Here is a 52,241-nt window from a genome sequence, read left to right on the forward strand (position 1 = left end):
CCCCCGCCATGCCCCCCGCCGTGTCCCGCACCGGGCAGGCCGCCCTCATGCCGGTACGGGTGTCGGGCGGGGCGGGTCCGACGGCGTCCGCTCCGCCGTGCGCCACCAGCGGCGCGACGCCAGCGCGGCCAGCCCGGCACCGGTCGCGTTGACCAGGACGTCGTCGACGGAGGACACCCGGTCCAGCCACAGCACGTACTGCGCGGTTTCCACCAGGATCGAGCAGCCCGCCCCGAGCGCCAGGATCCGCGGTACGGAGGCCAGCGCCGCGAACCTCACCGGGGCGAAGAACCCCAGCGACGCGAAGACCAGCAGGTTGCCCACGATCCCGAGCGGCCCCATCGTGATCAGGTCCCGCAGCGGCACCAGGCTCACCCGGCCCGGAACGACACCGGCCCCGGCGCCCGGCATCAGGATCATCCAGACCCACGGCAGCGTTCCGTGCACCATGCCCACCTCGGCCAGCGACATCCGCCACGCCGACGGGACACCGCCGGAGCGCCGCCGGAGCGCCAGGACCCACGCCACCAGCACCGCCAACGGCAGCGAGACCAACGTCATGAGGACCACACCGTTGAACGTGTCGAAGCAGCCGTGCCACCGCCCGGCCATGCACGCCGGAACGGACATCATCAGCGGCCGCCGCAGGACGAACGCGGCGCCCGCCACGCACAGGACCGCCAGGCCGGCGAGCACGATCGCGCCCGTGCGGCGCGGCGGCCGGGGCGGTGCGGACAGGGATGCGTCACGGTTCATGCCCCCATGGGACACGCGGCGCCGTTGCGGTGGCGTATGGGCTTTTCGATACACCCGCGATACACCCGCGGTACGCCGTGATGGATCAGCGAGGGGTCCGGTACGGCTGCCCGGCCGCGCGAGCTGCCGGACCGCGCGGGCGGCCCCCGCCCGGCTCCGTGGTCCGTCAGCGGACCCGTCCGGACAGCCAGGGCGTCAGCGAGACGCCCGGGATGTGTTCCTGGTAGGTCTCGTCGCCGGCAAGGGGGACGCAGAGCTTGTAGCCCGGCGGGAAGAACCGGCCCTTCACGAAGGCCAGTCCGCCGTAGACGGACGTCAGGAACGGCGGGACGTGGTCGCGGGGGAGGTCGTGGAACTCCACGTCGTCCACCGTGATCTGCGCGTCGCCCTCGGGGAAGAGCCGGATGCTGACGGCCGGGCTGCCGCCCAGCTCCAGGTACGCCTCGTGGGGCAGGGACCCGTCGGGATCGGTGACGGAGAACAGCGGCGCGGAAGTCCGCCGCGACGTCCGGTCGGCGCCGATGTCCTCGGTCACGGTCATGGCCCGCCGGTACTCGGTGGCGACGCCCCGTATCGCGGTGACGGCCGACTCGGTGGTCGGCAGGTGGGGGTGATGCGTCATGATCCCGATGATGCCCCATCCGGCGGGGCTGCGGCCCCTCCCGGTGCCATGACCTCGTGCCGGTAGGGTCGGCCGTCCGGGGAGAGATCGGATCAGGGGGACCCATGAGCGCCACGGACGTACCGCCCATCGTCCTTGTCCACGGGACGCGGTTCAGCGCGGGGCAATGGAGCCCCCAACTCAGAGGCCTGCAGGACGACTTCCGGGTCGCCGCGGTGGACCTGCCGGGCCACGGCGCCCGCGCCGCCGAGCCCTGGAGCCTCGACGCGGCGACGGAGATCATCGCGGCCGCGGCGGACCGGCTCGACCGCGGCCCCGCCCTGGTCGTCGGACACTCCCTCGGCGGCTACGCGGCGCTGGAGTTCGCGCGCCGCCGCCCCGAACTGCTGCGGGGGCTGGTCCTCGCGGGGGCCAGCGTCTCGACGAAGGGCGCCTGGGCGAAGCCGTACCGGTGGGTCGCCGGTCTCGTTCCGCGCATCCCGGCGGACCGGCTGACCCGGTGGAACGACCGCCTGCTGCGCCGGCTCTACCCTCCCGAGGTGGTGGATGCGACCATCCGCGCCGGGTACGCCTTCCACACCCTGCCGACCGCCTGGGCAGAGGTGCTCGGCCGCTTCGACGCGGATGCGATGCGGCACGTGGCGGCTCCGGTGCTCATCCTCAACGGCGAGAAGGACACCGTCTTCCGTTCCGGCGAGCGGGAGTTCGCCCGCGCGCACCCGGACGCCCGCATCGAACTGATCCCTCGGGCACGGCACCTGGCGAACTTCGACGATCCGGAGGCGTTCACAGCGGCCGTCCGCCGCTTCGCCCGCCACCTGCCCGCACGCGGCTGATCGCGGGCCCGGGCGGGCACCCGGCCGGCCGAAGGCTATGCCGGGCCGATGTCGCGTACGCGTACGGTCTCCACCCAGGACGGTGGCGCGGGCGGAGCCGCCCCGACCAGCGCGGCGATCAGACGGCAGGAAGGCGTCTCGTCCGGCCACGGCGTGTACCCGTCCGTCAGCACGACCACGATGTTCGGGCGGTCCGGCAGGGCCAGCGCGGCGCTGATGCCGACCCGCATGTCCGTACCGCCGCCGCCCGCCAGCGTCACCTCACCCGCACTGCGGACCCGCGTCACGGCGTGCACGTCGGCGTCGCAGGCCAGCACGGCCACCCGGTTGCCGCCGACGCCCACCTCCCGCAGGACGCCGGTGACTTCGGCGAGCGCCGCGGCGAGATCGTCCGGGCCCATCGAACCCGAGGTGTCGACGATGATCGCCACCCGCGGCAGCGGCCTGCGCAGGCTGGGCAGCACCACCCTGCCGCCGAGCGCCGGTGTGCGGCGCGAGGGGCGACGGTAGGTGTAGTCCACGGCGCCGGCGGCCCAGGCCGCGGCCTCGCGGACCGCTCCGGCCAGGGCCTGGCGCCAGTCGACCGTGGGTTCCAGGAGCTCCTCGGCCCAGCGGGCCCAGCCCTCGGGGACCTGGCCCCGCGCGCGCCGGTGTGCCCGTACGGCCTGGGCGGTCTGCCGGCGCAGCGCCTCCGCCTCCACCGGGCCGACCCGGGCGGGGCCACCGTCCTCGCCCAGCTCCCAGGGCATCGGGGTGCCGTGTGCGCCGGAACCGCAGTCCGGCCCCTGCGGGGTCGGGGGGATACCCGGCAGGTACGCCTCGAACAGGCCGCCGGTGGGCAGCCCGTAGAGCCTGGGCTCCATCCGGCCCTCGGGCAGCGCGAGCCCGTCGGCGAGCAGGTCGTCGTTGATCTCGCAGTCCTGGGCGATGTTGACCCGTACGTGATCGCGCTGGTCGGCGGCGGGCAACCGCTCGGCCCGGCCGTGGTGATCGCGCAGCAGGTGCGCCACCTCGTGGATCCACACTCCGGCCAACTCGACGACCGGGGTCGTCTCGACGAAGGCCGGGGAGACGTAGCAGCGCCAGTGCCGGTCGACGCCCATAGTGCGCACGCAGGCCGAGGGGACCACGGTCAGGGCGTACAGCGCGGAGGCGAGGTACGGACGGGCCTCGGCCGCCTTGTAACGGGCCGCCAGCAGCTTCGCCCGGTCCAGGCCCAGGTCCGGGTACGGCTTCGGATGCGGGTCCGGGCGCACGGTGGCCGGACCGGGTTCAGCCGCCGCCCGGCAGCGAGCCGGACAGCTGGAGCAGTTCCACGAAGGCGTCGATGCCGGCGGGCACCGGCCAGTCGAGGTCACGCATCGCCGCGAGGTCGGCGGCGGCCCGGGCGGCGACGTCGGGCACACCCGCGTCCACGGCCTTGGCGAGGACCGCCCAGCCCGCTTCCCACCGGGGACGGGTGAGCTCGCTCTGCACGGCCGCGACCACGGCGATCAGGAAGGCCAGCTGGCGGTCGCCGCGCTCGGGCAGGGCGAAGGCGTCCGGGTCGGCCAGCACCCGGTCCGGGTCGGGCAGGTCGAGGTGTTCGAGGTAGGACAGCAGCTCGATCCCGGCCGCTTCACCGACGGCGCCGGTGAGCGCGGCCGCCAGGGCCTCGCGGCCCGTCGACGCCGCGTACCCGGTGGCCAGCAGCCGCAGGGCCATCTCCCAGGTACGGGGGGAGGGCCAGCCGCGGCCGCGTCCGGCGGCCTCGGCCGGCATGTGGTGGACCAGGCCCGGCCGGGCGGTGAGGAAGCCGGAGACGGCGCCACGGGCACGGGCGACCGCCCCGGACGCCTTGGCGGGATCGACGGTGGGGATCGCCACCTCGGGCCAGGTGCCGGCCATGCCGCGGGCCACGGTGCGCGGGCTGTGCGTCCAGTCGAGGTGGACGAAGCGGTTGGCGAGCGGCGGGCTGAGGTGCCAGCCGTCGGCGGCGCTGGCGGGCGGGTTCGCCGCGGCGACGATCCGTACCGCCGGCGGGAGTTCCAGGCTGCCGACTCGCCGCTCCAGGACCACCCGCAGCAGGGCCGCCTGTACGGCGGGCGGGGCGGAGGACAACTCGTCGAAGAACAGCAGCCCGTGGCCGGTACGGGCGAGGCGCACCGCCCAGTCCGGCGGGGCCATGGGGACGCCGGTGGTGGCGGGGTCGTCGCCGACGATGGGGAGCCCCGCGAAGTCGGAGGGCTCGTGGACGCTGGCGATGACGGTCTCCAGCGGTACGCCGAGCGCGGTCGCGAGCTGCTCCATGCCGGCGGACTTGCCGATGCCCGGCTCACCCCACAGCAGCACGGGCTGATTGGCCGTCACCGCCAGTGCCAGCGCCTCCAGTTGAGGGCTGGTGGCAGGTTCGGTACGGGTGGCACCCAGGCGGGCGCCGAGGGCGTCGGCGGCGGCCAGGGCCCGGGCGGGCTGCGGCGGCTGGGCGGCACTCATGCGTCCTCGTCCTCGCCCTCGTCCTCGGCGTCCTCGTCATCGTCCGCTTCGTCGGCGTCCTCGTCCTCCCAGTCCTCGATGTGCTCGTCGAACCAGTCGGCGCCGTTGCCGGGGAACTCCTCCTCGACGCGGTCCCGGAGGAATGCGAGGTCGGTCCGCTTGTAGCGGCGGATCTCCTGGGACACCGACAGGTCCATCTCGTCCAGGACGTCGATCCGGGAGCCCGCTGCCAGCAGGGCCTTGACCAGGTCGACCGAACCGCCCCAGTGCACCGCGGACAGCAGCGGGGTGCGGTACGCCCTGTCCCGCGCCTCCAGGTCGAGTCCGGCCGCCAGCAGCCGTGGCAGGAGCACCTCGTGGTCGAGCAGGTGGAGCGTGTGCAGGAGCCCGCGGTGGCGGCCGTCCCGGATCCGCGGGTCCACGCCCGCGTCCAGCAGTGCCACCACACCGGGAGTGTCGCCGTGCTGGGCGCGCAGGAAGAGCTCGTGCCGCTGGGCCCGCAGGCCGCGCGGCAGGCGTCCCCCGCCCGTGGTCCAGATCTGCTGCACGGCGAAACAACCCGAGACGGCGCCGCCGAACGCCCGCATGGCGCGCTCCCGTTGCTGTTCCTCGGGGGAGTGCGGTATGTCGAGTACGCCGCCGCGCGAGCGCACCTCGTGCCATCCGCCGCGACAGCGCACCCGTACCGGGCGGCCGTCCGTGTCGGGGCCGGGCGGCCCGACGACCGGGCCGGCGTCGGGGAACAGTGCGGCGGCCACCAGGGGGTGCAGCTCGCGCGGGGAGATCCGGCCCGTTCGTACCAGTTCGAGGTCGGGGAGGCGCTGCCAGGCGTACCGGGGCAGGGCCGGGAGGGGGGCCGCCTCGGCCTGCGGGACGATGCGGATCAGGAGACCGTCCGGCCCGGTGTGTTCCAGGACGGCCGAGTAGGGCCAGTCGGCCCTCAGCCGGTACCGGTCGCCCGCTCCGGCCGCCATGAGCCGGGTCACCTCGGGCGCGATCCGCGTGAGGTCGACGGGCAGGTCCGCGAGGAGCGCCTCCGGGTTCGCCGGGCGCTGGTACGGCCGGGCGGGAGGAACGGTCAGGTCGCAGGTGATGCCCGCGGCCGCGTACGCGCCGACCGTGTCCCCGGCGGCCCGCAGCCCGGCGATCCGCTCGGCGAGGCCGTCCGGCTCCGGTCCGGCGAAGCGCGTGCCGAGTTCGCCGGCATGGCGGGCGTCCCAGAACGGCCGGATCGCGGTCCAGTTCTCCGGGACGAAGCCGCGTCCCGTGTACTTGTTCCGCTTGATGACGACGGGCGCGCAGTGCAGGCGCAGCCGCTGCGAGGCCTCGGTCATGACGGGTGTGGTGACCGACAGGGCCGGCCCCCCGGGCCCGTCGTAGGCGGCGAGGACGATCCGCAGGTCGGGGGCGATGGTGGTGCGGCCGCCCAGGAACCGGGGCAGATGCCAGCGCAGCAGGTCCGGGGCGAAGTGCCGCAGGTCGTCCGCCACGGCCGCGGCCACGGTCGCACCGTAGCGGGCCTCGATGTCGGGCAGCTCGAAATCGATGTCCACGCCGGCGGCCGCGCAGGCCGCCCGCCAGTCGCCGGCCAGCCGGTGCGCGGTGGCCTGCTCGATCATCCAGCCGGGTACGGCGTAGCGGCGGATCCGCTGCCAGGCCGGGCCGTCCTCCGCCCGGAAGCCGCCGGCCGGTTCCGCGTTCGCAGGGCTCATCGGTACACGCTGCCGATGGCCCGCACGTCGGGGTGGGCGGCCCGGGCGGGGCGGAGCCGTTCGCTGAAGGAGCGCTTCACCCGGCGGGGGAGTCCGGGCCCCAGCCCGACGTACTCCAGCGGGCTGTCGTCGTGTACGGCCGCGAGCAGGCTCTTGGCGCCGCGTCCGGTCAGACCGGTGTGGCGCAGTTCCAGCCGCCGCAGGGGGCTGCCGGGGAGGGCGGCGGCCAGGGCGTACGCCCCTTCGTCGCCGGTGTGGTTGCCGGGGGCCCCGAGGCTGCGCTCGGACAGGGTCCGGCCGAGGTCGAGGGCCTCGATGCCACCGAGGGAGGCGGCGAGGGCGCGGGCTCCGGCGGCGCCGATGCCGTTGCCGCCGAGCCCGAGGCGGACCGGGTGCGCGGCGTCGTCGGCGGCGGCGGCGAGGGTCGCGGTGCCCTCGTCACCGAGGTGGTTGGCGGGGGCGTACAGCTCGCGGACGCCGGCATCGCGGATCAGGGCGGCCAGCACGGGGGCGGCGTCGGGGCCGAGGCCGTTGCCGCCGAGGAAGAGCCGTTCCAGGGGCTGTTCGCGCTCCAGCAGGGCGTCGAGCAGGAGGCGTACGCCGTCGGCGCCGATCCCGGTGTTGACGAGGTCGAGGGTGCGCAGGGCGGTGTTGCGGCGCAGCAGCGTGGCCAGGGTCCGGGCGCCGTCGGCGAAGAGCGGATTGCGCTTGAGCCAGAGGGCGCGGACGGTGGTGTCGTCGGCGAGCGCTCCGGCGAGCGGGTCCAGGCCGTCGGGGCCGATCCGGTTGCAGCCGAGGTAGAGGGTGTGCAGCCCGTGGCCCCCGGCGGGGTGGCGGGTGGCGGCGAGGGCGTCGGCGAGGGTGCGGGCGCCCGTGTCGCCGATGGCGTTGGTGCCGAGGAGCAGGTGGGTGGCGTGCGGGGAGGCTGCGGCGGCCGGCAGCAGCCGTGCGGCCCCGGCCGGGCCGAGGCCCTGCTTGCACAGGTCGACGCGGCCGTCGGTGCGCAGGGTTCCGAGCGGGAAGGTCTCGTCGGTCTCGACGGGGCGGTCCGCGGCGAGCCGGGCGAGCAGCGGGTCGAGGCCCGCCGGGTCGGCCGGTGGCAGATCGGGGTGCTCGATCGCGGGGCACCGTACGGGTGTCGGCTGTGTCATCACCACTCCACCGGTTTCCTTCGCCGGTGCCCGGCGTCCATCACGACTTGAAGAGACGAATACTGCTCAGATACTGCTCAAAGAAGACGCAAGACCGGTCGGATTCGAACCGACGTCCTCCAGCTCGATGCTTGGGCGCGACGACCTCTGCGCTACGGCCTTGCTGTCGGCGATCATACCCATGCGGTGGCTGAAAATCGATCACCAGTTTGGACTGGGCGGGTATAGGGGCCGACGAAGAGGGGGAGAAGGCCTCACCGGACGCCTCGGTGGTGGAGTTGAGCCAGTCATGGCGGCTGCGGCCGGTGTGCCTGGTGGGGGTCATAGCCGCTATGTAATGTCACATCGCATGATGTTCTTACGTCGTGCGGCATCGGCCGCAGCCCTCCTCGCCACCGTCCTTCCCGTGGCGGTCGCCTCGCCCGCGCACGCCACCGCCGGCGACCCGTCCACCTGCCGCCCCCCGGCGTCCGTACCGCTCGACGCCGAACAGGCCCGGCTCGCGGACCCCCGGACCACCGCCCTCGTCGAGCGGGCCGGTTTCGGGGACTTCGCAGGGAGGTTCCCCGCCGCCCTCTGCACCACACGCAGCCAAGCCGAAGCCGAACGGCTCCTCGCATCCTGGGGCCAGGCCCTCTGGCAGGCCTCCGTCCGCCGGGCCCAGGCGCAGCGCCCCGGCGGCGACCTCGCCCCCGGGGACGACCGGCCGCTGTACTGGGCGCGACTCGGCATGACCGCCGCACTCGCCCGCTGGCAGCCGCAGTTCACCGTGGACCGGGCGGCGCTCCGGTCCCGCTTCGAGGACGCCTCCCGCGGCCTCACCGACAACGCCTTCCGGACGGCGCCCGGCGTACGCAGGATCTTCATCAGCGGGTTCGACCCCTTCGGGCTCGACGCGGAGATCCGCCGCGCCAACCCGTCCGGCTCGGCCGCCCTCCAGCTCAACGGACGGCGTGTCACGCTCGCCGACGGCAGCCAGGCCGAGATCCGCGCCGTGGTCCTGCCCGTGCGGTACGCCGACTTCGACGCCGGCATGGTCGAGCGGGCCTTCGCCCCGCACCTGGCCGCCGGACCCGCCGCGGCCGACATCATCACCACCGTCAGCCAGGGCTACCCCGGCATCTTCACCCTGGAGGACTGGGCGGGACGGGCGCGGTCCGCCGACCCGTACCCCGACAACGCCAACGCCCTCTCCGGCGGCACCCGCGAACGCCCGGTCACGGCCCCCGGCCTCGGCCCGGGCCCGGAGTTCATCCGCACCACACTGCCCGCCGACGCGGTCACCGCCGCCGTACAGACCCCGTACCCGGTCCTCCTCAACCGCAAGGTGACCGAGATCCCGGCGGGCGGCACGGCTCCCGTCGACCGGACCGACGGCCCGACGCCCGGCTCACGCGCCGTGGCCGGCGGAGGAGGCGGCTACCTGTCCAACGAGGTCGCCTACCGCTCCAACCGGCTGCGCGCCGAACTCGCCCCGCACCTGCCCGGCGGCCACCTCCACACGCCGGTGCTCACCGGACTGCCGGCCGACCCCCAGCTCCTGACCGGCCCCGAGTTCGAACGCAACGAGAGCGCCATCACGGCAGAGATCCGCGCCGTCCTCCAACACGCCGCCGTGCGACGGTAGTCACCGCCCCCGCCTGCGGTGTGTCACCCCGCCATGGGGCAGGATGGCAGCCCGTTCCGGATGCGTCCTCACGCCCGAACGCGCCCTACAGCACGACGAACTGACAGGTGACAAGGTGACGACACACCTCATACGACGGCCGGCGGCACCCGCCGCCACCCCCACGGGCCGGCGCCGCGCAGAGGAGGGGGTCCGTTGAGCCGGGACCTCGTCCTGCACGACTGGCTGGTCGCCGGTATCGCCCTGGCGGCGGGCGCCGCGGCCGGGCTGCTGCTGCGCACCCTCCTGCGGTGGCTGGCCCGGCACGCCGAGCGCACCCGCTGGCGGGGCGACGACATCATCGTCGACGCGCTGCGCACGATCGCCCCGGGCGCCGCCCTGATCGCGGGCGCCGCGGTGGCCGCCGGCACCCTGCCGCTCACCGCGCGGGTCTCGGGCTTCGTGAACCAGTCCCTGACCGCGCTGCTCATCCTCATCGCCACGCTCAGCACGGCGCGGGTCGTCGCCGGCCTCGTCCAGTCGATGGCGGGAACGCGCACCGGCGTGGCAGCCTCGGCGTCCATCTTCGTCAACATCACGCGCATCGTGGTCCTCGTGATGGGCGTCCTCGTCGCCCTGGAGACCCTCGGCGTGTCCATCGCGCCCCTGGTCACCGCCCTCGGAGTGGGCGGCCTGGCGGTGGCCCTGGCGCTCCAGGACACCCTCGCCAACCTCTTCGCCGGGGTGCACATCCTCGCCTCGAAGACCGTGCAGCCCGGTGACTACATCCGGCTCACCAGCGGCGAGGAGGGATACGTCGTCGACATCAACTGGCGCAACACCGTGGTGCGCAACCTCTCCAACAACCTGGTCATCATCCCCAACGCGCGTCTCGCCCGCACGAACATGACCAACTTCACCCAGCCGGAAGCGCAGTTCTCGATCCTCGTCCAGGTGGGAGTGGGCTACGAGAGCGACCTGGAGCACGTCGAGCGGGTGACCCTGGAGGTCGTCGACGGGGTGATGGCCGACATCAACGGCGCGGTCCCCGACCACGAAGGCGCCGTCCGCTTCCACACGTTCGCGGACTCCCGCATCAACTTCACCGTCATCCTGGGCGTCGGCGAGTTCAGCGACCAGTACCGGATCAAGCACGAGTTCATCAAACGCCTGCACCGTCGCTTCCGCGCCGAGGGCATCTCGATCCCCGCCCCGACGCACACGATCGCCCTCCAGCGGGACGAACTCCCGGCGCCGCCCGCCTCCCCCGCGCCCGTCCCCCACCAGCGCACGATGTCACCGTCGATCCTCACGGACAGTGACCGCTGAGACACCACCCCGGGTCTTCACGGAATCTCCACACGATGGCATGTCAGGGAAACGGCCTCCGCGCCCCACCGAAGGGGCAGGACACTGCAAGGGCAGCGTCCGGCGCGTAAGGAGACCGCATGACACCGGAGGTCCTGTTCACACTCTTGCTTGCCCTCGTCGGGGCAGCGCTCCAACTGGCCAGGGAGGCCGTCCGGCGGCACGCCGCCCGCCGGGTCGAGGAGACCCGTTCCAGGGCGATGGTCGAACTCGCCGGCCATTGCGGGCCCGACGCGGTCCTCGTCGACCACCGTTGCGACGGTACGACGCTGACGGTCCGCACGGGAGCGGCCGTCGCGCCGGCCGGCGACCGGCCGGTGTCGGGCAATCCGCACAGCCGGGGACGGGGGCAGCGCCGTGCATGACACGACCCCCGCCCCCGGCACACCCGACGAACCGTCCGGAGTCCCCTTCGAGGAGTTCTACGCGGACTACTTCCCCCGGCTCGTCGCCGCGGCGAAGGCGATCACGGGCAACGAGCACACCGCGCAGGACGCCGCCCAGTACGCCTGCACCGAAGCGAGCAAGAGGTGGGAGCGGATCACCCACCCGAAGGCGTACACGCGCAAGGTCATGGTCCAGTACCTGCGGGATTACGAGCGGCTGTTGGACCGGTTTCGGCCGATACCCCACTACGACGTGGTGCTCCCCGGCGACTGCCCCGTCGACGAGCGCATGAAGGTGCTCGACATCCTCGCCGCGCTGGGCGGCCTGCCCCTCAAGGAGCGGCGGGTCATGGTCCTGGTCGGCATGTGCGAGATGACCGGACCGGAAGCCGCCGAGGCCCTGGGGGAGTCCCTGGGGAGCGTCCACACCGCCGCCAGCCGGGCGCGCAAGAAGCTGCGTGCGAGCCTGGGCTTCGGCACCGGGCAGGTCTCGTCCGGTGACGGGTTCCTCACGCCGCTGGGCGACCCGCTCTTCATCGCCCTCCACGACGCCGCCGTCTGGCTCGCGAGGGGCATCCGGGAGGCCGGCGACGAGGGCGGAGCAGCCGGAGCGGGCCGAGGCGGAGGAGGCCGCCGATGACCACGGGAGAGCACCCCTCCACCAGCGCCCCTGTCCGTACCCGTACCGGTACCCGTACTCATACCGGAAGTCTCCGGCTCGTCCTCGCCGCGGCGCTCCTGCTCAGCTTCCACGCGGGCATCGCGGTCTCCCTCCTCCTGTGGGCGACCCTCGTCCTCGGCGCCTTCCACATCACCACCTTCGCGTCGGCCGACATGTTCCCCGGCATGGTCTTCCTGTTCCCCGCAGGGACCGCACCCCTGGTCTACATCCTCCTCAAGTCCGCCCACCGCTCACTCTTCTTCGTGGACGAGACACCGGACGCGAGCACGGACCCGGCGGCTCACGAGGCCCCCGCGCTCCACGCGCTGGTCCGTGCACTGACCGTTGAGCTGCACATCACCGAGCCGGTGACCCTACGGCTCACCGGCGTGGCGGCCGCCCGGATGACCGACGAGGGCAGCCGCCACCTGGGACTGTCCCCAGGGCGCAACGTCCTCTCCGTCGGCCTTCCCCTGCTGGCCGTCCTCACGCGGGAGCAGGTCCGGGCCGTGGTGGCCCACGAACTCGCCCACCTGGCCCTGGGCCACCACCGCTCCCGCGCTTTCACCGCTCGACTGGAGACGAGCCTGGCAGCCTTCAGCGAGTCGATGACGCAGCTCGCCGAAGTCAACCGCTTCGTCGCCATGTACGCGGGCTACCCGAGGCTCCTGGTCGGAGTCCACCGGTGGCTCTTCCGCGGCCTCGTCCAGCCGTTGCGCAGGCGGCAGGAGCTGGAGGCGGACGCCCTGGCGGCCACCGTCTGCGAAGCGCCGGTCCTGGCCGACGCCCTCGCGAAATCGGCACTCGCCGATGTCCTGTGGCCGCACTACCGCAGGACGTACCTGGAGCAGGGTCCCGAGGGCTTCCTGCCGGCCGACCCGTTCCCGGGCTTCGCCCGCATCGTGGCAGCGCCCGGAATGCGGCCCGGGCTGCAAGAACTCCAGGCCAGCCTGTTCCGCACCCCGGCGGCCACCGCCTCCGAGCTCGGCGCCTCCCACCCGGACCTCGCCGTGCGGTGCCGTCACCTGATGAAGGGCGGGCCCTTCACCGCACCGGTGTCGTTCCGGCCGGACGGGGACTTCCTGCCCGACCTCGTCCCCACTCAGACGGCCTGGCTGCTCCCCGAAGCCGGGTACGGATCGGCGATGCTGCTGCCCTGGGAGAAGTGGGTGGAGCGGTGGCGCGACGCCCGGTTCGCACCAGCGCTCCTCGCGGCGGCCCGCGACCGCCTCGAGCCGGGGCGGCCCGCCTGCCTCCACGAGGTACTGCGCCTCCTGGAGGCAGGCGAGCGCATGCCCCTGGCCCGCGGCCTCGCAGAACGCCTGCCCAAGGGGCTCCGCGACGACGGGGAGCCGCTGGCCGTCCTCGCCGAGGCCGTCCTGGCCCTCGTCCGCACCGGGCCCGCCGGCCGGGCCGCGGCCGGACCCCGCCTGGAGAGCCTGGTGGTGGACGCGGTGCGGCAGCCCCGCGAGGTCTCCCGGCTCGTACTGTTCCTGTCCGGCCGCGGCATCGACGTGCACGAGCAGCCCGGGGCGGAGGTGCCGCCCGCGCCGCAGCGGCACCGCACGGACGACAGCGGACAGTCGGAGGAGCGGGTCGAACGGGCCAGGACGGTGGGGGTGATCACGATCGGCATCCTGCTGGCCGGCCTCGCCATCGGCGGGCTCCTGTGGTCCGGCAGGGGCGAGCAGGACGCGTCACCGGCTCGGTACGGCGGGACCGTCACCGTGCCGACGACCTCCGAGGCCCCGTTCGGCTCGGGCCCGCTGTCCGGGGTCCGGCCCTGAAAGGCAGCCCCTGAAAGACAGCTCCGGCCCCGCACGTCGCGTGCGGGGCCGCAGCTGTGGGGTGTCCTGCGGGGGAGGGGGCGGTGTGGGGCTACCGGTCGTGAAGTAGCCGAGGAGATCGGTGATCACGTGGTCGGGGACGGTGATGCCGGGAAGGGCGTCCAGACTGCCGGCGGCGGGCAGCGTACCGCCGCAGACGTACTCCGTCAGAAAGACCGGGCCGGTGGTGCCGGCACAGTTGCGGTGATCAGCCCCCCACCGGGCCCCAGCCCCGACGGGCCCGGTCCCGGCTCGCGCGGGCCGCCCGATCGCGGTTTCGTGGTGACAGGGGCGTGTGTACCGATGCGGCGGCATCGACCGCCGGACCGAGCCCTCGCCGTGACCGAGGAGGGCGGAGCATGTCCGCACCAGGTCCCACCACCGGCCGCCGGCGCCGTGCAGCGGTCCTCACCGCGGCGCTGGCATGCTCGGCACTGCTCACCGGGCCAGGCCCCGCGGCGGCAGGGAGCCCGCCCGACGCGCCGACGCCCCCGCCGGCCGCGCCCACGGCACCCGTACCGCCCTCGCCGACACCCTCGGTGGCCGTACCGCGGCTGGACTGGGGTCCGTGCAGGCCCGGCAGCCCGTGGGACTGCGCCACGGCGAAGGTGCCGCTCGACCACGCCGCCCCCGCCGGCCGCACCATCGACCTGGCCGTCGTACGCCGCCAGGCCACCGACCCCGCCCGGCGCATCGGCACCCTGTTCGTGAACCCCGGCGGTCCCGGAGGCCCCGGGACCGTACAGGTTCCGCAGAACTACGACGCCTTCCCCGAGGAACTGCGGAAACGGTTCGACATCGTCAGCTGGGACCCGCGCGGGATCGGCAGCAGCACGGCCGTGAACTGCTTCGGCACCACCGACGAGGCGAAGGCCTGGGCGACCCGCCCACCCGCCGGCTTCCCGGTCGGTGCCCAGGAGCGCAAGGCCTGGACCGACGCCTACGAGGATCTCGGCCGGCTCTGCGAGAAGCGCGACCCCGGCCTCCTGCGCCACGTGTCGACCGCCGACACCGCCCGGGACCTCGACCTGCTCCGCCGGTCGGTCGGCGAGCGGCAGTTGAACTACCTCGGCGTCTCCTACGGCACGATCCTCGGCGCCACCTACGCCAACCTCTTCCCCGGCAACGTCCGCGCCATGGTCCTCGACAGCAACATCGCCCCCCGGGCCTGGACCGGCGACCCCGCACAGGACGATCCCCGCACCACGACCCTCCTGCGCATGGGCTCGGACCGCACCGCCGCGGCCACCCTGGACCGGTTCCTCACCCTGTGCGGATCGGCGCCGACGGCCCGCTGCGCCTTCTCGGCGGGCAGCCCCGAGGCCACCCGCGAGAAGTTCGACCGGCTGATGCAGCAGCTGCGGGAGCGCCCGATCGGCCCGTGGACGTACGCCAGGACGGTCGCCGACACGGTGAACTCCCTCTACATCGTCGACCCCGGCTGGACCGCCCTCGCGAGCCGGCTCCAGGCGCTGTCGCAGGGCCGGGCCCCCGAGCCCCCGGAGTACCCGCCGCCGCCCCCGGTCGCCGAGCCCAACCCGTACCTGGGGGACGAACAGGCGGCCGCCGTGTGGTGCGCCGACAGCCCCAACCCGCGCGACCCCGCCGCGTACCAGCGCCTGGAGGAGGACAGCGCCCGCCGGGCGGGCCACGCGGGACGCTTCTGGACGTGGGCGGCGCAGCCGTGCGCCACCTGGCCGGCGCGGGCCGCCGCCGGGTACGACGGCCCGTGGAACACCCCCACGGCCCGCCCCGTCCTGGTGATCGGGACCCGGTACGACCCCTCCACCCCCTACGCCGGCGCCCAGGCCATGGCCGCCGAGCTGGCCGACGCCCGCCTGCTCACCAACGACGGGTACGGGCACACCGCGCTGTTCAACAACGGCAGCAGCTGCATCAGCGCGTACGAGAGCCGCTACTTCGTCGACGGCACTCTCCCGCCCCCCGGCACGGTCTGCCGCGCGGACCGTACCCCCTTCTCCTGACGGGCGGGGAGCGCGGCGCGCGCCAGGGATCACGGGCGCATGCACGAGGAACTGCTGGTCCTCACCGCACACGACACTGTCGGCCCGGACACCCCTGCCCGTGGCGTCCCCACCGCCCTAACTCCGTTCCCAGAATGCGCAGTCGCCCGGGCCGCCCGAGGCCCCCGAGTCCCCACTCGGGCAGGTGACCAGCGTCTGCGCAGGTCCGGAAGGCCGCTCCCAACGGGGAGGGTCGGCCGGGGCGTTCGCGGATCCCTCGAGATACCAGGTGGCCACACCACCGACGAGCACCAGCACCGCCCAGCCGCCCCATACCCACCGTCGTACCGACGTCGACACGTGTCCCCCTGCTACGCACCCGGTCCTGGAACTCCCGGTGCCCATTCTGACCCCCGGGAGCAGAGCAGGGCTCGGATCGCGATCCGTTCGGCGGGCAGCCGGTCGACAGGGTGATCCGAAGGGAGCGGCACGGGCGGCCCGGGCGTAGAGGCCTGAGATCAGCACGCCGCGGAGCCCATCGACGATGCCTGCCGCTTCAGCAGAGGGTCACCCCGCTGCTCCGGCTCCGCTGAACCCGCCACCGGGACCCCGCCCGCACCACCGCGCGCCCGGGCCCGTCGGCGTGCCCCCGCCCCCCCCAACGCCGCACGCCGAATGCGGCACCGGGTGCGGGGGCATCGGTGGTCCGGCCCCGGCGATAAAGGAGGCACCGTGAACCACTGTCGTATCGGTGACCTCATCAGGCATGAATTCCTTGATCGGCCGACGGAAACCCCCCGCCGTCGTTTTCGGTCAATGCCGCGCGACCGCACGGCAGTTGTTGACCGCTCAACCTCCCGGACGCTGCAGGTCACGCGGGTGACCGCGCCCCGGGCGGGCCGCAGGTCCGCATTCTTGCGCTGGTCGGCGCCGCGGCGGAATAAGGCTCTTTACGGCAGGACGGACAGCAGGAAAGCTGTAGCACGGCAGCAGCCCACCGATAGTGTTCGCGGCGACCGCAAGAAATGCGACCACCGGTCGGTGGAGAAACCGGCGACAATTCCGGAACTTCTCATTCTGATGCGCGAGCCTGGGAATTCGCGAGACCCGGTCCCCTTCAGGCGCGCCCACCGGGCAGGCGCACAAAGACATTTACCCCCGCGCGCTCCTGTGTGCTTCTTTTCTGCGCCGGTTGACACCATCCGGTGACGCAATGACACCGTGCGCTTCGTCGCACCCAGTGACGTCCGTCCGGCACGGCCGATACGTTCTTCGTTACCGAAGGCATATTCCAACCAGCGGTCCTCGCCGTTGAGAGGGACAGGCATGACGAGCCACGCAACCGAAGTCGACCTCGAAGAGCTGCTCCGCCGGGCGCTGGACGCCTCCGGTACGGGCCCGCGCTGGACCACCGACGCAGACGAGATGTGGTGCCGCCTCACCCCCCTGACCGCCACCCAACGCGATCAGGGATGGAAGCTGCACGTGTCGGCGACGTCCGCCTCCGCGCCCGCCGTCCTCGCCAGATCCCTGGACGTGCTGCTGCAGGAGGACTCGGCGTTCAAGTTCGCCCGGTCCCTGGAGAAGGTGGGAGCACTCAACTCCCGTGCCACACCGCGGGGGAGCTCCGGCAAGTTCATCACCGTCTACCCCCGCTCGGACACCGACGCGGCCCGCATCGCCCTGGAACTGCACAAGGCCACGGCGGGGCTGGCCGGCCCCCGGATCCTGTCGGACCAGGCCTACGCCGTGAACAGTCTGGTGCACTACCGCTACGGCGCCTTCGTCGGCCGCCGCCGGCTCTCGGACGACGGTCTGCTGGTGTGGTTCATCGAGGACCCCGACGGCAACCCCGTCGAGGACAAGCGCACCGGCCGGTACTCCCCGCCCTCCTGGGCCGTCAGCCCCTTCCCCGCCTCGGTCCCCGCCCCGCCCCGCCAGGGGAGGGAAGCGAGCGGGCCGGTACTGCTCGGCGGCCGCTTCTCGGTCCGCGAGGCCATCCGCCACACCAACAAGGGCGGTGTCTACCGGGGGACGGACGTCACCACAGGCGCACCCGTGGTCATCAAGGAGGCCCGGCCGCACGTGGAGGCCGACGCGTCCGGATCCGACGTACGGGACTGGCTGCGCGCCGAGGCGAGGATCCTGGAGCAGCTGGCCGGCACGGGCCTGGCACCGGAGGCCGTCGCGATGTTCGAGCACGCCGGACACCTGTTCCTGGCCCAGGAGGAGATACCCGGCGTGCCCCTGCGCAACTGGGTCGCGGAGCACTTCCGCGACGCCGGGAGCGAGCGGTACCGTATCGACGCCCTGGCCCAGGCGGCCCGCCTGGTCGACCTCGTCGCCGCGGCCCATGCCCACGGCTGCGTCCTGCGGGACTTCACCCCCGGCAACATCATGGTCCGACCGGACGGCGAACTACGCCTCATAGACCTGGAACTCGCCGTCCTGGGCGACGACACCGCCCTCCCGACGACGGTCGGAACCCCCGGCTTCAGCGCCCCCGAGCGCCTGCAGGACGCACCCGTCTCGCCGACCGCCGACTACTACAGCCTCGGCGCCACCGTGTGCTTCGTCCTCGCCGGGAAGGTCCCCAACCTGCTGCCGGAGGAGCCCGCCACCAGGCCCTCGGAGCAGCGGCTCGCCGCATGGCTGGCCGCCTGCGACGCGACGCTCGACCTCCCGCCCGTACTGCGCGAGACCATCCTCGGGCTGATGCGGGACGACCCCGCCGAGAGGTGGGACCCCGCCAGGGCCGGCGAGGCGCTCCGCGGCACGGAACGGAAGCTCCCGCCCCACCCCGGCGCCACCGGGCGTCGCACCAGCGCGGACGACGACGGGACGCAGACCGCCGTGGCGGGCATCGTGGAGCACCTCGTCGATGCGATGACCCCGCACGACGACAAGCGGCTCTGGCCCGTCTCCACCATGGCGGGGGAGACCGACCCGTGCACCGTCCAGCAGGGTGCGGCCGGCGTACTGGCCGTCCTGACCCAGTACTTCGAGGCCACCGGTGACCCGCGCCTGCCGGAGGCGATGGCCGCCGCGGGCCACTGGACAGCGGCCCGCACCGACCTGGAATCCGTACGCCCCGGCCTGCACTTCGGCGGCCGCGGCACCGCCTGGGCCCTGTACGACGCCGGACACGCCCTCGGTGACGGCGCCCTCATGGACCACGCCCTGGCCCTCGCCCTCGCGCCACAGGTACCGACGCCCAGCCATGACATCACCCACGGCTCGGCAGGCAGCGGACTCGCCGCCGCCCACCTGTGGCACCGCACCAAGGACCCGCGCCTGGCCGAGCTGGTCGTCGACGCCGCCGACCGGCTGGCCGCGGCCGCGCGGCGCGAGCCGTCCGGGGTGAGCTGGCCGGTTCCCGCGGAGGCCGTCTCCGAGGAGGCGGGCAAACGCTACCTGGGCTTCGCGCACGGAACCGCGGGCATCGGCTGCTTCCTCCTCGCCGCCGCGACCGTCGCGGACCGGCCCGAGTACACCGAGCTGGCGGTCGCGGCGGGCGAACACCTGGTGGCCCACGCCGTGCTCGTCGGCGAGGCCGCCCAGTGGCCGGCGCAGGCGACGGACCCGCCCACAGCCCCGTACTGGTGCCACGGGTCGGCCGGCATCGGCACCTTCCTCGTACGGCTCTGGCAGGCCACCGGAGACGACCGCTACGGCGACCTCGCCCACCGCGCGACGCACGCCGTCGTCGAACGCGCCTCCCGCGCGGCCCTCACCCAATGCCACGGACTCGCGGGCAACGGCGACTTCCTCCTCGACATGGCCGACGCCACGGGGGAACCGTCGTACCGCACCATGGCCGAACACCTGGCCCGACTCGTCGTCGCCGAACGGGCCCACCGATCCCGCCACGTCGTCTTCCCCAACGAGTACGGGGACGTATCGACGAGCTGGAGCGACGGATCCGCAGGAATCCTGGCCTTCCTCCTGCGTATCCGCCACACAGGACCCCGGCGCTGGATGATCTGATCCGGCAGCCGGTTTGAGCGGCAGGGACCCTGCCGCCACGTCACAGAGAAGGAGAAAGTCATGGAGAACCGCGACCTCGAACTGCTGGCTCACCTGCACGCCCTTCCGGAGACCGACCCGGTCGGCGTCGACGGAGCCCCGTTCGCCGCGACCTGTGAGTGCGTCGGCCTGCTGACGCTGCTCAACACCGTCTGTGTGGGCATCAGCTGCGCCTGACCCCTACCACGGGCCCTCTCGGCCCGGGCGCAGGCCCGGGCTCGGGCACGGCCCGGCGGACAGGACGACGGATGTTTCGTCGGCCCGCCGCCGGACACCGGACACAGGGCACCGGACACCGCAGGGGGAACACCGGATGTTCCCCCTGCGGAACCGGGCCGGAGCCGACACGAGCAGGGCCCGACAACCTCCGGCCGGTGGCTGCCCCGCAGCAGCCACCGGCCGGAGCACCACCCGACCCATACCCGGCGAACACCCGTACGTACACCCCGAGTCCGCAGAAGACACCTCGCAGACGAGGACCGACCATGAAGCCGCACGCCGGTGACGACGCCCCCGCTCGGGCCCTCCTCCTGACAGCCGCACCCGAGGACCCGGACAGCACCCGGTCCGCGCCCGAACCGGCGTACGCCATCAGCACCCACGGCCTCGTCAAGAGCTACCCGGGCCCGGACGGCACCGCTGTCCACGCCGTCCGAGGCCTGGACCTGGACGTGAGCCAAGGCGAGACCTTCGCCTTCCTCGGCCCGAACGGCGCCGGCAAGTCCACCACCATCGCCATGCTGTGCGCCCTGGCCCGCCCCACCGCGGGACGAGCCGTCGTGGCCGGCACCGACGTGGTCGCCCGGCCCGACCGCGTACGCCGCAACGTGGGCATGCTCTTCCAGCACAGCGCCCTGGACCCGGACCTGACGGCCGAACAGAATCTGTACATCCACGCCCGCCTCTACGGGATGGGCCGCCGCCACGCCCGCCGCCGCGTCGGCGAGACGCTGGAGGCGGTCGCACTCACCGACCGCCGGCGCTCCCCGGTCCGCACCCTGTCGGGCGGCATGCGCCGACGCCTGGAGATCGCCCGCGGCCTGCTGCACGAGCCCCGCATCCTCTTCCTGGACGAGCCGACGACCGGGCTCGACCCGCACGCCCGCGCCCAGGTCTGGGACCACCTGCGCACCCTGCGCGAACGGCACGGCACCACGCTCTTCGTCACCACCCACTACCTGGAGGAGGCGGAGAACTGCGACCGCCTCGCCATCATCGACGCAGGCCGCCTGGTCGCGCAGGGCACACCGTTCGCCCTGCGGGCCGCGATCGGCGACGACCGGGTGGTGCTGCGCACCGGCGACGACACGAGGGCCCGACAGGTCGTCCACCAGACCGCTCCGCCGGACACCGCCCTCACCCTGGACGCCGACGGCCTCTGCCTGCGCGTACCCGACGGAAGCGCCTGGATCCCGCGCCTGTGCGCGGCGCTGGAGGCCCACGGGATCCCCGTACGAGCCGCGTCCGCGACCCCGCCCACCCTCGACGACGTCTTCTTCCACCACACCGGCCGCAGCATCACCACGGCACGGCCCCCGCAGCCGGAAACCGGTAAGGACGCATGACCGCACCCGAACCCGCCCCTGCCCCCGCACCCGCCCCCGAGCACCGGGACGCGGGTACTTCCGCGCCCCCTGCGCCCCCGGACGCCCCCGCGACCCCGGACGCCGCCGCGCCCCCTGACACCCCCGGCCGCGAGCCGACCCGGCTGCGGCGTGAACTGCGCGCGGTCCACGCCCTGGTCCACCGCGACCTGCTGCGCCTGTCCTCCCAGCCCACGCACACCGCCCTCATGCTGCTCCAGCCGGTTCTGTACCTCTTCATCCTCGGCGGCGGGCTGGCGGCTCTGATCCCCACCTCGACGCTCGGCGTCGGCTATCAGACCTACCTCTTCCCCGGCATGCTGATGATGACGGTCCAGACACCGGCCATCATGGTCGGCATCCGCCTGATCACCGACCGGCAGAGCGGCTACCTGCGTGAACTCCTCATGGCCCCGGTCAGCCGCACCACCCTGCTCCTGGGCAGCTGCGCCGGAGGCACGACCGTCGCCGCGGTGCAGGGCGCGGTTCTCCTCGCCATGGCCGGCGCCGTGGGGCTGCCCTACGATCCGCTGCTCCTGGCGCTGCTCATGGGCGGCATGATCCTGGCCTCGTTCACCATCACCGCCCTGTCCCTGGCCCTGGCCGTGAGCCTGCAACGGGCCGAGGTCTTCCACATGTTGCTCGGCGTCGTCATGATGCCCCTGCTGTTCCTGTCCGGCGGGTTCTTCCCCCTCGACAGCCTGCCGGGCTGGGCCCGCTCCCTGGCCGCCGTGAATCCCATCGCGTACGGGGTGGACCTGCTCCGCCGCTCCATCACGCTCCGGCTGCCGGACCGGGCCACCGCGGCGGGCATCGAGTGGTTCGGCAGCCGCCCCCCGCTGGCCCTCGAAGCCGCGGCCCTCCTGGCGGCCGGAGCCCTGGCACTCCTCTGGGCGGCTCACCGCTTCAAGCGCCCCGACTGAGACGGCCCCCGTAACAGCCTGTCACCATCCGGGCCGCACTGCCCCCCCGACTTCTCCGGATGAGTTCGGGAGACCGGCCGACGTCGAATATCCGTCCCCCTCGGACCGGTATTGCGTTCGCCGATACTTTCTGCGTCTCCCCGCGAGCCGAGTCCGTGCCTCTACGGAAGGACATTCTCCGCGCGGTGTCGTGAAGGTGTCTCACAGATGTCAAGAATGAGCGACATTCCCGCACGCGTTCGACCCGAATTCATCCCGTCCCCCTTGTCCGAATGGCACGAGAAGGGTAAGCGACCCGAATCTCCCGGCGCATCGGAAGGAGGACGCCGCTGCCGTTCAAAGGAAGCGGCGGAGCGGGCGGATGGAGAGTTCTCGGGCGCGGTGGAGGACGGAGCGGCGGCGCCAGCGCTCCGGGGCGATGCGGATGCTGGCCCGGAGGTCCTGGTCGTAGTGTTCGTCCAGGGTGCGGGTGACGGCCGGGTCCATGACGGCCAGCATGACCTCCTCGTCGTGGTCGAGGGAGCGCCGGTTGAAGTTCGACGAGCCGATGAGGGAGACCACCCCGTCCATCGTCATGATCTTGGCGTGCATCATCGTGGGCCGGTACTGGTGGATGCGCACGCCCGCGGCGGTCAGGGCCTCGTAGTGGTGCTGACCTGCCAGTTGGCACACCCGCTTGTCGGTGTGCGGGCCGGGCAGCAGGATCTCGACACCGACGCCCCGGCGGGCGGTGGCGGACAGCAGCTCGACGAAGTAGTCGTCGGGCGCGAAGTACGCGGTCGCCAGGCGTACGCGCTCCTCCGCCGATTCCAGGACGACCCGCATCAGCGTCTGCATGTCCTGCCACCCGAAGGCGGCCGAGCCGCGCACCACCTGGACGACCGCGGAGCCGGCCGGCTCGTGATCCACGAAACGGTCGCGTTCGTCGAAGAGTTCGGGATGGCACTCCGCCCAGTTCTGGGCGAACGCCGCGGCGATCCCGTCGACGGCCGGCCCGCGGACCTCGGCGTGCGTGTCCCGCCACTCGTTCGGGTTGCGGGCGTCCCCGCACCACTCCTGCGCGATGCCGACGCCGCCCGTGAAGGCGGTCCGTTCGTCGACCACGAGGACCTTGCGGTGACAGCGGTGGTTCTGCTTGAGCGGGGAGAGGAAGGCGGGTCTGCGGAACCACGCCACGTCCACCCCGGCCGTGCTCATCCGGTCCAGCAGGTCCTGCTCGATCAGACGGCTGCCGAAGCCGTCCAGCAGCAGCCGTACGCGGACACCGTGGCGCGCCCGTTCGGCCAGGGCCTCGGCGAACCGGCGGGCGATGTCGCCCTTCCAGTAGACGAAGGTCATCATGTCGACGGTGTGCCGTGCGGAGGAGACGGCGTCCAGCATCGCGGTGAAGATCTCGTCGCCGTTGCGCAGCGGACGTACGGAGTTCCCCTCCGTGGCGGCGATGCCGATCAGGCGCTCCAGCCGTCGGCGGATACGCCGAATGCGCTCGTCGGCCCCGTCGGCCCCGTCGGCCCCGCGCTGCGGAACGGCTTTCGCGCCGAGTGCCTCCGTCCCCCCGGAGGGGGTGGTGCCGGTGTCGGTGGTCGTCATGACGAGGCTCCTCGGGCAGGGGTGGATGCGGACGGTGCGGGGTCGCCGGCGCCGGATTCCCACGGGGCAGGCGCCCGGAGGTCGGTCCAGGCCGCCAGAGCTTCGCCGTCCACGCGGACGATCCCGCAGGCATCGGCGTACTCGGCGGCCGGCGCGGTGAAGGAACTGGTGGTCACGATGACGGCGACATCGGCTTCATGGACCGCGAAGCAGGTTCCGCCGAAGCGCTGGAGGTCCTGCGAGCCGACCCGGTTGTCCTCGGCGTAGTGCTTGCACTGGAGCACCACCCGGCGTCCGTCCGCCGTCGTCGCGAGGACGTCCGCGCCGAGGTCGCCCGCGCCGCCCACCACCTCCACCGAGGTGCAGCCGTCCCGTGCGCACAGGGCGGCCACCGTGTGTTCAAAACCGTCGGCGTCGACCGCGGCGTGGTCGATGGCATCACCCGCGACGTCCGGCAGGTCCGCCGTCGGCTCCGCGTACCCCGAGGGCCGTACGGGACGGCCCCGGCGCCGGCCGGGAGCCAGGCTCCACCGCGCCATGAGCGACCCGGCCACCAGCACGATCAGGATGGCGACCGGAGCAAGCGGGAGCCCGCCCCCGCTGCCCGGAGCGGCCTTCACGAAGGCCGCCACGCCTGCGACGGCGATGCCGAGCAGCCCGAGCGCGAGCACCGCGTCGCGTCCCAGGGATCCTGCGCGTACGGACGCGGGCGCGTCCTCCTCAGGTGTGGTCATCAGCGTTCCCCTCCCCGCCCCGGCACAAAGGCCCCGGCCCGGCCCGGGAGCGGAGCGCGGGCCGCGGCGGAGCCGAAGCCTGTTCGACGCCCGTATGGCCGGGATTCCGGTTCTCAAACCGGTAGGAAGGGTTCCGATCGCGGTGGCCCGGTCAGCCCTGGCGAGGCGGGACGATCATGACCGTGCCCTCCGCCACGCTGGCGGCCGTGGCGAAGGCCAGTTCGGCACCGGTGAGTTCCAGCAGCCGGGCCAGCCGTCTGGGCACGGTCCCCGCCAGGACCACCGGCCTGTCCAGCGCCGGTTGCAGCATGACGCTGAGCGCGGTCGAGTCGACGAAGGTCACCCCGGCCACGTCCAGTACGAACCGGGCGACACCGGGCGCCGCGGGATCCATGGCCGTCCGCAGATCGGCCACGTTGTCCATGTCGAACTCGCCCGCCATCACCACGATGCGCACGTCCCCGTCGGACCGGGCTTCGACGTGGCTGCGCGCCTCGGCGTTCTGTGTGTCCATGCTGTTCACGTCTGCCTTCCCCACATGTGCGTTCGCATTGCCGAAACCGCCTTCCGCCCGACCGCCCCGTGATGGGCCGGCCGCCGCCCTCACCGCGTACGGGGCAACTTGACCACGGTGACGAAGAAGTCGTCGATCTGCTGGATCGCCCGGATGAACTGGTCGAGGTCCACCGGCTTGGTCACATAGGCGTTGGCGTGCAGCTTGTAGCTGCGCAGGATGTCCTCCTCGGCGGCCGAGGTGGTGAGCACGACCACGGGGATGTGGTTCAGGTCCGGGTCCGTCTTGATCCGTTCGAGGACCTGCCGTCCGTCGTACTTGGGCAGGTTCAGGTCGAGCAGGATCAGGTCGGGGCGGGGGGCGTCGGCGTGCGCGCCGCGGCGGTACAGGAAGTCCAGGGCCTCCAGGCCGTCCCGCACGACGTGCAGCACGTTCCCGATCTTGTTGTCCTCGAAGGCCTCCCGGGTCATCAGCTCGTCGCCCGCGTCGTCCTCGACCAGCAGGACTTCGGCGGGGGTGGCCTGGGGCCGGTCTGCGGGGGTGCTCATCGGACGGTTCCTTCGGTGGTGGGTTCGGGTGCGGGTGCGGGTGCGGGTACGGGTGCCGCGGCACCGGTGTCGGCGTCGGCTTCGGCACCGGCGTCGGTGTCAGCGACGGGCAGGGTGAAGACGATCCGGGTCCCGTCGCTGTGATCGGTGTCGATCCGGATGCGCCCGCCCGCGTGTTCGACGATCTTCTTGCAGAGCGAGAGTCCTATACCGGTGCCGCCATAGCTCTCCCGGCCGTGCAGCCGCTGGAAGATGACGAAGACCTTCTCGGCGAACTCGGCGGGTACGCCGATGCCGTTGTCCGTGACGGTGAACGTGTGGAAGCCCGGCTCCGCGCCGGGGCCGTCCACCAGGGCCACCTCGACGCGCGGAGCACGGTCGGGAGAGCGGAACTTGACGGCGTTGCCCACCAGGTTCTGCCACAGCATCGTCAGGAGCGTCGGGTCGCCCACCACGTCCGGGAGCCGCTCGGGCCGCGTGATCTCCGCGCCGCTCTCCTCCACCGCGGTGCCCAGATTGCGCAGCGCCCGGTCCAGAGGGCCGTCCATCGCGACGGTCTCGCGCGCATCCTGCACGCGGCCCACCCGGGAGAAGGTCAGCAGGTCGTTGATGAGTACCTGCATCCGCTTGGCGCCGTCGACGGCGAAGCCGATGTACTGCACGCCGCGCTCGTCCAGCCGGTCCCCGTAGCGCTTCTCCAGCAGCTGGCAGAAGGAGGCCACCTTGCGCAGCGGCTCCTGGAGGTCGTGCGAGGCCACGTACGCGAACTGCTCCAGCTCCGCGTTGGAGCGGCGCAGCTCCACGGCCTGCGCGTCCAGTTCGACGGCGATGCGGTCGAGCCGCTCGGCATTGCGACGTGAGGCCTTCAGGTCGGCCACGGTCCGGTGCCGCATGGCCTCCACCGCGCGGGCCAGGTCCTGCAGGTCGGAGGGGCCGCGCAGGGGGATCTCCTCCTCGAACGCCCCGTCCGCGACGCGCTGGGAGGCGGTCCGCACCAGCGCGAGGGGCCGCAGCACGCCCACGTGGAGCAGGGCGGCGAGGGCCGAGCCGGCCAGCAGGAAGGCCACGACGATCGCCAGGAGGATGTGGTCGCGCTGCGAGCGCGCTTCGCCGAAGGTGGTGCGGGCGTCGGCCTGTATGCCGTCCAGGTGGGCCTGCTGGGCGGCGATGCGACGGCGGACCTCGTCGAAGCGCTCCTTGCCGGCCTGCAGGGAGGGTGCGGCGGTGCCGTTCTCCACGGAGGCGATGGCCGGCACCGCGAACTGTTCGCGCCAGGTCCGGGCGGCCTCCTGGACCGCTGCCAGATCCTCGCGCACGTCGTCGTCGCCGTCGAGGACCACGGCCAGACGCTGCGCGGCCGCGATCTCGTCGGCCAGCCCCCGTTCGTACGGTTCCAGCAGCGCGGGTTCGTCGGCCAGCAGGTAGCCGCGGACCCCGGTCTCCTGGTCCAGCAGGGCCGTCTCCAGCCGCAGGGCGTCCCGCTGGGCGGGCAGGATCCGGTCGACGAGCCGGTTCCCCGCCGTGGTGGTGTGGGACAGGAGGGCGGCGCCGAGCGCGCCCGTGCCGACGACCATGAGGGCGAGCACGACCAGCACGGTGGTCAGCCAGCCCTGGAGGCTCGGCCCTCGGCGCTCCGCGGCCCGTCCTCGGGGTGTCTGGGGAGGTGGTGTGGGGGAGTTCACGTGGGGGAGTTCCATTCGAGGTGGAGGACGGCGACGTCGTCGGCGAGGCCGCCCCAGTCCGCGGCGAGGCCCTGCGCCGTCTGGATCAGGGTGTCGACGAACGGCTCGGCGGGCAGGTCGGTGTGCTTGCGGGCGATCTCCAGGAGGCCGTCCTCGTCGAGGCGGTCGGAGCCCGGGCCGACGCGCCCCTCGATCAGGCCGTCCGTGAAGAGCATCACGGCGCCGCCCGCCCCCACGGCCACCTCGGTGACGGGCCAGCCGGCGCCCCAGCCGGGCACGATGCCCAGCGCCGGTCCTCCGGGGACGGTGCGCAGCTCCACGCCGGCCGCGGAACGGATCAGGAAACCCGGGTGCCCGGCGCGCTGTACCGATACGGCGTGGGTGCCCGCGGGGCGGGTGAGGCAGACGAGGGTGGCGAAGATCTCCGGGCCGGAGCGTTCCGCCAGCAGGATCCGCTCCAGGAGGCCGAGCAGTTCGGCGCCGCGGGCGCCCGCCATCACGAAGGACCGCCAGGCCACGCGCAGGCACACGCCGAGCGCCGCCTCGCTGGGGCCGTGGCCCGAGACGTCGCCGACGACGGCGTGCGTGGCCCCGTCGGGTGTCTGGACGACATCGTAGAAGTCGCCGCCGAGCAGCGTCTGGGCCCGTCCGGGGTGGTAGCGGGCGCAGACGGTGACGGTGTCCGCCACGTCGTCGAGCAGCAGCGGGGTGGGCAGCAGGCCGCGTTCGAGCCGCGCGTTCTCCTCGGCGCGCAGTCGGCCCGCCTGGAGGGCGGCGGCCGCGAGCTCGGTGCGCTTGCGCTGGATCGCGTAGCGGATGGCCCGCATGAAGACGTCGGCCTCCAGGCGGCCCTTGACCAGGTAGTCCTGGGCCCCGGCCGCGACGGCGCTCAGCCCCGCCCGCTCCTCCGACAGGCCCGTCAGGACGACGACCGCGGCCTCGGCGGACACGGCGAGGACCTTCTCCAGCCCCTCCAGCCCCTGGGCGTCCGGCAGGTGCAGGTCGAGCAGGACGCACTCGGGGGCCTCGGCCTCCAGCAGGTGCAGCGCGTCGGCGAGGGAGCGGGCGCGGCCGAGACGGACCTCGATCCCGCTGTCCTCCACGAGTTCCTCGACGAGCACGGCGTCGCCCTCGTCGTCCTCGATGAGCAGGACGTACGGCGGTACGCCGTTCCACAGGGCCAGCGAGTCGTCCGGTTCTCCGGATTCCGCGAAGGACGCCTGCCGGGGCCGGATCACCGGCTGCTGCGGCGTGCGGGCGGCCGGGCGCTGGGCCCCGAGCCCGGAAATGCTCACCATGGCGTCGCGTCTGCCCCTTCTCATCTCGGACGGCGGACGCCCGACGGACGCCGGGTTGCGTCGGACAAGCCTAGAGTGATCATTTGCCGTCAGGCAATATTTTACGAACTCAATGATTCTGCCATGCCGACGGAGTGGCGGTGAACCGCCCCCGCGGACCGGTAGGGGCCGGGTGAATGCGGCCGTCAGGCGCTGTCGGGGACCTGTGTCGACGCCGGCGGGGCGGAGGCCTCCGTGGCCGCGGGCGGGGAGCCGGCCGGGTACAGGCCAGCGGCCGCCTCCCGGAACGCGGCCAGCCCCGTCATCAGCGCCTCCACCGCATCGGGCGCCATCCGCCCGAGCACGGCCGACAGCTCGCGCACCCGGATCGCCCGCCGTTCGTCGAGCAGGGTCCGCCCCTGGGGGGTGAGGCGCACCTCCACCTCGCGCCGCCGGGACGGGTGGGGCGAGCGGGCCAGCAGCCCCATGGCCTCCAGCCGGTCGCAGAGCCGGGTGACCGAGGGCGGACGGGAGCCGAGCACCTCGCCCAGGGTCCGCAGGTTGACGCCCTCGGCGGCCTCGACGGCGAGCAGCGCCCGCAGCTGCGACGGCGAGACGGCGGGTGTCACACCGTCCTGGCCCCTGGCGTGCAGCACCGCGAGGAGTTCCGCCGCGGCGGCCAGGGCCGCGGCCGGGTCCTCGTACGCGCCGGAGGGGCCGGGACGGGGCATGCCACCACTGTGCCACCGTCCGCCGCGGTCGGCCCCGCTGCCATGACCTCGCCGCTGTGCCCCCGCGCCGTGACCGTCGGCCGTGACCGCTCGCGGCTGCCGCCCGCAGCTACCGCTCGCCGACGCCCGCGTCCGTACCGGTCCGGCCGTGCCAGTCGAGGCAGACGACCATCGCGTCGTCCGAGGCGTCGACGCCGCCCCGGTACCCCGGCAGCTCCTCCAGCAGCGCCCGCGGCACCTGCGAGGGAGGCAGCAGCCGCGTGTTCATGACCGCCCGGGTCAGCGCGTGCAGACCGTACGGCTCCCCGGCGGGGGAGAGCACGTCGTACACGCCGTCGCTGAGGAAGAACAGCCGGTCCCCGGGCAGCACCCGGAAGCGCTGGCAGGTATAGACGGTGTCCTCGAACATGCCGAGCGGCAGCTGCGCCTCCAGACCGACCGGCTCCACGACCCCGCCGCGCAGCCGCCAGACCCGGGGCGACCCGGCGTCGATCACCTCCACCTCCCCGGTGTCCAGATCGAAGCGGAGCAGCAGCATCGCCACGTGCAGCCGCCCCTGGTACTGGCCGTAGAGGGCCTGGTCGGCCAGGGCCGCCTGGTCGGCGAGGCCGAGCCCGGCCCGCCGCGCGTTGCGCAGGGCGCTGACGGCGAGACTCGTCAGCAACGCCGCGTCGATGCCCTCGCCCATGCCGTTGTTGACGGTCAGCGTCAGATGGTCGGCGGAGGCCGACCAGTCGAAGCTGTCGCCGAAGATGGCGTACGCGGGCTCCAGTTGGGCCCCGAGGTCGTACTCGGGCCGGGAACACGACCGCCCCGGCAGCAGCTGCCACTGCATCTCGGCGGCCAGGGTGAGCCGCTTGGCCCGGCGCGCCTGCAGGAAGAAGTCGGTGTCGCGGTCGGCGACGAGGATCTCGTGGGCCAGCGCGTCGGCCACGTCCTGCAGCGGGCCGATGCGTCCGGCGACCGGGACCCCGGCCGGGTAGCGGACGCTCAGGACCCCCAGCCGGTCGCCGCGCACGCTCACCGGCAGGTGCACGACGGCCCCGTCCGCCCCGGCGACCACATGCGGCTCCTGGGCGCCGAAGGCCCGCCCCTCGGCGCTGTTGTACGCCGACACGGAATCGGTGGTGAAGGGCTGCGCCGTGACGGGCTGGAGCCGTGCCGAGGCGTAGTCCGCCATCAGCAGTTCGGCGCCGGCCGCTCCGTGCTCGCGGGCCAGGATGGCCCGGACCACCTCGAACAGTTCGTGCGGCGCGGCGCCGCGCAGCACACGCTCGACGCCCCCGCCGCCCACGGCCTTCCCGCCGCCACTGACCTTGCCACCGTTTCCGCCCTCGGTCACCGGCCCCGCACCTGTCTCTCTCGCAACTGCCAAGATGGGGGACTACGAAGCCGCCGGTCCGCCGGGGAGGGGCTGCGCGTAGTCCGGTAGGGAGTGTCACATGAGTCAGCGGTCGATCGGCTCCCCGAAGCCCGTCGTGTCGGCGGCGGCGCAGATGAGCGAGCTGATCGAGCTGTTGGAGGTGGTCTGGGAACGGGGCCGGGACACCGCCAGCGCCCCGCCGGTCTCCTCCGCACAGGCCCGGGTGCTGTTCCTCGTCGAGGCGAACGTCCAACTCAACCTGCGTGAGCTCGGCAGGCTGCTGGAGGCGGCCCCGCCGTCCGTCACCCGGCTCTGCGACCGGTTGCAGGCCGTCGGCTTCCTCGAACGGCACCCCGGGGCCGACGACCGCCGGGAGGTACTGCTCCGCCTGACGCCCACGGGCCGGACGTATCTCGAACGGCTGCGCGCCCGCAGGCAGGAGGTGCTGGCCGAGGCGATGGCCGCGATGCCGGAAGCCTCCCGGGCCGCTCTGGCGACGGGGCTCGCCGACTTCTGCGCGGCGGTCGCGAAGCCGCTCCGGCTGCCGTCCCCCGAGTCCTTCACCACCAGGACGGCCTGAACCGGCCCGGGCGTCAGCGGTGGCCGTCGCCGGTGGGCGTCAGCGGGCCGCAGTCGCCCAGCTGCCGGCCCGCACGGCGAACACCGTCAGCCGCCGGTTCACCGTGTCCCCGTGGCCGTCGAAGGCGACACGGCCCGTGACCCCGTCGAAGGCCAGCCGCGACACGGCCCGCGGCACCTCGGCCCGGGCGTTGCCCGGAAGGGTGCCGCCGTGGGCCGCCGCGACGGCCTTCACCGCTTCGATGAGGGTCCAGGCCGCGTCGTACGCGTACGGACCATACCAGCCGGCCTCCTCCGGGTACCCGGCCTTCCGGTACCGGGCGAGGAACTCCTGCCCCGCCGCCGAATCCGCGGCGGGCACACCGATGTTGGTCGCGAGGTCGCCCTCGGCCTTCGGGTTCGACGTGAGGTACTGCTGGTCGAAGATGCCGTCGCCACCCATCAGGGGGACGGTCACCCCCGCCTGCTTCAGCTGCTGGGAGAGCTGCGCCGCGGTGTCGTAGTAACCGCCGAAGTAGACGGCGTCGGCACCCGAGGAGCGCGCCCGCTCGGCGAGTCCGGCGAAGGCGCGTTCCTCCGGATCGACCTGCTCCGTACCGACGACGGTTCCACCGAGCTTGCTGAACTCGGCCCTGAACCCGGAGGCGAGGGCCGTACCGTGGGCGCTCGCGTCGTCGACCACGTAGAGCTTGGTCTTCTTCGCCTCGCGGTACAGGTACCGGGCGGCGAACGGCCCCTGGTCGACGTCCGTGGCCAGGGTGCGGAAGTACGTGGAGTACGGGCGGGTCCGGGTGCCCGCCGCCCAGTCGGGGCCGAGCGTCAGCACGGGGTCGGTGTTGCCCGGTGACACGACGGCCAGGTCCGCCTGGGCGAGCGGCGCCACCAGGGTCTTGGCGACACCGGAGTTGAGCGGGCCCACCACTCCCAGCACCTTCTCGTCGGACACGAACCGGGCGGCGTTGGCTGCACCCTTGGCGGGGTCGGCCCCGTCGTCCAGGGACTTGATCTCGAAGGTCACGCCGGGCACGTGCCCGGTCTCGTTGGCGGTCCTGACGGCCAGGTCGGCGGAGTTCATGACCCCGGTGCCCATCGCGGACAGGCCGCCGCTGAGCGGTGCGTCCACCCCGATCACCACGGTGACGGAGGAAGAGGAAGGGACCGCCCCACTGCCGGCCGAACCGCCGTTGCGGCGCGCGTCATCACCCTGCGTGAGGGTCCAGGTCAGGACGGAGCCCGCGGCGAGCGTGGCCAGCACCGTGCCGAGTACGACGGAGCGGCGGGTGAGGCTGCGCCGCCCCGCGGCGGGCCCCGCGCCCTGCTCCCGGTCCGGTGCGGTCTGGTGCGCCGTCGGCGCCTCGGACGGAGGCGCGGGCACGGTCGGACGGGTCGGCCGGTCCGGCACCGGGTGCTGCGGGACGCCGCCGGAGGCCTCGGCGTCCGCGACCGTGGGGGTCGGTGGCGGCGGGGGCGTCGTCGACGGTGCGGGCTCGGAGGCGGAGGTGGAGGCGGCCTCGGTGGCTGAGGCGGCCCCGGCCACCGGCTCCCGCTCCGGTACGTGGGGCGTCCGCGGGTCGGGGGCGGGCGCCGGAGCGCCCCCGGGCTCGCTCCGCTGTTCGTCGCCGTGGCCGTGGCCGTGGCCGTCGCCGCCGGCCGGTTCGGGCACGGGCACGGCCGGGGTGGAGTCCAGCACCGCTGCGAGCATTTCGGCCGCTTCCGCGGCGCCCGCACGCAGCGCCGGATCCTTGGTGAGGAGCGCGTCCAGTACGGGTGCCAGCGGGCCGGCATGGACCGGTGGCCGGTGAGGACGGGTGAACACGGCCACGGCGAGGGCGTGCAGGCCCTCCGCCTCGAACGGCGGGTGCCCCTCGACGGCGTGGTAGAGGGTGGCGCCGAGCGCCCACAGGTCGTTGGCGGCGGTGGGGCGCTTGCCCTCCAACTGCTCCGGGGGCATGTACTGGGGCGTGCCGATGACGATCCCGCTGTGGCTGAGCTTGGTCGTGGCGTCCGCGAGGTGGGCGATGCCGAAGTCCGTGAGGACGACACGGTCCTTGGTCAGGAGCACGTTGTCCGGCTTGATGTCGCGGTGCACGATACGCGCCTTGTGCGCCTCGGCCAGCGCGTCGAGCATGGCGGCGCCGATCTGCGCCACCCGCCGCACGGGCAGCCGGCCCCCGCTGCGGATCGCGGCGGCCAGCGACTCGCCGCGGATCAGCTCCATGACGATGACCGGAGCGCCCCGGTGCTCCACGACGTCATGGATGGTGATGATCCCCGGGTGGCTGAGAGTGACCGCTGCCCGGGCCTCGCCGGTGAACCGCCGCAGCAGCGCGGCACGGTCCTCGTCTTCCATGCCGGGCGGGAAGAGGATCTCCTTGACGGTGACCTCGCGCCCGAAAAGATGCTGGTCGACGCCGCGCCAGACCCGGCCCATGCCGCCTTGGCCGATGCGCTCGACCAGCTGGTAGCGGCCGGAGATGAGTTCGGGGGTGTGCTCGGTCACGCGCACACTGTAAGTCCTGATGGGCCGATCGGGTGCCGAAAGTATGGCTTGATCACGCCTGGGGGACGCGGGCGCGGGCGGGGGTGCGCAACGCCCTCGGGCAGGAGCGCAATGCCCTCGCATAGGGTGGGCCGACCCCGCCGGAACGGTCCGCGACCCCCGAGGAGCGACACCCCATGCACATGGTCTTCGCCGGCCGAATGATCGAGTGGCGTGGGCCTGCGCCGTTCTTCTTCGTCCCGGTGCCGGAAGAACAGTCCGCCGACGTCCGGGAGGTGGCCTCGGCCGCCACGTACGGATGGGGCGTCGTCCCCGTCGAGGCCCGCATCGCTGACGTCGCCTTCGGGACGTCGCTGTTCCCGAGGGACGGCGGGTACCTGCTGCCCCTCAAGAGCGCCGTCCGAGCACCGCTGGGACTGGCACCGGGGGACGAGGTCACCGTCGAGATGACCGTGGTCCTGCCGGGCTGACGCCGGTTGCGGGAGGTGCCCGCCGGGCTGCTGCCGCCGGTGGCCCGCTGCCCGGGGGCGGCGGTACGAGCGCCGACGCCGGGGGTTCGCCGGACAGCTGGTCTCCGGCGCGGGGAGGCGGCCGGGACGCGCGGTGTCCGGGTGCCGTACGGGACCGGCGGCAGCCCGCCGTCCAGCCGGGCCTGCCGCACGGCGCAGGGGGAGGACGCCGTGCGGCCGAGCCCGCACCGGAAGCCGTTCGCTTCCGATGCCACGCGTCTGACCCGGAACACCACCGCCAAACACCCTTGACGGCAACAAATATGAGGAGACGTCACGCGCGGAGGCCGGGGGAGCGGCTGTCCGGCCCCCTGCCCTGGGAGACCCTCGCGAACGACGGTTCCGGATCCGGCGACGACGACGTGCCGTCCAACGCCGGCACCGCGGGCGCCCGCGAGGCGTGCGCGCACCTTTCCGAGGATCCGGGCGAAGTGGGCCCGGGCACCCGCGTCGTCGGCCACGGCCGGCTCGCGATCACCGCACCGGGTGTGGGCCATGGAGCCTTCCCCGGCACGATCCGCCTCTGACTCCGCCTCCGCCTCTGACGTGCGGACGCCGGCCCGCGCGGCGGCAGCTTCCCGTGCCGGGTCAGCTCAGCCGGAGCGCCGTCGTGATGGTCTTGCCGTCGGCGCGGGTGCTGCAGTCGACGTGCTCCGCCAGGCGCTGGATGAGCGGCCAGCCGTACCCGCCGGGGTGGTCGACCGTCCCCGTACGCGCGACGGGCGGGCGCGGGTTGGCGTCGGCGATGGACAGCCGCAGGACGTCGCCGGCGATGTCGGCCCGGAAGGCGATGACCCCGTCACCGTGCCGGATCGCGTTGGTGACCAGCTCCGACGTCACGAGCAGTGCGTCCGCCGCGATGACGCTGTCGAGGCTCACGCCCGCCATGACCAGCAGTTCACGGACGCGTGCACGGGCCGCGGCCGCGGAGCCGGGCGGGGCCTCGGACGGTGGAGGTGGGTTCATGTTCATCGCCTGCCCCCGCCTGCACGGGTCGTACCGTGACAAGTCATACCGTGACAAGTCATACCGTGACGGGTCGTGCGCGGAAGCGGGACGGCGGTCAGCATGTCATCGCGGTTCCCAGGTTGTCCGCCATGCGGAACGCCGGTGCGGATCCGGTCACTTCGAACAGCCGCCGGACGGCGGTGTGCAGCGGGCCGGCGAGCACGAGCACCGGCCCCGCGGCCGCGTGGGCCCGCTGTGCGTCGAGCAGCGCGTGCAACACGGAGGAGTCCACGAACGGGGTGCCCGACAGGTCCACCACGGTCCGCGGCAGACCGCTCGCCGCGGCCCGCGCCAGAGCACGGGCCAGGAAGGGCGCGTTCTCCTCGTCGACTTCGCCGCGCAGGCTGATGACGGTCGCGTCGCGCTCCATGGTCGTGGTGACGACCTCTTCCTCTCCGGTCACCGGGACATCCTCCTACATGGCGCGGCGCCCCGGTGACCGGATACCCGTACGGGCCGGCGGACCGGCCCTCCGTCACCCTCAGGGGCCGGCCCTCGACACCGTGTCCACCCGTGGCCCGGTTGCACGGTGCACGGTCCATGGAGGATGGTTGCCGGAGGGCAACTGTTTGTCCCGAGGCCCACCCGACGTGATGAACGCGATGAAGAGGTGAGGGGTCCGCGCAGCGGGCCTTCAACGTTTGCTTCCTTCCACCGAGACGACACCGAGCTCGCCCACCGCGGGCCTGTCGTGGAGTCAGGCCCCCTATCCGGTGCTGGTCGCCGACGCCGACGCCGTCGTGGTCCATGCCAACGAGGCGGCCGGGCTGCTGTTCCCGGACGCCGGCCCCGGATCGGCGCTGGCGGACGCGGTCCCCGGCTGGCTGGCGTCGGCCCACGCCCGCCACACCGCCACCCTGCCCGCGCAGCGCCCGCCCGCCGGATCCGGCACCGTCCAGGGACCCGTCGGAGACCGCTCGTACGAGGCGCACCCGACACCTCGTGACGACGGCACGGTCGTGTGGTGGCTCCTCGACGACACCGACCACCGGCTCGCCCGGGAAGCCCTCTGGGCGGAACGGGAACGCACCGAGTTCCTGGTCCGCTCCTCCAACCTCCTGCTCTCGTCGCTGAACCTCGACCGGTGCATGGACGTCACGGCGCAGATGGCCGCCGACCACCTCGCCGACGCGGCCCTGGTGATCGCCCCCGCACACGGCCGCGACCTCCCGATCGTGACGTGCGTCCGCGGCGGCGGCCCGTCGGTGTCCCGCGCCGCCGTCGACCCCGAGGACGTGCCGGGGCTGGCCGAGGCGCTCCAGGGCTTCCCGCCCGTCCCCTCCCGGTGGCTCGACCCGTCCGCCGCACCGGCCTGGCTGGTGCCCGACGGCCTCGACACCCTGGGGTCGATCGTCATCACACCCCTGCCCGGGCACGGTGTCCCCGCGGGCGCCCTGGTGCTGCTGCGCGCCGACGGCGCCGCCGCGTTCACCGAGGGCGAGGAGGTGTTCGCCCGGCTGTTCGCCGCCCGCGCCGGCGCGGCGATGTCGGCCGCCCGCCTCTACGCGGAACAGGCCTCGATCACCGACACCCTGATGCGTGAACTCCTGCCGCCCTCCCTGCACCAGGTCTCCGGGGTCGAGTACGCCGGCGGCTACCGGCCCTCGAAGGATCACGAGCGGGTCGGCGGCGACTTCTACGACGTGCACCCCGCCGCCGAGGAGGGCGCCCCCTCCCTCGTCGTCCTCGGAGACGTGTGCGGCAAGGGCCTGGAGGCGGCGGTGATGACCGGCAAGATCCGCAACACCCTGCATGCGCTCCTGCCGATGGCCGACGACCACCACCGGATGCTCAGCCTGCTCAACACCTCACTCCTGAACTCCGAGAACGCCCGCTTCGCCACCATGGTGCTGGCCTCCGCGGCCCGGGACGGGAACACGGTACGGCTGCGCCTCACGAGCGCCGGACACCCCGCCCCGCTGATCCTGCGCTCCGACGGCCGGGTGGAGGAAGCCCCTACGAAGGGCACCCTCGTCGGCGCGCTTCCCCAGATCACCTCGGAGACGGCCCGTGTGACCCTGGCCCCCGGGGACACATGCGTGTTGTACACCGACGGCATCAGCGAGGCACGGGGAGGACCCATGGGCGGTGCGATGTTCGGGGAGGAGCGGCTGCGCCGCGCCCTGTCGCAGTGCGCGGCGATGCCCGCAGAGGCGGTGGTGGAGCACGTGCAGATGCTCACCGCCCAGTGGGTGGGCACCGGCCGCCACGACGACATGGCCGTCGTGGTGATCTCGGCGCCGCGCACCAACCACCTCAGCGCCGTGGACGGCCACACGCGCGGGAGGTTCACCGCGTGAGCCCGTACGACACCACGGCGCCGGCACCCGCACCGGTGGCGGCCCCCGCCGCGGCCCCCGTTGCGGCGCCGGAGCAACTACGCGCCCAGGTGTGGGAGTCGGTGATGGCCTTCGACGAAGCCGCCACGGTCGGCGCCGTGCTCCGCGCACTGGACGACGGCATGGCGGCGGAGGACCTTCTGCTCGACGTCATCGCCTCCGTACAGGGACGGGTCGGCCGGGAATGGGCGGCGAACCGCATCACCGTCGCCCAGGAGCACGCCGCGACCGCCATCAACGACCGCGCCGTCGCCGCCGTCGCCCTGCACCCCTCGGCGCGCACGGCACCGACACGCGGCCGGGTCACGGTGGCCTGCGTCGACGGCGAATGGCACGCCCTGCCCGCCCGGCTCCTGGCCGAGGTACTGCGCACCCGGGGCTGGCGCGTCGACTACCTCGGCGCGCAGGTGACCGCCCCGCACCTGGTCGCACACCTGCACCGCACCGGCCCGGACGCCGTGGCCCTCTCCGGCTCCCTCGCGACCCGGCTGCCCGCAGCCCACGCGACCATCACCGCCTGCCAGGCCGTCGGGACCCCCGTGATGGTCGGCGGCGCCGCATTCGGACCCGGAGGGCGCTACGCCCGCCTGCTCGGGGCGGACGTCTGGGCCCCCGACGCGCGCGCCGCCGCCGACGAGCTGGCCCGCAGCCCGCTCCCGCGGCCCCGGCCCGGCCACCAGGCCATCGACGACCTGCCCCACCTCGACGACCAGGAGTACACGCTGGTCGCCCGCAGCCGTCCGCGACTGGTCCGGGAGGTGCTGCGACGACTGGAGGACGCCCATCCGGCGGTCCGCGCCTACACCGAAGCGCAGCGCGAGCGGACGGCCGAGGACCTCTCCCACATCGTCGAGTTCCTTGCCGCCGCCCTCTACACCGGTGACGAGGACGTCTTCTGCGGCTTCCTGCAGTGGACCGCCGGAGTCCTGGACGCCCGCGGAGTCCCGGCCGGCTCCCTGCTGCCCGCGCTGGAGCTGCTACAGCGGGAACTGGAGGACTTCCCCCGCGCCACCGCCACCCTGCGGGCCGGAGCCGCCCGCCTGACCCGTACCCCTCTCACCGCTGCCGGGACCGCTGAATGACGAGCCTGCCCTCCACCCCGCTCGGCCTGACGTACTCCGCCTCGCACGAAGCCGTGCGCGTCGAGCTGACCGGCGACCTCGACCACCTCCACGCCGACCTCCTCGTCGAGGCCGTCGACCGGCTGCTCGCCGCGCATCCCGGGCTCCGGGACCTGCGGCTGGACTGCGCCAAACTGACCAGCGTCGACTCCAGCGGCCTGTCCGCCCTGCTGATGGTCCGCCGACGCACCGACACGGCGGGCGCCGGACTCCACCTCGACGGCCGGACCGTGCAGTTGGACCGCATCCTGGAGATCACCGGCACCCTGGACCACCTCACGGCACCGGGCCCGGGCGCTCAGGCCCTGCGCCGCACCGGCGGCGGCGCGTGCGGCGGTCCGGCCTGCGGCGGCCCCGCCGAGGACAGCCTTCCCGCAGCTCCCTCCGGCGGCTCGGAGCCGAGTGCCTGAGACCGCGTCGGCGAGCGCGGTGTGTGACCATCGCAGGATTCACTCGTTCGACGGCTGGCCGCCGGAAGCCGCCACGTCACCGGGATCACGGTGACCGGAGCCGTCCGCGCCGACAGCTCCGACCGGACCCTCGCCGCACCCTGGCCCGGCCCGGCCGGCGCCGTGACCCTGACGGGCACCCTCGCCGGCGGCGGAACCGTCACCGCGCTCGACGGAGCCGGGGGGCGGCCGCGACTGACCGGCCGCTACCACCGCATGCGGACGTTCTCCGCCCAGCCCAACAGGCCGTCGACCGCGATCCGCCGGCCCCCGTCCTCGCGGACGGTTCCGGCGTAGTGGCCGAAGCACTGGTCGGTGCGGTTGCCGACCGGCCCGGCGTCCGTGCGGACCCGCCGTACGTGGAACGGTGTGAACCGCAGGTCCACCTGCCCGGCCCCGCCGTCGTGGACGGTCCACGACGCCAGGGGGTCCTCGGGCGCGAAATGCCAGTCGAGCTCCGTGCCGATCTTGGTGAGCCGGCCGTCGACGCACAGCGCGTTCTCCGTCGAGCCCGTGCCCCGGGTCCACTCGCCGCCGAGCTGGATGCCGACCGTGTGTCCGTCCGTACGGCCGGAAGCGGCACCCCAGTTCCAGCGCACGTGCCGGGGCCACCGCCCGCGCCCGTGGTCCAGTACTGCCCAGGCCCCGTCCCCGAACGGCAGGACGTCGGCCCCGACAGTGACGGTGCCCGTCGCGGGGCGCGCCGTGTGCTTGGAGGTGTACTGGAAACGGCGGTCGCTCCACGGGACGACCACCGAAAGGGTCTCGTGCCCGTCGGGCAGTGCGGCGAACAGATCGACCTCGACGGGTACCCGGCCGGGCCCGAGGCAGCGCGCCGCCAGCCGCGTGCCGCCCGGCTCTTCGGCGATCCTGATGCGGACCTGGCCGCGGACGGGCCGCTCGGGCCCCACCACGAGGGGCCGCGTCCCCGCGGAGCCGGCGATGGTGTCGGGCAGGCGCACGCCGCGGCCGCCGGGGACGATGGCGGTCCGCTCGAACTCCCGCCGTCGGCCGGGCCCGAACTCCAGCACGTAGACGGAGTTCAGCGCCAGGTAGTCGAGGTCGCTGACGGTGAGGGCGACCAGGTGGGTCGGCGTCGTCACGCACCAGTACTCCCACCGTTTGGTACGGCCCCAGCCCGGGATGGCCGAGCGGTGCAGAGGCCGGCGCGACCAGCCGATCGCGGCGGGATCGAGCCTGCCGTCGGGGAGGCACAGGCCGACGGGACGGATTATCTCACGTTCGTACGTGGCCATGCGCGGACCCTACGCGGCCGCGCGAGCGGTGGTCGAGGGGGCCGCGTCCGCGGACGTGCGGCGGGGGCGACCGCTGTGGTCGCCCCCGCCTGTTCATCACTGCTCAGACGTCACGCGCCGTTCGCTGCGCGCAAATCCCTGCGGGCAGGTCCTTGCGGGCAGGTCCCTGTGATCAGAACTGCAGCGCCCAGGAGTCGATCTTTCCGGTGTCGAGGTTGGCGTTGTCGTTCACCCGGAGCTTCCACACGCCGTTGGCGACCTCGGAGGAGGCGTTGACGGTGACGGTCTTGATGATGTTGTCCGCGCTGCCGCCGGAGCGGTTGTGCAGGTTGTACAGGGTGCCGTCGGGAGCGACCAGGTCGACCTTGAGGTCACCGATGTAGGTGTGCTTGATGTCGATCGCGACGCTCAGCGCCGCCGGGGCGTTGCCGGTGACCCCGCTGACGGTGACGGGCGATTCGACGGTCGCGTTGTCGCTGATCGCGTAGTCGGCGGTGTTCTCGAAGCGCTTGCCCGGCGGGACGGTGCCACCCTCACCGACGTTGAGCAGCAGGTTCGGGGAGCCCGTACCGGGGCTGGTCACCACGTTCGGGGTCGCGGCGCCCACCAGGGCGTCACGGACCTGCGCCGGGGTGCTGGAGGTGTTCTGCGACAGGTAGAGCGCCGCCGCCCCGACCACGTGCGGCGTGGCCATCGAGGTGCCGGAGATGGTGTTGGTGGAGGAGTCCCCGGTGGCCCACGCGGAGGTGATGGAGGAGCCCGGCGCGAAGAGGTCCAGGACGCTGCCGTAGTTGGAGTAGCTCGCCTTGGCGTCGGTGTTCGTGGTGGCGCCGACGGTGATGGCCTCGGCGACGCGGGCCGGGGACTTGGTGGAGGCGTTGGTGGACTCGTTGCCCGCCGCGACGCCGTAGGTGATGCCGGAGGCTATGGAGTTGCGGACGGCCGTGTCGAGCGCGGAGTCGGCGCCGCCGCCGAGCGACATGTTGGCGACGGCCGGCTTGACGGCGTTGCGGGTCACCCAGTCGATGCCCGCGACGACCTGGGCGGTCGTGCCGGAGCCGTTGTTGTCGAGGACGCGGACGCCGACGATCTTGGCCTTCTTGGCCACGCCGTAGGCCCCGCCCGCGACGGTACCGGCGACGTGCGTGCCGTGGCCGTGACCGTCCTGGGCGGTGTTGTCGTTGTCGATGGCGTCGAAGCCGTAGGAGGCACGGCCGCCGAAGTCCTGGTGCGTGATGCGCACGCCGGTGTCGATGATGTACGCGGTGACGCCCTCGCCGGCTTTGTCCGGGTAGGTGTAGCTCTGATTCAGCGGCAGGGCCCGCTGGTCGATCCGGTCCAGGCCCCAGGACGGCGGGTTCGGCTGGGTGGCGTCCACGGTGAAGACGCGGTCCTGCACGACCGACTGGACGGCGGGGTCGGCGGCGAGCCTCCTGGCCTGCGCCTCGGAGACCTTCACGGAGTAGCCGTTGAGGGCCGAGCTGTAGGTCCGGTCAATCGTCGCGCCGTACCGCTTCGCCACGGCCTTGCCGCTGTCCGCGGTGGAGCGGGCGGCGGAGTCCTTCAGGGTCACGATGTAGCTGCCGGAGATGGTTCCCGCGGCGCCGGCGTTCTCGATGACGCCCTGCGCGCCGCTGTCGGCGGCGGAGGCGGGCAGGGCGGCGGCCGCGCCGAGCGCGAGGGCCACGACGGCGGTCGCGCTGATGCCGGCGAGCTTCCGGCGGGTGTGACGCATCACGGACATGTGGGGGGTCCTCCTTGTGGGCGGTGCACTTCGGGGATGGAGCGGAGGCGACGGCCGACGCGAACCGCCGGCATGTGCGGCCATGCGTGCTCTATGGCCGGTACATGACAACCCGTCAACTCGCCTTCGCCTCCGAAAGGTTGACCCACCCCCGGCCCGCCCACAAGAGGCCGGCGGGCGCGTAACATCCTTGCCATGCTCCGGCCATGATTCGGCAAAGACGCGCCGCACATGACGCGGGCACGGCCGGCGTGCCGGGCGAAGGGGCGTATACGAGCCGAACGCGTCCCCGTACTGCTGATGCGGCCCGGACGGCGGTGGTGGTGCCGGGGCTCGGTTTCAGGCCGGGGACGGGTGTGACGCCCGCCCGGGTCGGCGCGGAAGCCCTCCTGTGGCGGCGGGCCTCGTAGCGGCCGCTGCCTGCGGCCTCCCGGACGCGGCTGGCGGAGGAGCGCACTCCGCAGATCCGGCGGGAGCGACGGGTTCACGCCACGCGGACGCGCCCTGCCGAGCGTCCCGGCCGTACGGGACGGGATCGGATCACGGCTGCCGAGTCCGCTGGGCGGACGGGTCCGGCACCCGGTCGGGAGGCGGGGGAGCGGCACGGAGCCGCCGGGGATCGCCTACCGAGGTGCCAGGGCGCCGAGTTGTGAAATTTTCGTGAGCGGGAGGGTCGCGCCGGGGCGCGGTTTCACAGGGAGGTGGTGGTGAGGGTGGCGAGTGCGGCTTGGTAGTGGGTGGGGGCGGGGAGGTCGGTGAGGTGGTAGCCGGGGACGGCCGGGGGGTGGGGGCGGGTGCTGACGTAGGGGTGGGTGAGGCCGCCCGCGAGTCCGGTGCCGGTGGCTTTGAGGCAGGCTTCCTTGCGGGCCCAGCAGCGGGCGAGTGCGGTGGGTCGTCGGTTGGTGGGGAGGGCGGTGAGCTCTTGGGTTTCGGTGGGGTGGAGGGTGTGGAGGAGGTCGGTGACGGTTCGTGGGGTGGGGTGTTGTTCGATGTCGATGCCGACGGGGGTGGTGGCGAGGGCGATGTAGGCGTGGTCGCCGCTGTGGGAGAGGGAGAAGTGGAGCGGGTTTCCGGGGATGTTGGGCCGGCCGTGGGGTGCGCCGCAGCAGGGGCAGTTCTCGCGGGTGAGGTGGATGGTGTGGGGTGGTTGGTGGAGGTAGGCGCCGAGGAGGGTGCGCAGGGCGAGGTGGGAGGTGGTGTAGCGGTGTCGGTGGCCGGGGTCGCGGAACCGGTCGGCGCGTTCGCGTTCCTCTGCGTCGAGGATGTGGTGTGCGTCGGTGACGGCGTGGCCGCCGACGGTGGTGATGGTGGTGTTGAGGGCCCAGACGACGGGTGTGGTGGAGGTGGGTGCGGGCCCGGGGACGGCTGGGTTGGGGCCGAGTTGGTGGAGGTTCTCGATCACCCGTTTGAGGGTAGTCGAGACGGGCGGAGCGTCCGTTCGACCGGGATCCACAGCTGGAAGTCGGTTGCCGGGCCGACATGGACCGGCCGGGTCCGCAGCAGCTCCGGACCCGGCCGGCTCGTGTACGGGTTGGAGGGGAACCACAGGGTGAACACGTCGCGCCAGAGCTCCTGGACGGCACTCGGATAGGGACCGTGATGGTCGAAGACCGCCCAGGTCCCGGCAGGGACGTCGAGGGCGTCGAGGGCGTCGGCGGCGTCGGGGGTGTCGGCGGTGTCGGGGGTGTCGAGGTCGTGGGGTTCGCCGGGTTCGCCGGTGGTCGCTTCGGGCCGGGTCGCGACACCGACCCAGTAATCCGCGTGGGCGCCCTCCTCCCGACTGCCGGTCAGATACACGAACGCCGACAGGATCCCCTCCGGCTCCGGGAGACCGCGGAGTTCCTTCATCCGTGCGATCGTCCGTGCGTCCAGGCTCTCCACATGTGCCATGGCGGCCGCGTTGACCCCGTCGTGCACGAGAGGGACCGTGGTCTTCGTGCCGACGACCCGGAACGGCTCCTTCTCCACGATCCGGTAGCGCATGCTCGTACTGCCCTCCACGACGACACGGAAGGACATCCGCGGTTGCGCCGTGAGCACCGCTCCCGTACGGCGGGCCTCGCCCGGACCGATGCCGTGCACCGACCGGAACGCCCGGGCGAACGCCTCGCCCGAGCCGTACCCGTAGCGCACCGCGATGTCGAGCAGCGTCAGGTCTCCGGCGAGCACCTCGGCCCCGGCGAGCGTCATGCGCCGCCGCCGCACGTAGGTGGGGAGGGGCATCCCGGCCAGGGCGGAGAACAGCCGCCGGAAGTGGTACTCCGGCACTGCGGCGATCCGGGCCACCTCGGCCATGTCGATGACGTCCTGGTCGAGGCGGTCCTCCAGGTGGTCCAGGCCCTGTGCGCGTTGATCCTGGCCGACCGGGGCGAGCTGGACCTGGCCGCGCCGGTCGCCGCCTACTGGCCCGAGTTCGCGGCCGCGGGCAAGCAGAACGTGCTGGTACGGCATGTGCTGTCGCATACTGCAGGGCTCCCGGACCTGGCGGGGCCGACGACCGTGGAGCAGCTCTACGACTGGGAGAGCGTGACGTCGGGGCTGGCCGCGCAGACGACCGAGTGGAAACCGGGAACGGCCGCCGGCTATCACGCGCTCACCTTCGGGTTCCTGGTGGGTGAGATCGTCCGCCGCGTCACCGGCCGCAGCCTCGGTGAGTTCTTCGCCGACGAGGTCGCAGGGCCGTTGGGTGCGGACTTCCACTTCGGGCTCGGCGCCGAGCACGACCGCCGAGTCGCACCGCTCGTCCCGCCGCCGTCGCTGACCGACGCGTACGCCTCCAGGGCGCCGCTCGGGCCGGACGGCGTACGCCGGGAGTACCCCGGTGCGGCGATCCGCGTCCGGGACATCAACTCCGCGGCCTGGCGCCGGGCGCAGATCCCGGCGGTGAACGGCTTCGGCAACGCCCGGTCCGTCGCCCTCGTCCAGTCGGTACTGGCCAACCGCGGGTCGGCGGGCGGTGTGCGGCTGCTGTCGTCCCGGGGCTGTGAGCCCGCGTGGGAGGAGGAGTTCCACGGCGAGGACCGGGTCCTGCGGACGCCGGTGTCCTGGACCACTGGCTTCGGCAGGTTCGGCACCGCCTTCGGATGGGGCGGATGGGGCGGCTCACTGGTCGCGAGCGACCCCGGCTCACGCATGACGGTGGCCTACGTCATGAACCGGATGCTCGACCGGGACACGCAGGAGGACAACCGCGGACTGGAGATCATCATGGCTGCCTACGGCGGACTGCAGTGACAGCCCGCCTGCCCCTCACGTCCCGGGCGCGGGCGCTGTTGGCGCCGTCGGTGTGGACGGTGCAGCGGCCCGCCCGGGGGCGACGGCCATGCTGCGCAGCCCGAGCCCGGCGGCATCGGCCCTGCGCTGCAGTTCCGTGGCGAAGTAGAGGTTGGCCCGCTTGGACTGGATGGAGGTGGACAGGGGCCGGTGGCCGCGCTCGGCGTCGGGGTTGCCCAGGTCGAACCGGGCGAACCGCTGCCCCTCGCTGCTGACCGTCGTCGGGCGCGGCAGGAGGATGCGCGCCGCCGTACTGGCGGCGGCCATCACCGGGCTCACGCAGACGGGGTGCGCAGGCCAGGCGCGGCCTGGGGGTGGTTGGGGCGGCAGGGGTGCGCGTGCGCTACAGGGTGTGATGTGGGTAACGTCGGGTCATGGGTTTCGGTGGTGTGAGTGGTGGTCAGCGGCGCGGGCACGTACTGCTGTTGGCGGGGGACGCAGCGATACGCCGTGGCGGCGTGCTGGTGGCTCCCGGCGTGAACGTGGCCGCGTTGGCGATGGTCCCGGCGGATGCGCTGCTGGGGTGTGGGGTGCCGGCCGACATGGTGTGCCTGGAGGGAGTACGCGATCCGAACACGGTGTTGGCACGGCTGCGGGTGGCGGTGGCCGCGGAAGGGCCGCTGTTCGTCTACGTATCCGGGCGGTTGACAGCTGATCGTCGCGGTCGCGGTCGGGGTCATGGTCGTGGCCGCGGGCTGTTCGTGGCGCTGGCGGGGACGACGGCGGCCAGCGTCCGGTACACGTCGTTGCCGTGGGAGTGGCTGCTGGGGGAGCTGCGTTCACGTACGGCGGGTGAGACGACGGTGGTGGTCGACCTGGTGGCGGACAAGGCGGCGTGGCCGCTGGTGGAGGAGACCGGGACGCTGCCGGGGCTGGCCGGCCTTGCGGGGGTGGAGGCGTTCGGGGTGGTGTGCGGGCCGGGTGCCCCGGCGGCGGTCGGCGGGGTCAGCGGGTACACACGGCAGTGGATCGACCAGCTACGGCGCGCTCCGGTGCGGCCGTCGAACGTGGAGCTGCATGTCCTGGCGGCGGGGTCGGCCGGGCTGGCGCCGGGCACGCTGGTGGTGCCGTCCGCACGGGAGCTGGAGACGCGCTCCGTACCTGCTCCTGTTCCTGTTCCTGCTCCGGAGCCTGTGGCTTTTTCCGGGACCGCGCGGGTTGTCGAAGCAGCGGAAGCGGTGACCGGTTCCCTGCCAGTGGTGGGGACGGAGGATCCGCGGGCACGTTTGCATGCGCTGGCGATGAGAGGCCGCCATGCGGAGGCCGACGCGCTGGCGAGGACATGGGAACGGTGGGTGGTGGAACGGTCGGGGCAGGCCTCGGCAGAGGCGGTGCAGTGCGGGGAGATCCGGGCGGATCTTGCGCGGATGGCGGGTGATTTCGCCGCGGCGACCCGATTGTGGACGGCTGCGGGGCGGGCTCGGCTGGCATTGCAGGGCGCGGATGCGGCCGAGGTCCAGGACGCGGCGGCAGGTGCCCTGTACTGCTGGACGCAGCTGAAGGACCGGGCTGGGGCGCTGGAGCTGGGACCCGCGCTGGTGGGTCTTCTGCGTGCGCTGCCGTTGCTGGACCCGGACCGTCTACGCCTGGCCGAGCGCCGACTGGAGACGCTGCGTACCCCGGCCGGCGCTCCGCATGGCTCCCGCGTCGTACGGTCCTGACCTTCTGCCGACGCGAGTATCGAGGGGGGCCGACTCATGTGCGGGTCAGTACCTGGGGCCACGCCGCCGAGGCCGACATCCACTTCGGCAAGGCTGAGGACATCGGCCTACGGGCTTACGGGCTACGGGCTTACGGGGGGTGTCGGGCAACCGCCCGCTTCTCAGGAGGCCAGGCGTGCGGGCAGCCCCGCCTCGGCACGCCAGTAGTCCGCGTGGCGCGGGTCGGCCGGCCAACCCCGTTCTTCCGGTCCGGGCGGAGTCAACGACGCGTGCAACATCCCGCAGGAATGCCACGTCGGCAGGCGACAGGCCGGGAATCAATGTGGTCAGAGGGACGTCGTCGAAGCATTCTCGCTGCATGCACCGATCATTCGTTCTGGCCGGCTCGGCGGCGGCATCGGGGTCATGGTTTCGGCGGACGGGCATTCGGCGGGTGGCGGGTGGGTGTGGATACTGCTGGGCATGAGGTTCTCGCCTGTTGCCCGAATCCACTTGATGATCACCTTCGTGTTGGTGATGTGCGGAGTGGCGGGTGGGGCCTGCCTCGGCTTGCTGCTGGGTGGGCGAGTGACGGGGGTGCTGGCTGCGACGGCGGCTGGGCTGGGCGCGGGGGTCGGATCGTTCCTGTCGCGCCGCCACGTGGCCGCCTTCCTCAGCCCTGCCCCTGCTCCTGCTCCTGCCCCTGTTCCGGCCGCTGCGCCTGCCCCTGCTCCCGTCGCTGTCGCGGGTGCGGGGGTGGGTGGATATGCCGAGGGGGTCGCGGATGCGGTGCTGGTCAGCATTGCGGTGTACCAGGCGGCGGTCTTCCCGGTGACGGCTTTCGGGGTCAGTGAGGAGGAGCGCGTGGCGCGGCGGGGCGTCGCATACCGTGTCTGTGCGCATGAGGGTCTGCCGCAGGCCGTGCGGGTGTCGGCGGCTGCGGCGTTGGAGGCGGTTGATCAGGGCGTGGATGCCGAGCGGGCGCATGCTGCGGTGAGGGCGTTGTCGTTGGCCGTCTACGACCAGCGTGCCGCACGCTGACCCTGCCCTGGCGCAAGGGTCTGGGGGCTGGATCGGTTGGGTGGGGGCGGGGGTGGGGTGGGCTTGATGGAGACTCTGCGGCCTGGTGACCCGTCGGAGATCGGTGGATACCGATTGCTGGCGCGTCTGGGTGAGGGTGGGATGGGCGAGGTCTTCCTGGCCCGGACGGCCTCGGGGCGGCCTCTCGCGCTGAAGACCGTGCACCGGGATCTGAGCGCGGATGCGGGTTTCGCCGAGCGTTTCGACCGGGAGATCCGTACGAGCGACCGGGTGCGGGGCGCTTGGATGGTCTCGGTGGTTGACTTCAGTCCGCCGGGGGCCGTGTTGCAGTGGCTGGCGACGGAGTACGTAGCGGCACCGTCGCTGGCGGAGTGGGTCCATCGGCACGGGCCGTTGCCGCTGCCCCCTCTGTTGTCTCTGGCCCGGGAGCTGACGGCTGCGCTGGTCACGGTGCAGGCTGCCGGGGTCGTTCATCGCGACATCAAGCCGGCGAATGTGCTGTTGGGCCGCGAGCGTCCCTTCCTCATCGACTTCGGCATTGCCCGCGTGGTGCGCGATGCCCGCTACACGCAGACCGGAGCGGTCATCGGGACTCCCGGCTACCTCGCACCGGAGCAGGCCACCGGCGCTGTCGCCTCCGCTCCGGCGGATGTGTTCTCTCTCGCTGCGGTGCTGGTTCATGCGGCGGCGGGGCGCGGCCCGTTTCTGGCGGCGGGTGAGGAGCTGACGCTGCCGGCTCTCCTCTACCGAATCGTTCACGAGGAGCCCCGTCTGGACGGTGTCCCGGGGGATCTGGCGCCCTTGCTGCGGGATTGCCTGGCCAAGGATCCGGCAGCGCGCCCCACCGCGGCGGAACTCCTGCAGCGCCTGACGGCTGCGGGGCCGGCGGCCGGGGAGTGGGGGACTGCGGTGCCGGCTGCCCTGGAGGCTGATGTCGCGCGCCGCGAGGCCGAACTGGCCCGGCTGCTCACTCCGCCGGTGGTGGCGGTACCTCCGGTGCCCGCGGCCCCACCGGCTGTACCATCGCTGGCCACACCTGCCACGCCCTCCCCACCTGCCACACCTCCCACGGCGTCCGGCGGCGGGTGGTTCTCGGGTCGGAGCCGGCTGCTGGCCGTAGGCGGTGCGGTTGCCGTGGCGGCGATTCTGGCCTTCTTCCCACTACGGCTGCTCATGGACGGCGACCGAGACAATGGCGGTGGCGACAAGCCCACCCAGTCCCCGACCCCGTCCCTGACCCAGACCCCGGCCCCGGTCGCGTCTGCGTCGGTATCGGGGCCGGAGGTTCTGCCTGCGGCGTGGGTGGGCACCTGGACCGGCACCGGTCCGGGGACGCCGGAGGCGGACGGTGTCACTCGGGTCAGGGCGGGTGCGTTCTCGGTCACGGTGACCTTGAACGCGGGGGCGGTCGGCGAGGTCGTGGGCCGGCAGGTCAGTGATGTCAAAGAGCTGGTCACCGGGCGGAACCTGGGTTGCACCGAGGCGTTGGAGCTGCGGCAGATCCGCCAGGACTCCGCTGTCTTCGCTGCGGTGACCAGTCATCCCACCGACCGTTCGGCGACGTTCGAGTGTCCCCGGGGCAACCTCTACGTCCTCACGATGACGCAGCCCGACCGGCTGGCGTTGGAGTCGGAGGGAGCCCAGTCGGCGGGCGCCCCCGAGGCCCTCACGCGCCGAGGCTGACCGACCGAGACTGGCCGACCGCGACTGGACGGGACTGACCGACCGAGACTGGCCGACCAGGACTGACCGGGACTGGCCGACCGACGCTGACAGATCAGGCGGCCGGGGGAGGGCGGTGCCAGGCTGGGAGGAGGCCCATCTGCACACCGGCACAGCGCGGCATGCAAAGGAGTGTCATGTCCTACACCGTGAACGGCGCTGCGGCCCCCGGCCGGCTGCGTACGGCCCTGGGAGCGGCCGCCGCCGTGGTAGCCCTGCTTGCTGCCGCGGCACCGGCCGCCGGAACTGAATCCGCTGCTGTTGCAGCGCCTGTGCGTGCGCCTGTACCTCCGTGCGGCAGCGGTCAGCTCGCGGCGGACGGCGCCGAACGCCTGGGGGCGAACGCGGTGCGGATCACCGTCGTCAACGAGGGATCCGAGGCGTGTGTCCTGCGCGGCCACCCTGCCGTCGCCCTGGCCGGCCAGGGCTCGCCTGCCCGTGCCAAGTCCCTCACGGTCGTCCGTATGGGCCCGGCGCGTCCGGTGGAGCTGCCCCCCGGCGGTGCGGCCCAGACCCGCATTTCCTTCACGCCGGTACTGGGCGAGGCCGACGGCTACTGCGCCTCGGGTGCCGAGCCCTTCGCCGCGCCCTCGATGGTCCTGGGTGTCGCGGGTGCCCGTCTCCAGCTCGCACCGGACGACGGCGGAAACTTCGCCCTGTGCGGCACCGTGGTCCGGGCCACCGCCTTCCGCCCCGCCTCCTGACCCCGGCGTCCGCGGCGGTACGCGCTCAGCGGGGGTTCCAGTGGGCGCGGGTGGCGCCGAAATGGGTCTCGTGTGCCCATACGTGGTTGCAGCTGGGGCACTGGAGGTGGAGGAGGCTGCCGGTGTTGGCGAGAAGGTAGCGCCAGTGCGTGGGGCAGGTCCGTTGCTGCGTGCAGGGCTCGCAGTGGTTGCTGTCGCGGCAGTGGGGACAGGGTGCCCAGGCGCGGCGTCCGGGGTCGGCCTGCGGGTCAAGGGGTAGCACGATGGTCTCCGCGAGCGGGGAGTATCCCGGCTGCGACGAGGGTGTCGTGGATCTGTTGCTGCTCCGGATCGAGCCCGGAGTACAGCAGGTCGTAAGCGGCTTCTTCACCGAGGAGCACCTCGACCGGGTTCCAGTCGGGGCCGAGGGCTTCCATCATGTGGGCGCGCCGGAGTGTCTCGTGGGGGGTGAGGTCGAGCTCGAAGTCGACCGGCGAGGACGCGGCAGGTTCGTGGGGGGCCATGTCCTCGAAGTTAGGTAGCCCTTCCTTGGCCGGTCAAGGGAGGGTGGCCGGAGTCACAGCCGCCCCACCAGCGTCCCGTCCCCCAGCCCCCGTGCACGGCCACACGTCACGTCACGCCCACCCTTCCCACCTCCGACCCCCGAGCCCGCCCCATCTGCCGGCCCGACTTTGTCTCCGTTCCCGAGTCCACCCCCCGCACGGGCCTCGAACCACATGGGCCTCGGCATTCTCGTGACTCGGGCTGGGCGGGGCGGCTGCTCATGCCTGTGGGGTGGGGTGGGGTGTGCGGGGTGTTGTTGTCGGGGTGCGGTTACAGGGACGCGGGGAGGGTCGGCCGTCGGGTGGGCCTGGTAGAGACCTCATCCGCGAGTACCTGGGGCAGGCTTCGGGCCGGGCCGTGCTTGCTGAGGGGGTGCGGCTTCTGTTGGGTGGGGGAGGTTGTCCCGTGTCTGCCCTTTGGCCTGCCGAGGCTCTGTGCCCTGGTTCGGTGTGTCGGCTCCGCGTTTGGTTTCGCATCCGGGTTCTGGCTTGGTTTGGGTGCCTGTCCTGTCCTGGGGTCTGTTGTTGGCCCCGGCTGCCCGGTTCGGTCTGCCTGCCTGCCTGCCTGCCTGCCTGTCTGCGGTCGGGCCTGGCTGTGCCTCGGCTCGGTCCGCTCTGGGTCGGTCTGTTTGCCTTTTGGTGGGGCCTGGCCTGACCGGGCCTTCGGCTTGGGTCTGGGGGTGCCCGTGTCCGTGTCCGTGTCCGTGTCCGTGTCCGTGCTGGTGTCTGTGTGTGTCTGTGTGTGTGGGTGTGTGTGGGTGTGTGGGGTGGTGGTTAGAGTCCGAGGGTGATGGCGGCTCGGGTCATTTCGGCGGTGGTGTTGATGTNTGTGGGTGTGTGTGGGTGTGTGGGGTGGTGGTTAGAGTCCGAGGGTGATGGCGGCTCGGGTCATTTCGGCGGTGGTGTTGATGTTGAGTTTGGTGCGGATGCGGCGGAGGTAGGCGTCGACGGTGTGGGTGGAGAGTCCCATGTGGCGGGCGGTTTGGTGGTAGGTGTGTCCGGCGGCGATGTGTCGGAGTGTTTCCTGTTCGCGGGGTGCGAGTTCGGGTGCGGGTTCGGGTGCGGGTGCGGGTGCGGGTGCGGGTTCGGGTGGGGGTTGGGGGGTGGGGTTGGGGGTGGTGGTGTGGGGGGTGGTGGGTGTGTGGGTCATGGGTTTTCCTCTGCCGGGGGCGGCTGGGTCGTCGCTGCTCGCGTCCTCGGAAGCAGGAGAAGGACATTTGGCGGAATGTCCTTTTTGTTCTCTTGTGTAGAGCGTGGCTGTGGGAGTTCATGGGGTTGTCTGTCGTCTGTCACAGGCGTGTGACAGGCCCCGGTGGGGGTGTTTGCGGCCCCGGCCGGCCCGGTTCGGCCCCCTCCCTTCCTCTACTCCCTTCCCGGCCCCGCCTGGTCCCGGCCCCGGCCCGGTCCGCCTCTCCCGGCTCTCCCGGCCCGGCCGGCCCCGCCCGGCCCGGGCCCGCCTGGCCCGGTCTTCCCGGTCCGG

Annotated in this window: 46 protein-coding genes and 1 tRNA gene; 22 read left to right on the forward strand and 25 right to left on the reverse strand. The window is 73.1% G+C overall.

Annotation, left to right across the window (positions count from 1 at the left end):
- Positions 1-45: 45 nt before the first annotated feature.
- Entirely contained in the window at positions 46-756 is a 711-nt protein-coding gene (locus AAT21_RS14100) for a VanZ family protein (RefSeq protein WP_046776911.1), read from the reverse strand.
- 166 nt (positions 757-922) lie between these two features.
- Positions 923-1,378, reverse strand: coding sequence for a hypothetical protein (locus AAT21_RS14105; RefSeq protein ID WP_046776912.1), 456 nt, complete (start codon positions 1,376-1,378; stop codon positions 923-925).
- A 104-nt stretch (positions 1,379-1,482) separates the two neighbouring features.
- Here AAT21_RS14105 and AAT21_RS14110 point away from each other — a divergent pair, with 104 nt between their 5' ends.
- Positions 1,483-2,214, forward strand: a complete 732-nt coding sequence (locus AAT21_RS14110; protein ID WP_046776913.1) for an alpha/beta fold hydrolase — start codon at positions 1,483-1,485, stop codon at positions 2,212-2,214.
- Positions 2,215-2,249: 35 nt separating this feature from the next.
- On the opposite strand, the gene AAT21_RS14115 is transcribed toward AAT21_RS14110, so the two are convergent.
- The 5 genes from AAT21_RS14115 to AAT21_RS37475 all read right to left on the reverse strand — a co-directional run bounded on the left by AAT21_RS14115 (position 2,250) and on the right by AAT21_RS37475 (position 7,714).
- Positions 2,250-3,470 (reverse strand): vWA domain-containing protein, encoded by a 1,221-nt coding sequence (locus AAT21_RS14115; protein WP_235438784.1) that lies wholly within the window; start codon positions 3,468-3,470, stop codon positions 2,250-2,252.
- Positions 3,471-3,486: 16 nt separating this feature from the next.
- On the reverse strand, positions 3,487-4,689 hold the full coding sequence (locus AAT21_RS14120) for an AAA family ATPase (RefSeq protein ID WP_046776914.1): 1,203 nt from the start codon (positions 4,687-4,689) through the stop codon (positions 3,487-3,489).
- A complete protein-coding gene (locus AAT21_RS14125; protein WP_046776915.1) occupies positions 4,686-6,401 on the reverse strand; it encodes an ankyrin repeat domain-containing protein in 1,716 nt (571 codons plus the stop codon). Before AAT21_RS14125 ends, AAT21_RS14120 begins: the two co-directional genes overlap by 4 nt.
- On the reverse strand, positions 6,398-7,552 hold the full coding sequence (locus tag AAT21_RS14130; protein ID WP_046777397.1) for a leucine-rich repeat domain-containing protein: 1,155 nt from the start codon (positions 7,550-7,552) through the stop codon (positions 6,398-6,400). The genes AAT21_RS14125 and AAT21_RS14130 overlap by 4 nt, the downstream gene beginning before the upstream one ends.
- Before the next feature lie 89 nt (positions 7,553-7,641).
- Positions 7,642-7,714: transfer RNA gene (locus AAT21_RS37475), tRNA-Arg, on the reverse strand.
- 187 nt (positions 7,715-7,901) lie between these two features.
- Here AAT21_RS37475 and AAT21_RS14135 point away from each other — a divergent pair.
- The 10 genes from AAT21_RS14135 to AAT21_RS14180 all read left to right on the forward strand — a co-directional run bounded on the left by AAT21_RS14135 (position 7,902) and on the right by AAT21_RS14180 (position 21,895).
- The gene (locus AAT21_RS14135; RefSeq protein ID WP_052757771.1) at positions 7,902-9,179 is read left to right on the forward strand and encodes a hypothetical protein; all 1,278 of its coding nucleotides are present in this window, start codon (positions 7,902-7,904) and stop codon (positions 9,177-9,179) included.
- 195 nt (positions 9,180-9,374) lie between these two features.
- Positions 9,375-10,487, forward strand: coding sequence for a mechanosensitive ion channel family protein (locus AAT21_RS14140; RefSeq protein WP_046776916.1), 1,113 nt, complete (start codon positions 9,375-9,377; stop codon positions 10,485-10,487).
- 119 nt (positions 10,488-10,606) lie between these two features.
- Entirely contained in the window at positions 10,607-10,891 is a 285-nt protein-coding gene (locus tag AAT21_RS14145; protein ID WP_046776917.1) for a hypothetical protein, read from the forward strand.
- Positions 10,884-11,552 carry an RNA polymerase sigma factor gene (locus AAT21_RS14150; protein WP_046776918.1) on the forward strand — a complete coding sequence of 223 codons (669 nt, stop codon included), beginning with the start codon at positions 10,884-10,886 and terminating at the stop codon, positions 11,550-11,552. The genes AAT21_RS14145 and AAT21_RS14150 overlap by 8 nt, the downstream gene beginning before the upstream one ends.
- On the forward strand, positions 11,549-13,360 hold the full coding sequence (locus tag AAT21_RS36730) for a M48 family metallopeptidase (protein ID WP_046776919.1): 1,812 nt from the start codon (positions 11,549-11,551) through the stop codon (positions 13,358-13,360). The genes AAT21_RS14150 and AAT21_RS36730 overlap by 4 nt, the downstream gene beginning before the upstream one ends.
- A gap of 398 nt (positions 13,361-13,758) precedes the next feature.
- Complete coding sequence (locus tag AAT21_RS14160; RefSeq protein WP_046776920.1) at positions 13,759-15,384, forward strand: alpha/beta hydrolase; 1,626 nt, start codon at positions 13,759-13,761, stop codon at positions 15,382-15,384.
- 1,305 nt (positions 15,385-16,689) lie between these two features.
- Entirely contained in the window at positions 16,690-19,350 is a 2,661-nt protein-coding gene (gene lanL, locus AAT21_RS14165; RefSeq protein WP_046776921.1) for a class IV lanthionine synthetase LanL, read from the forward strand.
- A gap of 60 nt (positions 19,351-19,410) precedes the next feature.
- On the forward strand, positions 19,411-19,566 hold the full coding sequence (locus AAT21_RS38020) for a VenA family class IV lanthipeptide (protein ID WP_167350579.1): 156 nt from the start codon (positions 19,411-19,413) through the stop codon (positions 19,564-19,566).
- A 308-nt stretch (positions 19,567-19,874) separates the two neighbouring features.
- Positions 19,875-20,954 carry an ABC transporter ATP-binding protein gene (locus AAT21_RS14175; protein ID WP_079025623.1) on the forward strand — a complete coding sequence of 360 codons (1,080 nt, stop codon included), beginning with the start codon at positions 19,875-19,877 and terminating at the stop codon, positions 20,952-20,954.
- Positions 20,951-21,895 (forward strand): ABC transporter permease, encoded by a 945-nt coding sequence (locus AAT21_RS14180; protein WP_079025624.1) that lies wholly within the window; start codon positions 20,951-20,953, stop codon positions 21,893-21,895. The genes AAT21_RS14175 and AAT21_RS14180 overlap by 4 nt, the downstream gene beginning before the upstream one ends.
- Positions 21,896-22,231: 336 nt before the next feature.
- Here AAT21_RS14180 and AAT21_RS14185 read toward each other — a convergent pair whose 3' ends face one another.
- The 8 genes from AAT21_RS14185 to AAT21_RS14220 all read right to left on the reverse strand — a co-directional run bounded on the left by AAT21_RS14185 (position 22,232) and on the right by AAT21_RS14220 (position 30,313).
- A complete protein-coding gene (locus AAT21_RS14185; protein WP_046776922.1) occupies positions 22,232-23,485 on the reverse strand; it encodes a phospholipase D-like domain-containing protein in 1,254 nt (417 codons plus the stop codon).
- Positions 23,482-24,219: a restriction endonuclease gene (locus AAT21_RS14190; RefSeq protein ID WP_046776923.1), complete on the reverse strand. Its 738-nt coding sequence runs from the start codon at positions 24,217-24,219 to the stop codon at positions 23,482-23,484. The genes AAT21_RS14185 and AAT21_RS14190 overlap by 4 nt, the downstream gene beginning before the upstream one ends.
- Positions 24,220-24,370: 151 nt before the next feature.
- Positions 24,371-24,733, reverse strand: coding sequence for an STAS domain-containing protein (locus AAT21_RS14195; RefSeq protein ID WP_046777402.1), 363 nt, complete (start codon positions 24,731-24,733; stop codon positions 24,371-24,373).
- Between the two features lie 89 nt (positions 24,734-24,822).
- Complete coding sequence (locus tag AAT21_RS14200; protein WP_046776924.1) at positions 24,823-25,281, reverse strand: response regulator; 459 nt, start codon at positions 25,279-25,281, stop codon at positions 24,823-24,825.
- On the reverse strand, positions 25,278-26,855 hold the full coding sequence (locus AAT21_RS14205; protein ID WP_046777403.1) for a sensor histidine kinase: 1,578 nt from the start codon (positions 26,853-26,855) through the stop codon (positions 25,278-25,280). Before AAT21_RS14205 ends, AAT21_RS14200 begins: the two co-directional genes overlap by 4 nt.
- 104 nt (positions 26,856-26,959) lie before the next feature.
- A complete protein-coding gene (locus AAT21_RS14210; RefSeq protein WP_079025626.1) occupies positions 26,960-28,261 on the reverse strand; it encodes a PP2C family protein-serine/threonine phosphatase in 1,302 nt (433 codons plus the stop codon).
- A gap of 185 nt (positions 28,262-28,446) precedes the next feature.
- Positions 28,447-28,971 carry a MarR family winged helix-turn-helix transcriptional regulator gene (locus AAT21_RS14215; RefSeq protein ID WP_046776925.1) on the reverse strand — a complete coding sequence of 175 codons (525 nt, stop codon included), beginning with the start codon at positions 28,969-28,971 and terminating at the stop codon, positions 28,447-28,449.
- A 109-nt stretch (positions 28,972-29,080) separates the two neighbouring features.
- Positions 29,081-30,313, reverse strand: coding sequence for a PP2C family protein-serine/threonine phosphatase (locus AAT21_RS14220; RefSeq protein ID WP_235438785.1), 1,233 nt, complete (start codon positions 30,311-30,313; stop codon positions 29,081-29,083).
- A 100-nt stretch (positions 30,314-30,413) separates the two neighbouring features.
- Between AAT21_RS14220 and AAT21_RS14225 the strand changes: the two genes are divergently transcribed.
- Positions 30,414-30,914 (forward strand): MarR family winged helix-turn-helix transcriptional regulator, encoded by a 501-nt coding sequence (locus tag AAT21_RS14225; protein WP_046776926.1) that lies wholly within the window; start codon positions 30,414-30,416, stop codon positions 30,912-30,914.
- 39 nt (positions 30,915-30,953) lie between these two features.
- On the opposite strand, the gene AAT21_RS35540 is transcribed toward AAT21_RS14225, so the two are convergent.
- The gene (locus tag AAT21_RS35540) at positions 30,954-33,413 is read right to left on the reverse strand and encodes a bifunctional serine/threonine-protein kinase/ABC transporter substrate-binding protein (RefSeq protein ID WP_167350580.1); all 2,460 of its coding nucleotides are present in this window, start codon (positions 33,411-33,413) and stop codon (positions 30,954-30,956) included.
- Between the two features lie 176 nt (positions 33,414-33,589).
- Between AAT21_RS35540 and AAT21_RS14235 the strand changes: the two genes are divergently transcribed.
- Both AAT21_RS14235 and AAT21_RS14240 read left to right on the forward strand, forming a co-directional pair.
- Positions 33,590-33,883, forward strand: a complete 294-nt coding sequence (locus AAT21_RS14235; RefSeq protein ID WP_046776927.1) for a DUF1905 domain-containing protein — start codon at positions 33,590-33,592, stop codon at positions 33,881-33,883.
- Positions 33,884-34,185: 302 nt separating this feature from the next.
- Entirely contained in the window at positions 34,186-34,449 is a 264-nt protein-coding gene (locus tag AAT21_RS14240; RefSeq protein WP_046776928.1) for a hypothetical protein, read from the forward strand.
- 61 nt (positions 34,450-34,510) lie between these two features.
- Here the strand turns inward: AAT21_RS14240 and AAT21_RS14245 are convergent, their stop codons facing one another.
- Complete coding sequence (locus AAT21_RS14245) at positions 34,511-34,888, reverse strand: ATP-binding protein (protein WP_235438786.1); 378 nt, start codon at positions 34,886-34,888, stop codon at positions 34,511-34,513.
- Positions 34,889-34,985: 97 nt separating this feature from the next.
- Positions 34,986-35,333 (reverse strand): STAS domain-containing protein, encoded by a 348-nt coding sequence (locus tag AAT21_RS14250; RefSeq protein ID WP_235438787.1) that lies wholly within the window; start codon positions 35,331-35,333, stop codon positions 34,986-34,988.
- Positions 35,334-35,643: 310 nt separating this feature from the next.
- Between AAT21_RS14250 and AAT21_RS14255 the strand changes: the two genes are divergently transcribed.
- The 3 genes from AAT21_RS14255 (at position 35,644) to AAT21_RS14265 (ending at position 38,800) form a co-directional block, all read left to right on the forward strand.
- Positions 35,644-37,230, forward strand: a complete 1,587-nt coding sequence (locus AAT21_RS14255; RefSeq protein ID WP_046776930.1) for a PP2C family protein-serine/threonine phosphatase — start codon at positions 35,644-35,646, stop codon at positions 37,228-37,230.
- 104 nt (positions 37,231-37,334) lie between these two features.
- Entirely contained in the window at positions 37,335-38,351 is a 1,017-nt protein-coding gene (locus tag AAT21_RS14260; protein WP_235438855.1) for a cobalamin B12-binding domain-containing protein, read from the forward strand.
- A complete protein-coding gene (locus AAT21_RS14265; protein ID WP_079025628.1) occupies positions 38,348-38,800 on the forward strand; it encodes an STAS domain-containing protein in 453 nt (150 codons plus the stop codon). The genes AAT21_RS14260 and AAT21_RS14265 overlap by 4 nt, the downstream gene beginning before the upstream one ends.
- A gap of 245 nt (positions 38,801-39,045) precedes the next feature.
- Here AAT21_RS14265 and AAT21_RS14270 read toward each other — a convergent pair whose 3' ends face one another.
- From AAT21_RS14270 to AAT21_RS14285, 4 genes are all read right to left on the reverse strand, one after another.
- Positions 39,046-40,095 (reverse strand): DUF2804 domain-containing protein, encoded by a 1,050-nt coding sequence (locus tag AAT21_RS14270; protein WP_046776931.1) that lies wholly within the window; start codon positions 40,093-40,095, stop codon positions 39,046-39,048.
- A 172-nt stretch (positions 40,096-40,267) separates the two neighbouring features.
- Positions 40,268-41,839, reverse strand: a complete 1,572-nt coding sequence (locus AAT21_RS14275; RefSeq protein WP_046776932.1) for a S8 family peptidase — start codon at positions 41,837-41,839, stop codon at positions 40,268-40,270.
- A gap of 691 nt (positions 41,840-42,530) precedes the next feature.
- Complete coding sequence (locus tag AAT21_RS14280) at positions 42,531-43,241, reverse strand: 4'-phosphopantetheinyl transferase family protein (protein WP_046776933.1); 711 nt, start codon at positions 43,239-43,241, stop codon at positions 42,531-42,533.
- Positions 43,238-44,134 (reverse strand): AraC family transcriptional regulator, encoded by an 897-nt coding sequence (locus tag AAT21_RS14285; protein WP_235438788.1) that lies wholly within the window; start codon positions 44,132-44,134, stop codon positions 43,238-43,240. The genes AAT21_RS14280 and AAT21_RS14285 overlap by 4 nt, the downstream gene beginning before the upstream one ends.
- A gap of 12 nt (positions 44,135-44,146) precedes the next feature.
- On the opposite strand from AAT21_RS14285, the gene AAT21_RS14290 reads away from it, so the two are divergent.
- Positions 44,147-45,073: a serine hydrolase domain-containing protein gene (locus AAT21_RS14290; RefSeq protein WP_235438857.1), complete on the forward strand. Its 927-nt coding sequence runs from the start codon at positions 44,147-44,149 to the stop codon at positions 45,071-45,073.
- 15 nt (positions 45,074-45,088) lie between these two features.
- Here AAT21_RS14290 and AAT21_RS14295 read toward each other — a convergent pair whose 3' ends face one another.
- Complete coding sequence (locus tag AAT21_RS14295; RefSeq protein WP_235438789.1) at positions 45,089-45,391, reverse strand: SDR family NAD(P)-dependent oxidoreductase; 303 nt, start codon at positions 45,389-45,391, stop codon at positions 45,089-45,091.
- Positions 45,392-45,486: 95 nt separating this feature from the next.
- Between AAT21_RS14295 and AAT21_RS14300 the strand changes: the two genes are divergently transcribed.
- The 4 genes from AAT21_RS14300 to AAT21_RS14315 all read left to right on the forward strand — a co-directional run bounded on the left by AAT21_RS14300 (position 45,487) and on the right by AAT21_RS14315 (position 50,219).
- The gene (locus AAT21_RS14300) at positions 45,487-46,773 is read left to right on the forward strand and encodes a hypothetical protein (RefSeq protein ID WP_046776935.1); all 1,287 of its coding nucleotides are present in this window, start codon (positions 45,487-45,489) and stop codon (positions 46,771-46,773) included.
- Positions 46,774-47,268: 495 nt separating this feature from the next.
- The gene (locus AAT21_RS37480; protein WP_235438881.1) at positions 47,269-47,793 is read left to right on the forward strand and encodes a hypothetical protein; all 525 of its coding nucleotides are present in this window, start codon (positions 47,269-47,271) and stop codon (positions 47,791-47,793) included.
- A 66-nt stretch (positions 47,794-47,859) separates the two neighbouring features.
- On the forward strand, positions 47,860-49,476 hold the full coding sequence (locus tag AAT21_RS14310; protein ID WP_157879686.1) for a serine/threonine-protein kinase: 1,617 nt from the start codon (positions 47,860-47,862) through the stop codon (positions 49,474-49,476).
- A gap of 176 nt (positions 49,477-49,652) precedes the next feature.
- Positions 49,653-50,219 carry a DUF4232 domain-containing protein gene (locus tag AAT21_RS14315; RefSeq protein WP_079025632.1) on the forward strand — a complete coding sequence of 189 codons (567 nt, stop codon included), beginning with the start codon at positions 49,653-49,655 and terminating at the stop codon, positions 50,217-50,219.
- 248 nt (positions 50,220-50,467) lie between these two features.
- On the opposite strand, the gene AAT21_RS14320 is transcribed toward AAT21_RS14315, so the two are convergent.
- Together AAT21_RS14320 and AAT21_RS35560 are read right to left on the reverse strand one after the other, a co-directional pair.
- Positions 50,468-50,722 (reverse strand): DUF6400 family protein, encoded by a 255-nt coding sequence (locus tag AAT21_RS14320; protein WP_046776937.1) that lies wholly within the window; start codon positions 50,720-50,722, stop codon positions 50,468-50,470.
- Positions 50,723-51,620: 898 nt separating this feature from the next.
- The gene (locus AAT21_RS35560) at positions 51,621-51,911 is read right to left on the reverse strand and encodes a response regulator transcription factor (protein ID WP_079025634.1); all 291 of its coding nucleotides are present in this window, start codon (positions 51,909-51,911) and stop codon (positions 51,621-51,623) included.
- Between the last annotated feature and the right edge of the window lie 330 nt (positions 51,912-52,241).

Source organism: Streptomyces yangpuensis, from assembly GCF_001005295.1.
Lineage (GTDB): Bacteria > Actinomycetota > Actinomycetes > Streptomycetales > Streptomycetaceae > Streptomyces > Streptomyces yangpuensis.

Excerpts from the sequence above, each read along its gene's own strand:
- AAT21_RS14135 (WP_052757771.1), top strand. The coding sequence starts at position 7,902 with ATGATGTTCTTACGTCGTGCGGCATCGGCCGCAGCCCTCCTCGCCACC.
- AAT21_RS14300 (WP_046776935.1), top strand. The coding sequence starts at position 45,487 with ATGGGTTTCGGTGGTGTGAGTGGTGGTCAGCGGCGCGGGCACGTACTG.
- AAT21_RS14310 (WP_157879686.1), top strand. The coding sequence starts at position 47,860 with ATGGAGACTCTGCGGCCTGGTGACCCGTCGGAGATCGGTGGATACCGA.
- AAT21_RS14175 (WP_079025623.1), top strand. The coding sequence starts at position 19,875 with ATGAAGCCGCACGCCGGTGACGACGCCCCCGCTCGGGCCCTCCTCCTG.
- AAT21_RS14315 (WP_079025632.1), top strand. The coding sequence starts at position 49,653 with ATGTCCTACACCGTGAACGGCGCTGCGGCCCCCGGCCGGCTGCGTACG.
- AAT21_RS14200 (WP_046776924.1), bottom strand. The coding sequence starts at position 25,281 with ATGAGCACCCCCGCAGACCGGCCCCAGGCCACCCCCGCCGAAGTCCTG.
- AAT21_RS37480 (WP_235438881.1), top strand. The coding sequence starts at position 47,269 with ATGATCACCTTCGTGTTGGTGATGTGCGGAGTGGCGGGTGGGGCCTGC.
- AAT21_RS14195 (WP_046777402.1), bottom strand. The coding sequence starts at position 24,733 with ATGGACACACAGAACGCCGAGGCGCGCAGCCACGTCGAAGCCCGGTCC.
- AAT21_RS14285 (WP_235438788.1), bottom strand. The coding sequence starts at position 44,134 with ATGGCCGAGGTGGCCCGGATCGCCGCAGTGCCGGAGTACCACTTCCGG.
- AAT21_RS14235 (WP_046776927.1), top strand. The coding sequence starts at position 33,590 with ATGCACATGGTCTTCGCCGGCCGAATGATCGAGTGGCGTGGGCCTGCG.
- AAT21_RS14240 (WP_046776928.1), top strand. The coding sequence starts at position 34,186 with ATGAGGAGACGTCACGCGCGGAGGCCGGGGGAGCGGCTGTCCGGCCCC.
- AAT21_RS38020 (WP_167350579.1), top strand. The coding sequence starts at position 19,411 with ATGGAGAACCGCGACCTCGAACTGCTGGCTCACCTGCACGCCCTTCCG.
- AAT21_RS14215 (WP_046776925.1), bottom strand. The coding sequence starts at position 28,971 with ATGCCCCGTCCCGGCCCCTCCGGCGCGTACGAGGACCCGGCCGCGGCC.
- AAT21_RS14145 (WP_046776917.1), top strand. The coding sequence starts at position 10,607 with ATGACACCGGAGGTCCTGTTCACACTCTTGCTTGCCCTCGTCGGGGCA.
- AAT21_RS14130 (WP_046777397.1), bottom strand. The coding sequence starts at position 7,552 with ATGACACAGCCGACACCCGTACGGTGCCCCGCGATCGAGCACCCCGAT.
- AAT21_RS14265 (WP_079025628.1), top strand. The coding sequence starts at position 38,348 with ATGACGAGCCTGCCCTCCACCCCGCTCGGCCTGACGTACTCCGCCTCG.
- AAT21_RS35560 (WP_079025634.1), bottom strand. The coding sequence starts at position 51,911 with ATGACCCACACACCCACCACCCCCCACACCACCACCCCCAACCCCACC.
- AAT21_RS14105 (WP_046776912.1), bottom strand. The coding sequence starts at position 1,378 with ATGACGCATCACCCCCACCTGCCGACCACCGAGTCGGCCGTCACCGCG.
- AAT21_RS14125 (WP_046776915.1), bottom strand. The coding sequence starts at position 6,401 with ATGAGCCCTGCGAACGCGGAACCGGCCGGCGGCTTCCGGGCGGAGGAC.
- AAT21_RS14110 (WP_046776913.1), top strand. The coding sequence starts at position 1,483 with ATGAGCGCCACGGACGTACCGCCCATCGTCCTTGTCCACGGGACGCGG.
- AAT21_RS14210 (WP_079025626.1), bottom strand. The coding sequence starts at position 28,261 with ATGGTGAGCATTTCCGGGCTCGGGGCCCAGCGCCCGGCCGCCCGCACG.
- AAT21_RS14320 (WP_046776937.1), bottom strand. The coding sequence starts at position 50,722 with ATGGCCCCCCACGAACCTGCCGCGTCCTCGCCGGTCGACTTCGAGCTC.
- AAT21_RS14205 (WP_046777403.1), bottom strand. The coding sequence starts at position 26,855 with ATGGTCGTCGGCACGGGCGCGCTCGGCGCCGCCCTCCTGTCCCACACC.
- AAT21_RS14190 (WP_046776923.1), bottom strand. The coding sequence starts at position 24,219 with ATGACCACACCTGAGGAGGACGCGCCCGCGTCCGTACGCGCAGGATCC.
- AAT21_RS14275 (WP_046776932.1), bottom strand. The coding sequence starts at position 41,839 with ATGTCCGTGATGCGTCACACCCGCCGGAAGCTCGCCGGCATCAGCGCG.
- lanL (WP_046776921.1), top strand. The coding sequence starts at position 16,690 with ATGACGAGCCACGCAACCGAAGTCGACCTCGAAGAGCTGCTCCGCCGG.
- AAT21_RS14225 (WP_046776926.1), top strand. The coding sequence starts at position 30,414 with ATGAGTCAGCGGTCGATCGGCTCCCCGAAGCCCGTCGTGTCGGCGGCG.
- AAT21_RS14180 (WP_079025624.1), top strand. The coding sequence starts at position 20,951 with ATGACCGCACCCGAACCCGCCCCTGCCCCCGCACCCGCCCCCGAGCAC.
- AAT21_RS36730 (WP_046776919.1), top strand. The coding sequence starts at position 11,549 with ATGACCACGGGAGAGCACCCCTCCACCAGCGCCCCTGTCCGTACCCGT.
- AAT21_RS14185 (WP_046776922.1), bottom strand. The coding sequence starts at position 23,485 with ATGACGACCACCGACACCGGCACCACCCCCTCCGGGGGGACGGAGGCA.
- AAT21_RS14100 (WP_046776911.1), bottom strand. The coding sequence starts at position 756 with ATGAACCGTGACGCATCCCTGTCCGCACCGCCCCGGCCGCCGCGCCGC.
- AAT21_RS14270 (WP_046776931.1), bottom strand. The coding sequence starts at position 40,095 with ATGGCCACGTACGAACGTGAGATAATCCGTCCCGTCGGCCTGTGCCTC.
- AAT21_RS14245 (WP_235438786.1), bottom strand. The coding sequence starts at position 34,888 with ATGAACCCACCTCCACCGTCCGAGGCCCCGCCCGGCTCCGCGGCCGCG.
- AAT21_RS14120 (WP_046776914.1), bottom strand. The coding sequence starts at position 4,689 with ATGAGTGCCGCCCAGCCGCCGCAGCCCGCCCGGGCCCTGGCCGCCGCC.
- AAT21_RS14260 (WP_235438855.1), top strand. The coding sequence starts at position 37,335 with ATGGCCTTCGACGAAGCCGCCACGGTCGGCGCCGTGCTCCGCGCACTG.
- AAT21_RS14160 (WP_046776920.1), top strand. The coding sequence starts at position 13,759 with ATGTCCGCACCAGGTCCCACCACCGGCCGCCGGCGCCGTGCAGCGGTC.